Raw genomic sequence first — 57,671 nt, forward strand, 5'->3', positions numbered from 1 at the left:
GGATCCGCTGTCGGGCCGAGCGCTTGGTACCGCGAATTCAGAGAACTTGTGCTCACCGTCGCCGTTTACAACCTCGAACAAGCCATCAAGGAGTGATCGCTACGCCATCTGTGGATTCAACAAGGCAGTATGGACCGAAGCCCAGCGTCGTTCGCCGAGGCGCTCGCCTCCGGTGACGCCGACCGCGTGAACGACGCAATCGACGAGATCGAAGCGGTCGACTCGACCGTGCGCGTCGAACAGTACGCGGCGCTGTTTGACGCGTGTGAGCCGATCTACGAGAGCGACGACGGCTATGTCCGCCAGTCGGTCGTACGCTTCCTGCGCGACGCCTATCCGATGCTCGAACTGACGATCGCCGCCAGTGAGGCCGATCGCGTCGACGGCTACACGATCGACGCCCTCCGCGAGAATAGGACCCGTCTCGTCGAATTCCTACTCGATGCACTCGAAGACGACGACGGACGGGTCCGAACAGCGGCCGTCGACGGCTTCGACACGCTCGGTGTCGCGATCGATCTGGCAGAGATCGATGCCGAACAGCAGGCGCTGATCGAGGCACTCGAGGAACTTGTCAGCGATCTCCCTGAGGACAAAGCCACGCACGTCGACGAAGCGAAACAGGCGGTGGCACGAATGGGGTTAGTCGGGGGTCTCGTGTCTGATCTCGATCTCGATCTGCCGTGAGCGTGGTCGCTCTCCCCACCCCCTGCATCTCTGCACCCACTCTCGTGAAATGTGGGGGGTCCCCCCTCATTCCAGTTCGCACCTGCATTCAGAACGATCCTGTATTTGCCGACAACAGAGCAGAGATTTCGAATTCAACATCACTTAGGCATCTCCCACACACCCAATTCCGAGTTAGTCTTGGACCCAGAAAGCAAGACAAAGTGAGTGAACTCGAAGGCACACACCTCGTTCCGAGTTAGTTAGTCACGCCACTGGATGAGCAAAACACTATCACTGTTTTTCGGACCCACACACCCCACTGTTTCCTGTGAACAGCCACCTGCGTACCCCCACCACTGCTCCACACGGAACTCCAGTTCCAAGGTCAGAAAACGATCTCTCGTCGACAACCAGAAAGTGTCAGCACTTCACCGGAAACAGTGGGGTGTCTCCAGCATACCACCGAACACTGATTTATAAGCGAAGACGGGACCAGACACCTCATGACAGGGTTTGAGCGCAATCGTATTATCTTCGCCAACAAGGACGCACTGAATGAATCCTACCAGCCCGAAGAGATAGAGGAACGGGATGAAGAGATCGCCGCCTACATGGACGCTCTCCAGCCGATCGTCGACGGTTGGGAACCGAACAATATCTTCCTGTATGGGAACACCGGCGTCGGGAAGACAGCCGTCACGGAGTACCTCCTTCAGATGCTCGAAGCAGATGTCGAAGCCTACGACGACGTGGATCTCTCAGTCCTCTCGCTCAATTGCAACACGCTCACCTCGTCGTATCAGGTCGCCATTGCGATGGTAAATACGCTCAGAGATCCTGGCGATGAAATCAGCGCGACCGGCTATCCACAACAAACGGTCTTCACGAAGCTCTACAGTGAACTCGAAGGACTCGGTGGGACGGTTCTCGTTGTACTCGATGAAATCGATTCGATTGGTGATCGTGACGAACTTCTCTACGAACTCCCACGAGCAAAGGCGAATGGGTATCTCGAACAGACGAGCGTTGGGGTCATTGGAATCAGTAACGACCTCCAGTTTCGTGACCAGCTCGACCCGCGTGTGCAGGATACACTGTGCGAGCGAGAACTCCAATTCCCGCCCTACGAAGCTCAAGAGTTAGCAAACATTCTCGCTTCACGGGCACGGGTAGCACTCACCGACGGTGCCTGTGACGACGGCGTCCTGAACCTGTGTGCTGCGCTCGCTGCACGAGATAGTGGCAGTGCACGCCAAGCGCTGGATTTGCTTCGGTTGGCCGGTGAAACTGCAGAGAGCAGTGACGATGAGGCGATTAGCGAAGCCCACGTCGAGGACGCCCGACGAAAACTCGATGCCGAGCGTGTCGAAGAGGGAATGCGCGAACTCACGGTACACGGGAAACTGGTCCTCTTCGCCGTCGTCTCGAAGGCAGCACAGCAACAGACGCCTTGCCAAGGGCGTGACGTGTACGACGAATATCGACGCTTGTGTGTCAAAGCGAAGACGGACCCGCTGGTACGACGTTCGGTGAACAACCACCTCTCGGACCTTCGAATGTTCGGCATCCTCGAAGCGACGGAAAATCGGAGTGGGTCACGCGGGAACTACTACAGCTACGAACTCAACGTCCCCTTTCAGAGTGCAGTAGAGGCAATGGGTGATGCGTTGGCGCTGGGTGACGAGGTGGTCCGGATTCGAGCACAAGCAAAGCAGAACAGGGTGCTATGAGAGAGACGGCACCCTTTCGAGATGGCTGTTCACAGGAAACAGTGGGGTGTGTCTGTTGGTCCTTGAAGAATACGATGCTCTGAGAGAAGCCGACCCCTTTGGAACGGCTGTTCACAGGAAATGGTGGGGTGTGTCTGTCGCCCATCGAAGAAGACGCCAGTCGGGTTTCACAGGAAATAGTGGGGTGTCTCCTTAGAATATATCACTGTCTCACGAGTCAAAGTCGTAGACCACGACCTCACAGGAACCACAGTACGGACAGTTCGAACTACTCTTGTGGAGTGTTGTCCCACACCGACGACATTCGAAGATCTGGGATTTCAGCCGCCGAAGAAAGAACCAGGACCACATCTCACTGCCCCACCGTGAGCAGTTCGTCTCGCCGTGCACGAAGCGTCACGATCGACACGTCTGCAATATCCGCGATCTCTGCCTGCGTGATCGGCAATTCGTGTTCCTGTGCCGCGAGATATAACGTCGCCGCCGTGAGCCCTGCTGGATGGCGACCGTTGTCCAGTCCCTCATCCATTGCTCGTTCGGCGAGCAGTCGTGCTCGTCGACGAACCGCCTGTGGAAGTTCGAGCGCGCCGACGAGTTTTGGGATGAGATCCTGTGGTGTCTGGATCGCTGTTTCGAGGCCGAGTTCGACGTTCAGGATCGAGTAGGCGTTTTTCAGCGCCTTCTCACTGCAGCGTGCAACCTCGGTGATTTCATCAGTGGAATACGGAAGCGATCGGCACCGACAGACTGCATAGACACTGCCTGCCGCGAAGCCTTCGAGTGATCGTCCTTGGAAGAGGTCACGATCCTGGGCCTGTCTGAAGATCGAACAGGCGAACTCGGTCGTCTCGCGTGTGAGTTCCAGCGCTGAGACGAGACGGGCAATCTCAGTGCAGCCAAAGGCGAGATTGCGTTCTGCTTTCGACTGGAAGCGTGCTCTGCTGTGCTCACGTCGGAGCCGGGCAAGTTGCCGACGCTTCTTCGCTGGGAGGACCTGGTGTTTCCCGTCTCGCCACTTGCCGATCTGACTGGAGAGACCACGATCGTGACGAGCGTTGGTCAGTGGCGCACCCGTCCGTTCGCGGTTCGGCCCACCCTCGAACGTTCGAGGTTCGAAGTCGTGTGCAATGCCATGCCCGTCGATAACGAGTCCGCACGCTTGACAGGTTCGTTCGCCACCATCGGTTTGGATTTCACCGTCGCATTCTGGGCAGGTGCCGCTGCACTGGTTGGAGATCGGTTCGTCGAAGCTACGCTCGTTGAGAATCGAGGTCATAATCGATTCGAGGCATCTGGTGTGACGCCCCGCACCCCTCCGGGGGCGATAAAACACGCGGGAACGGTGGCTGTGTGGACGGGATAGACAAGATGTTCTCGCAACCAGCAATCCGAGCAGGAGACGACGTTGAGAGTCACTCGAACGTCTGTCTGTCTGCTCGATAGCACTCCCAGCACGGAAATGAATTGGGAAGGTCATCGCAGTCACAGTCCTCGGGATCATCTTTCGTATCCTCCTGCTCGATTCTCACCTCGTCAAGAGAAGGTGTATCGCTCCCGCTCTCGCGAGTCCTCAAGCCCCCGTCGGCGACTAGTTTCGCTTCGCTGGCGAAGTCGATGATTGGCCGGCGCATTGCCACAGCAACACGGTGCTTGCATGCGTTCTCGTAGTGTTCGTCTGCGGGGCAGGTACACGACACTGGAAGCCCATCGCCGATTTCGACGAGATACTCGTGATTCTCGGGATCAGCGTGGCTCTCGTTTCGAACGAGCACGTTCGTCTCGAAGAGTTCGAACGTCAGGGCTTCGTACTGGGCGCGTTTTCGAATGCGATTTGGGACGTCGAGTCGATCGAGTGGATGATCAGTCATGGCGAAGTGCGAGGGGAGTGCCCCCGCACCCCTCAGGGGGCGATAAAACGCGTCGCGTCTCTGGAGCACTCACTGGAGACAAAGAGCGCGAAAACAGTTGTTGACGGGGCTTCGAAGCCGCTTCAACGAATTGATTTCACACGTCGTCCGGACGCGGGGCGTTCTCGTACTTGACCATTTTCTCGGGCTTGTCGGAGATCGTCTCGTAGATCTGTTGGAGCGTCTCTTCGGCAGCGAGCAGATTATGCTCCTCAAGGAATTCCCGCCCCCCATCCGTGAGGCCATAGAACTTCCAGGGATAGCCCTGCCGGCGCTGGTCGTCGTCCAGTGCGACTTCTTTGACGATACCGGCGTGGATAAGCTTCTGGATGTGCTTGTAGACGGTGGCGTCACTCACGCTGGGGTTGAGCTCCTCAAGTTCGTACATCGACGGCAGCTGCTCGGGGTGTTGGAGGATGTTGTTGATGAGCGCGAAGCGCGTTTGTTGGGTAACGAAATGGACGAGTTCGCGGGTTTCTCTTCCCTCGGCGGTTCCTAAATCGGTACTCATACGTCACAATTACTGCTCTGGAGACAAGGAGTTTAGTCTGGAGTAAACCACTTGAAAGCGAATTAGTAGTTGTCCTCTGGCACACAGTGGATGATCTCGTCGACGTGGCTGAGGAACTCTCGTGACAGCGGACGGGATCGGCCGATCAGCGTTAACCAACACAAACGAAGATTTGCCTAATCTGTTGGTTAATAGGCTGGTTCCCACTCCAATCGACGATTCACGACAACCGCTATTCTCCGTAGATACTGATCGATGGCCACCGAGTCTTCTCCGGCATCGGAAGGGGAATTGATGTCATTGCGACTGAGAAGGTCGAGTCGATGCTCAGGTTCGGTTACTACAATACGATGACGAGCGCGCCCCGCACCCCTCGGGGGATAGAACGCTGTCGCGTTTTGTCTTGGACTAGTCGCTATTCACTGGTGGGTGGGGTACATTCGTCCCCTTTCGCAAGGTCTTGGCCCCCCAGATCCCAACGACAAGGAGTGCCGAGAGCACCCAGATGGAGTAATAGAATTCGTCTGCGACCTCGATGGTTTCAGACACGAAATTGACCCAGCCGTGCAAAATGATCACCCCAAGGATGCTCCGCGATGTGTTGTTGTAGGTCCAGGTGATGATGACCGAGAGCGCGACAATCCCGATCATGAACAACCAGAACCCGTCTGTTGCGAAGCCGACCTCCTCTCGTTGAAACGATCCCTGAATGAAGAATAGCGGGAGGTGCCAGAGCGCCCAGACGATGCCCAGAAGGACTCCGGAACTGAACGCAGACCAGTTCAGCTGCAGTCGATCAAGCGCGTATCCGCGCCACCCTAACTCTTCAAGGAGCGGCGGCAGGGTCGCGAAGAATATGGTAGGCAAGACGGACACAGGATTGCGGCGCATATCCTGTACTCCCGCTCCCAACGTCACACCTGGGCCCTCCAGTACCGAATCAGCGATTGCTGCCGCGAGGGTCACGATGATCGGAACCAGGAGGATGATCAAGAGCCACTGTCGGCCGATTCGGCCAGGCTTACGGACACGGTTCCAGAAATCGGCGCGGCCCGGTGCATCGTAAACGAGGTACACGAATCCGATACCAGCAATGCCTGGCCCAAGAAGCCCCAGCAACAGAAGGGCCGCTCCCTGAGCGCTCGCAAAACTAACCCCAAGTGCAATTGCTGCGAGCCACCAGGTCCACGTCAGAGCGTACGTCACTGCAAAAAACAACCATGGGCTTCCCAGAGAGAGTGTGGTGTGGCCGATCAGTGGGCGGTCCAGTTCAGTCATGCCAACTCATACTCTCGGCTTCCGAATGTAGATAGGGTAACAATTCCTCATCAGCTATCCAGACCAGTTCGTTGTCTGTTCAGAAGTGATGATCGCCGCTCCTTACCGACGCCACGTTCGAGGGACGTTCCCCTGTTCTTCGACGAGATCGGCATAATCACGAAGGATCGCGATGAGGGCGAGTTCGGGGACTCCCCCTTCGGCAGTGGCGATGAGGAATGCTTGGAGTTGCTGTTCGGCGTCAACGAGTTCTGCAAGTTCGTTCTCGGGCATAGTTGCAAGGGCAAGGAATGCGCCCTCGCCCATCGGGGCGCAATAAACTACGGCTGTGCTGGCCGGGTGACGTGCAGTTCTTGCTCGCGAGTCCATGTCCTGAGCTTCTGGATCATGTATCTCGTCGCGCTTTCTTGGTCGAAGACACCGCGATCAAGCATATCGCCAGTCAGGTCTTTCAGGGCCTTACACCGACCGCGCATGACGCCGTCTCCAACGGGGACGCCTTCGTACCACCGAACGGTATAGTACGCGCCGTTGCCGATCGTCGGTGCCGCTTCGATGGTTTCTGAATCCTGCGTGAGCCCAAGCCAGCACGTTCGATATGGTGTGATCTCGAAGGACTTCGAGACGACGTAGAACGCCTCGTGATGGAGGTAATCAAGAGTCGTGAAGGCGATGTCGTCGAGCGAGATCGCGACTTCGATGGGATCGAGATCGATCGAGCAATCGTTCGTTGGTGGTGACCCAGGAGAAGTGTCACGAGGAATTTTGAGAAGTTCTTCGAAGTATGCTCGAATTTCCTTCGAGGGTGTATGGCCGCCAAAGGGCGTTTCCGTAGACAATTTATCTGTGAGTGTGAGGTTCATGCCACCCCAGTGTGAGTAGTGGCAGTTGTACAGTCCGTCCGGTCGTGCGTAGGCAACGAGTGCTCGATGTCCCATAGTTGATCTGCGGGGGTTCCCCCGCACCCTTCTGGGGGCGATAAAATGCAGTGGCTCTGTAATCGTCCGTCATTGACTCACTTCGAGATTTGTGAGAGATGAGGCGAGGCATGATTGGCTAGACGAAGATGAACACGACCCTGCAAGCTCCAATACAATTGCAATATTGCAATTGTACTGTAGTGAATTTACATTAATACTATTGTGTTTGAGAGTCTATACAGAGCCATGCCAGACAAGGCACCTTCGGAGGAAGCACAGACTGAAGAGACACTGCATCCGATCGAATCTCATCCCTTGATCGAGATTTTTGGCGACAATGCTGAAACACGGGTTATCGCAGCGCTATTAAACCACCATCCAAGACCACTGAATCCAGCCTCGATTGCGAACGCAGCAGACTTCGACGTCTCGACGTGGCACCGACACAAAGAGAGCCTTCTTGAGGGGATCGTTGAGAAACAAGGCCACGCTGGAAACTCACCGCTCTACGGCCTTCCAGAAGATGAGCGGACAGAGAAGCTGGAAGAATTGCGCGCGTTCCAGGGTGCGCACAGTCGCAACGAGCAAGAACTGGCTCTAGACGGGTGAGCTATCATGGCATCGAGTCTCGATATCCTCAGCCAGATCGATCTCTAGAGCGGGCTACAAAATCGGTGTGGAGAGTGGCTATGAGTATTCGTGTGTTAGAACTTGTTCACCATCAGCAGTGGTCACGATGATCATATCGCCGCCGTTGTTCCAGATGGCCGAATCGCTTCCCCAGTAGAGTGCGCTATCGGAATTACTTCCCGAGCCAGTGTACAGCGTGATCGTCTCTCCGGGACCCAGAGAGACGCCATCGGGGACGTAGTAGGTGTGATCAGCTTCATCAGCTATTGTCCAGCCACCGAGACCGAGTGTAGCGCTACCGGTGTTCTCGAAGACGATGTACTCGTCATTCTCGTTCTCGTGGTCGTCCCCACTCGCATCAGCGTGGACCTGCGCAACGGCGAGTTCACCAGAACCGGTCTGTTGGCGCTCAGTTACCGTCGGTTCAGGTGTCGGTGTCGCCGCGTTGCGACAGCGCCAGACGCCACGCTCACTCGATTGGGCATCATCCTCAGCATCGTAGAAGCGATCGGATTGCTCGAACGTCGAATCGTACACTCGTGCGTGACCTTCAGAGACGAACAGGTGGTTGACACTCTCACTATCGTGGACGACGTAGGCGAGGAGCCGACCGAACGAGCCACGACGGTCTGACTGACTATCGAAGACGAGTCGGACGGACTCGCCGGCGAGACGATCCTGCATGTACGCAGTGGCAACCTGCCCCTCTTCGCGTAGACACTCACGCCCAGCCTCTGAATCTGGGACGCCCTCGAATTCCTCTGGACTCGTCGAGCCGTACGTCTCCGGCGTGTCGACGCCCAAGAGCCGGACAGTGTCCTCTGTTCCGTTCTGGAATAGAATGTCGATCGTATCGCCGTCGGTCACGCTCGTGACCGAGACGACGACACCGGGTTGGTCAGGTGTTGGTGAGGGTGTCGCTGTGGGAGTGGGGGTAGGTGAGGGTGTCGAAGTGGTCGGTGATGTAACAGTGTTCCCTGGAGTGCGTGTCGCCGTCTCGGCACGTGAGGTCTGTTCATCAGTCGGGGCCGCTGTTGAATCTGGGGTCGAAGTAGTCCCTGACGCAGTTGCTGAGAGAGATGGCGTACTGGATGTCTGAGTTATCGAATGAGTGGTTTCTGCAGAGTTTTACGATCCAGCACAACCAGCGAGAAGACACAGTACGATCACTGAGAGAACAGTGAAACGACGAAAGAGCATAGTTGAAAATGTTGTTCCAATCACATTGGTGTTATGTGTAGATAGTAGCGCTGTAGATTATTGGGAAGTAACATCAGCCGAAGTAGCATCGACTGCGAGCAACGAGATATCTAAGATATCGTCGGCCTCGGCTATGATCTGGGTAATCAGCCCACCGAGGTCAATATCGGGGACTTCGAAGTCATATGTTGCATCCACAAACGAATAGAACTCAGAGAGGATTCCTTCGATTCGAGCAGGGAGATCGATCTCTTTCAGTGAGGAATCCGGGTGCTTGCGAATGAGTTCGAGTGTCCAGACTGTTGTAGAGATGAGATACTCCGTTAGTTCCTCAACCGACCGAAGGGCTGTTGCAGCGATACCTCGAATGGTGCAGTGAACTTCGCTCAGGACGAACCGATATGCATTGGAGGAAAAACCGCGAATTCGATAGAGATACCGATTGTTGAGATAACGAGTCCCCTTCCAGGCGATATTGTAGTTGAACGGTGTCGTAAACAGGAAGACCTCAATGGCGAAGACGCAGATGGAGAAATAGAAATCCTCGAATCGTCTGTCTTTGATTTGATCGACGGAATTCGCCTGAGCAGCTGCGGCATCAAGTGCATCAGCACTCACGAGGAGATTGTATCCGGCGACAGCAATCTGAGCGATCGAAGAAAAGTCCGCAGCAGTCGTTGCAAGACGGGCGAACTTACTGTGTCCAAGGTTGACGCTAAGGTCGTCCTCGATAATCTCAGTGAGTTTCCGAAGGCGTTGGAGTGTATCCGTGTCTACAAACCTGGTGACACTCTCAATTTGTTGGTCCTGCTCTAAATCGATCGTAATGCCTTCAGTGTCGTGGTGAGCAACAAGCTGATCTGCGAGTTGGACGCTTCGCTCTCGTGAGTCAGCATGGGTCCGGAGTCCAGATTGGATCCGGGCGAGAACGGCTTCAAAACGCATCGGGTCTGGCTCTGGCACGAGTCAACCCGAGTCGACAATGGATTTAAACATTACTACAGATAGATTAGGCCAATGGATGATCTGGAAGAGATTGCGGAGAATTTGACGCGCCGACACGTGCTCGTCGGTGCCGCAGGACTTGGTCTGGGAGGTGCGATCCTCTCACCGACACGCGTTGATGGCAAGTTGTCCAAGACGGAAGAAGAGCTAACATCACTCGCAGAAACAGTCGATCAGGCAGACGCTGCAGACCCCATCAAGGTTGACTTACTCACTCAGCATATTAGCGCAGCGATGACCTCTGTGGGTTCCGTACTACAGAGCAACAAACTCGATCAGGCCCGAGAGGATGCCACGTACTGGCACGGCGTCAACACCGATGTCAGTATAATTCCGGGGGTCAGTGAACCATCTGAACCACCGATTGAATCGCGAGTGAGAGCACTCCAACAGGCGAAGAACTACTATACTCAATTACAGCAAGTGCTCACCGAAAGTCGGACCGTGAGAGAGACGGTCAATACCGGCGAAGGGCGGGTGTTGTTACAAATAGAGGGGTCGCCATCACCAGCACCACCTGACCCCGTCGATTCACTCGCGACGAGTATTGCTCAGTTCGAGTATCCCGCTCCTGATCAGCAGACACCGAAAGTAGCTCGACTACTACCAGATGTTGAAAGCGTGGATACTGCTCTTCAGCGTCAGAGGGAAATCTATGACACCCACATAAAAATGCAGCAAAAGTACGTCGAGACTGGTACAGAGATTAGCGCAGGTGCGAGACAACGTGAACAGGAACAGTTTGAGAGTGCAGCAGAGACGTTCGGAAGGGCCAGAGAGAACGCACAGACAACGATCTCGGAGAGGTTAACGGCTTACTCGATGAGCGAAGTTTCGCTCACGCTGGGACAGTATCAACGTATCTTCAGCAAATACCAGACTGGTGCAGCAACAATGGCTCGGTCCTGCACGGTCTCTGAAGAATCTAAAGATAGAAATGCGCTGTTCAATGATGGTCTCGAACAGCTAATCCAGGCCAGAGAGATCGCCGCAAACGGAGTGTGAAAGAGATGCATCCAGAGCGCCTTCGAAGTATCGTCCCGATGTTTGGTGGGGCAACGAGCTACGTGGAGACGCTCGATTGGATTCTTGAATTCGTCTCCGAACACCAGCCAACGGAGGACGAACTGATCGGCTGGCATCGTGGGACGTTCGATCGTGTATCCAGTCGAGACTCGATCACACGCCGGATCGACTATCTGGAGAACGTTGGCTTTCTGGAACTACGCGATGGGCAGTGGGTGCTTGGCTCAGAGGGTCGGACGTACTTCGAGAACCGCTCAATCGAGAGACTACTGGAGATCATGTGCCGCCGAAACGTCGGGCTTCGGAGCCTCCTCTATACGCTTTCGCCAGGCCCGATGACGATCGATGAGATCAATCGCCAGCAACTCCAGACCCATCCCGAACTCGGCTGGGACCCCGCGAATACCGATATGGCAAAACAGCGTGCGAACTGGCTCCGGAGCCTTGGCCTCGTCGAGAAAGAGGGGCAAGCGTACAGGCTCACTGATGATGGCCACGAGTTTACTGAATCGGCTGTCGAGCAGTGGGCAGATGCGTCGACGCCGAGTGTGGCTGACGAGACAGGGACGATGACGGCCGGGACCTACGAGACGACCGTGACTGCTCGTGCAGTTGATCCAGAGTTTCGGGCGACAGTTCTGAATCGGTACGAGTCGACGTGTCCAGTCTCAGGTGTGGACCACAGCGGCCTGCTCGACGTTGCCCACATCCTCTCCTGGAGTGAGTATCCAGACCATCGCGCCGATCTCTCGAACGTGGTGCCGTTAAGCAAGCTCCACCACGCCGCCTTCGATCGTAAGCTGTTCACGATCGACGACGAGTACCGACTTCGGGTGTCGCCGTCGTTCGAGACAGAAAGTACAGTGTTACAGGAGACGATCGTCGACCGGGCCGGTGATCGATTCCCCGAGATTGCAGAGAGTGTCGATGCAGGTTATCTGAGTACGTACAATGAAGGGCTTGGGTGGGTTGCAGATTGATTAGGCAGCCCCGGTGGCAAATATCGATAAAATACTGAATAATCGTTTCTGGTCGCTATACCAGTGGAAATGGTATTTAACCATGGTCCTTTGGATTAAATGTTAGTATTACAAAATGCGAAGTGGCAATAATTATTATAGATTGTAGGAAAGTCACATACAACATCACTTATTGGAGAGCTCATCGATGGATCGGGCAAAATATCTCCTAAACCAGTGTATTAAATACCTCTTATTATTATTTGAATATATAAATTATTTTTATGAGAGATGTAGAGAAAGCTTACTGAAAAGTCTCAAAACGATATTAACTAATGTTATTTCTTCAGTTCTTGGTGCAATAATCGTTAACCAATATCTCGTCAGTGGCGGGCCACCAAATCAAAGACGACAACAGCCAACTGAAACACCGCAGAGTTCACCTGCGCATAGATCATCTGAGATAGCCAATAATACCACTGTGTTTGGAGAGGGAAAAACAACAACCACCCAAATTCGAAACACCTCCAAAGTGAAGACTACTCAGGATACAACTATCAACCAGACTAATACTGAAACATTCACAAAGGGGCCACCACCTGCCGAGGAACAACCGACTCAAACAGCCACTGAACAACTGACTCAAACAGCCACTGAAACGAGATTTCCTACATTTACAGGGACTCCAAGAATGGAGTATGATATAATAGAGAGCATCTCCCAAGGTTTGCTAAATTTGAACCCAGGTCTGCGGATATTCTTATTATCGATCATATTTTTCATTTCGACATTGATTCTAGCCAACATCGTCAATATGCTACGGAAATAGACCTGCAGAGATACTTCAGAGTTCTAAATCAGTATAATTCAAACGAATTTTATTTACTATGCAAGATTAACTCTTATAATAGTTTTCGCATAACAATGCTACACAGTATTTTGTAGCCACAGTTGCTGGCTTGTAGTATGTCTCACTTCGAGCCTCCAGAATTTCAGGATCTGACCTCCCAAGATGTTCGAGAGTACTGGGAGCATGAGGCCCACCAGTTCACGCCGTGGCTGGCTGATGAAATCCGAGATGAAGATTCCTCACACCTTGAGGATGTGCTGGGATTGGATCTACAGGTCAAAGAGACCGAGAAAAGTGTCGGGAAGTATAGCGTCGACATCGTCGCCGAGGTCACTGACGACGGTCGCCAGATTGTCATCGAAAACCAACTCGAGGTTTCTGACCACGACCATCTCGGGAAGTGTATTGCATACGCTGCTGGAGTCGACGCCGATATCATCGTCTGGGTAACACCACAATTCAACGACGAGCATAAGGACGCCTTCCAGTGGCTCAATAAGAATAGCAGAGAGGGAGTAGATCTCTTTGCCGTCCGATTAGAGGTCTGGCGAATCGGCGACTCGCCACCAGCCGTTCGGTTCAACCCGATCGAGGATCCAAGTGAGTGGAAAGAGAAGGCAAAGCGGAAGCAAGGCGAACTCTCCGAAACTAAGAAGCTCCAAGAAGAATACTGGACGCAATTCAGAGATCTCATTGCTGATCGGCAAACCCCGCTCCGAACACGCAAACCAAAGCCCCAGCACTGGTATAACAACCCGATCGGACGCTCGGGATTCAAACTCCAGTTTACTACAAATACAGTGGAGAACAACCTCTACTGCCAGCTTGTGATCAAGGATGACCCAGAGATATACCAAGAGCTAGAGTGTGAGCGCGAGCAGATTGAACAGGAGATGGGTGAGGAGCTTATGTGGAGTCCACCAGAGGAAGCGCAAGGCAATAGCAATCGGGCGAAGATCACGCTACGGCGATCCGGTGAACTCACGCAGAAAGACTCGTGGGAAGAGTATCATACGTGGATGATCGAACAAGGAGAGCGCTTCCACGACGTATTCTATGATCGAATTCAGGAATTCTGATCGAATGGTGCAGTAGCATGCATTGATTAGCCATTATGTGATTATTATCATACTATCGTTATGCTATAAGTTGGTTGAGTAGCCATCTATTGGCTATGGGAAGTGATGCGGAGGAGTTCATGGAAAAACTGAACTCTTTCAAAGAATTCAGCGACGGCAACGGTGGCCATTATTTCATAATGCAGTTTGAGGACGACAGCGGCCTTGTATTTGAGAAACAATCAAGCGCCGCCAGCCTCGCAATTGCAGAACTTTCACCGGTATCCCGTGGGTTGCTTGGTTCAATGAGAAGTATCGCAAAAGGGACCAACTTCGAGGTCAGGGAGGACAGGAACACTCAGCAAAATCTTCGACAGTTAATGAGGGAATAATAACAATATATTCAGTCATTCAGCAAGCCACTTTTCTCATTCTCGAAAGATATGCACAGAGCCAATTGAATCAAAGTCGTGGCAGTGCTGGTTCTCCACCGGGTACGGCGTCACTCGTCAGTTACCGATTCAAACTGATGTTCGGCCAGCTTGACCGGGGCATCATCAGGTATGCCAGAGTGATTGAGGAGTGATTCAGGATAGGCATCGTAGGCAAGACCGATAAGGAGCGGTTCGGCCTCAGCGAGATAGGCGTCGTATCCGTAGGGACCACCATAGCGGTCGGGATTCCACGCTCGAATCCAGAGATACGTTTGCCCTGAGAGTTGGCGAGTGCCTTGCTCAAAGAGTTCTGCTGCCCACGCAGTCTTCTTGTTCCCAGTGCCAAAGACGGTGTTCGAGAGTTCACCAGTGTGCCAGTAGTCGCCATCACCCCATCGAGCGAAGCTCCGTGTTGCGTCTCGCTCTTTTGCGATCTCCGTGAAGTTCGCGCTCAATACCTTTGCTACATCTGTCTGAATTATATCCAGAAATATTATGAGTTTGTATGATCATTAGAAAGAGAAATGGGTGCGCCAACTGTTTCGGAAATCGAAGATTCTGAGCTATACCATATTCTTGAACAACGAAATGCAGACATCCTTTGTCGGGTATATAATAACTTCAGTGATGAAGAACAGAATCGAGATCCAACAGAATACAACTCAGATGGCTGGAGGAGAGTTGTTGCGGGACATATCCCAGAAGAAACCCGCGAGTGGTTAGCTACCAGAGACAGGCTTAATCGAGAGAGCATAGATCGTGTGCATGCGGCAGCATATCTGAATGAAAAGTATAACCCGAAAGAGAGTCACCGTGACCCAGACTCTCTGTTTGAGCTGGCTATTTTAATTCACGAACTGGGACTTAAGGAATCGTTGACCGAGATTATTGTCGCCGCTCGGGTTCGGCAAAACGAACTCAAACGAACGTGGTCACTTGATAAAGCGTTGGATTTGGCAGATTTGGGGTCACGCATCGAGGAGTTTCACGAGAACTGGAATGGTCGTGAGGAACAAGCGAAAGCAGTACTTGTGGAACCAGAGCTCACGGGAGAATCAGCGGCGTCACTCAAGATTTTCCTTGAGAAAGGAGCCGGAGTAACGGAGGCGAATACATTTTCATTTAGGCAAGAAGACAATGGCGGCAAAATCCCGAACACACCATCACTTACTGAGATTCGGTACCGGGAGGTGAAAGATATACGAGTACTATTACAGATCAGCGAGAGGGAGACAAAAATAATCTTTACAGACGATTACTCACTGGGCTGGAATCGGGTATTGGACGTGCTGTTCGAATATATGTTTAATGTTGAAAACATCACGAACTCAATAGAACGAGAAAACATTGTTGAAGCAGAAGAGCTGCATGAGGAAGCTGCTGAGTCGATTACGACTGGCGATGAACCGATTGAGCAAGTGACTAAGTTAATCAGTGATCGCTCTGAGGAAGCAAAAACTGACGTTGATGATACTGACTATAGCGAGGCCCGAAAAGATTCGATTAAGGCCAAACTTGATGGCATTGAACTCTCGGGCTCTGAGATTGAAGATGACCCCAATTTAGACACTGAAGAATTTCGTCTGATTGGTCGCACAAACCTTGACGAGGTTTTCGATCGAATCGACATTGAAGCCAGCTTTCTTCGCTTCTTACAGCGGGCTGACGAAGAAAGTCTCGCCCTAGTGCTGAACATCGATGGTCGCCATATTACAGCTCGGACAACGGGACCACAACCAATAGATGGTTCTCGACTAGGAAGTGAATCGCAAATTGCGCTAAAACACTTCTTCGGGTATCCGACCACAATATGAATGAAGATCTTGCTGAAGCATTAGATATCGCGGTCGCTGACAGTGATGCTGGCCGGTTTGAACTGGGTGATGTTCCCCCAGAACTTCGCGGGACGGAGTACGTAAGCGGTACCGAACGCCTTCCCAACCGGTGTCAATATTCTGGATGTCGAAAGTCTTGTACGCAAAAACATCGCGAGGACGGCATCGTCAAAATGGAATGTCGGCGTAGCCCAAATCCTCACGAATTCACGGTTGATTCCTCCGAATACACATTTTACGATCTGGATTTCACCACATTCTTAGAGAATATCCTTTCACACATAGGAGAGGATGTGGCAACTATCGACAAGGATCTGCCGCGTCGAGTGACAGCGTCAACAGAGTCAGACCTTCAGGTGGTGTTGCCAGTTGAGCCCAGTGAATTTGAAAGAGAGATGATGGAAGTCTACGCGAATGCCCTACGGTCAGAGCAACCAACCCTGTTGTTAACGCCGAAAGATCGTTTGGAGGATTTGATCGATCTCGCATCATTATTGTCTACAGGTAGTCTTGTGTATGCTGCACCAATTGATGGGCTTCATGAGATGACTGATCATCTTCAAGCGATGGCAAGTACTGCGCGTTCTATTCAAAAAATGGAACGAGAATTTATAGAATCTCGCTACGAAGAAGATGATACTGAACTCGTCCATCAGGTGAACATCAATCCTCGATATATCCTTACCGAACTAAATCATATGCGTTTGCTCAGGAAGGCGGGGAAACTTTCCGGTGGGGACCGCTTAGAGACTGTCTCGGAACTGGGGTTCTCACATCTATTTTCAACCTATCCAGGAGAAGGTGGTGAAGACAGTAGCGGACAGAGCTTACCAGACAATTTGTATTGGATCCCCCAACTCACTGCGGGTGACCGACCCGCGTCGATCTTGGGTGTCGTTGATGCCAAATCGGGGAACTATGCAAATTTTGGGAAAGAAGAAGCCCGTGGGAAACACAACGAGTATTTAGAGAGAGCAGAGCGAGAAAAGATTGAGGTTGATAGAGTCGCACATACATTTCTTATTCTTGATTTTAAGGGACAGGCAGAGATTGAGTTTTTCGATAAAATGGATGTGTTCTATGATCAAAACACACATTTAGTAATTCTCACCGCCGATGCTCTTGCCATGATTATGTCGGCATACTTGGCGGCTACAGTCTCAAACGAGCTTGAAATGATTCGTGGCGATTTCAGAAGTATCATATACGCACTTTTTGAGCCCCAGGAATTCAGAAAACGGGACCTGCATGAAGAGATTCGCAACGTCGGCCGAGGTGAGGAAGATTATTTGAATCAGTACCTCACGCGTCCAAGGTTGCTAATAGTTACTAAAGGTGTCGTGAATCGGTTGCTAACGGACGCGCTCGATTCGTCGAATGAAATAGAAAGTGTGTACGAACGATACTTTAGTGATATGCCTGATTTCTAAAGTCGAATTTTGCAGGTAAATTTGTCATTAAGTTCTATGATGACAAAACGTTATTCCCGTAGAACCGAGTTGTTGTCCCCGACTACAACTGAGAAAGGGCACTCTTCGAGATAATATAATACCAGTAGACGAGAGGGCGATAATCAGTCAAAAAAACAGACCGATTATTAAAGCGCACTATCTTGCTTAAGATTGTCCGGCTCTACAAATTCTGGAGACATATGTGATTTATCGGGTGGTTCTTCCAGAAGGCGGTTCATGGATTTCGGCATTCCAAGCGAGTTCAACACCCAGATTGTTCTGGACTGCTGTTCATCGGCATATTCCCACACTAAATTAAATGACACTTGGATTTCTCCAATGTGGTCAAATAAAGAAATACCATGTTCTTCATCGATCTGAGCTTTTTTTAACGATTCAATAATGGTGCTGTAAGAGCTTGGACCGGAAATATCATACAAAGTATCGTTACCGTTGTAATTACACCAGAAGAAAGGTAATCCTTTGGCCCTGTATGAATCCCCGTCAGCTGGGAGTGTATTTAATATCGGCGAACAGTGCCCGTCAGGGGACTGCTGACGCTCAAAGTCAGGAATCTGAGAGATGGAAATGTCTTTATCCGTGATTGGTGTAATTCCAATCCTCAACTGTATATTTTCTACCCCGACTTCACCAGAATTTTTTAAACGTATGAAGATCCTATCATCAATAGCACCCCATTCCTCAATTTCAACACGAGGTGAGTTTATATTTTTTATATATTCGTTTTGTTTCCTAGATATTTTCTGCTGGCTTCCCATTATATTTGATTGCTTACGCATGAGTTCTGTTTGATATTCTATAAATTCAGTCTGTTTTTCAATATAGTCTCGTTGATCCTCATGTAAATTTGCCTGATCTATAGCCGTCTCTTTTTGCTCATCAGCTATGTTGCGTTGTTCCGCATACAGCGCTACCAACCAGAGAGATAAGAATAGAGAAATAGAGCCAGTGAAAATTGAGGCTACTGCTCCAAATTTATATGGTGGAGAGAATACGACCATATTAATGTACTGAAGATACTCCAATGCAACTACAAGTGTCAAAGATAGAATGCCAATGACAGTAATGACTCCTGCAGCATTTGTTGGCTTGACGTTCATATTTTGTAATTATGCCATGGATACATAGTTATTTTCAAGGATCATAGCCAACGGTCTACGTTTGTTTTCAGCTGGAAGAAGCTAATCCATTCAAGCCGACCGACAGATGTACCAAATCATGACTTTGACTCTATTTAATTGAAAGCAGTCCACGCCTGTGTATCCCTCTACGACAGAGTGAGGACGAAAAGAAGGATCCACAGTAACATCGAGATATCACATCTAGAAATAACTACCCAGAGCCTAGCTGACCTCTACTCGTATCCCCTGAAGATAGAGCTGCTAATAACCGCGGGTGCACCAGACGATGCCACCGACAGCACCGTCGCCACAACTTTAGAACGGACACGGGTTGAGGATACTTTACAAACATTTGGTAAGAGTGTTATGCTGAAACTTGAGAATGAAGACAGATTGGTAATCAATCGTCCCATCTCTCAGTAAGATCGGTTGACGCTCCGCTGGTCAAAAGTGACTCGGGTCTACAGAACTATGCAATCAGTCGAAACCCGAGGTGTGAATCCGTTAGCAATGCAAGGTAACGACCGTTTCTCCACCCCCGCGCTGTCTACGGCTTTAACAGAGAAAGGGCGGCAAGGAATGACGATTGAGATACTACTGTACGGATAATTTAAGTAAGCAGGTTACAAATCGTTTTTCGAATGCCAGACGGCGATGATATTCACTCGGTCGACAGGATTGCGGGGGAATTCCGACGGAGTACATATTCTATTTTTGAGGACAGCCGCGAGAAGGACATCGTACTGTGGCAGCCCGGGACAGTCGTAGATGACATTCGGTCGCTACCCAGACCAAGAGAAGCAAGACGAAGGGCGAACTCGTTCCTGAGTCTGGCAGGTGACAACGACCTCGCGATTGCTCCCGAGTGGAGTTACAATGTGGAGTGGGTGTTCGAACACGACGAACTGTTCGCCGACGCGAGCCCGTTGTTTGTCCTCGGCTGTCGCCCAGTAGAGATTGAGACGATGCAAGAGACTGTCGCGAACCTCGAAGAAGACTTCCACGTGATAGGGGAGGACGTACCCGACGACCCCGGCAAGGAGTTCGTTACCCCAACGATCGTCCCACTACGAGCGGACGCGTTGGGCGATATCGACGAGCCGACGGTCGTGATCCAGTACAAGACTCACCCGATGAGCGAAGGGGCGAATCCTAACGAGGCCGACAACCTTGCGATGGGGAACCGAATACATCACTTCGGGCCGTCAAGCGGAGCTGGAATCGTTGTCTGGACTTGTTCGGACCTGCTGAATGATGACCTCAGAAATCAAGTTGCTAACTACATCCAAAGAGGGAATATCCTCGTCCATACACAGTGTAACCCGAAGCCGTTTCACCCAGAGTGGACCCGTTTTCGCTCACGTATCTTCAATAATAGGAACGATGTAACTTACATCTGTGCAAACTGGGGGGCTATCCCAGGCGAAGACGGAGACGGCGTACAGTGGGGGTATTCGGGTGTATACCAGAAGGCTCGAGAGTGGTCGTCATTCGAGAACTACAATAGAACATACAACAACGGGGGTCTACACGGAGTGAGCTCGTCTAACCGCGCCGAATACGTCTGGACATTGGTCGATGACGGGGTAAGTCGACTGCGTATGCGCCGCAAAGGGAATGGACCTGCTCCGGCACAGGGACTACGGCCGGAGCCACAGATACTGTGTACGCGAACCTGGAACGGGTCGGCGTACGACGAACACCCTGATGGGATAGACGAGTGTGGATGTGAGGTATGTGACGACTGCGACTGTCGGACGTGTTCAGATTGTAAACTGAGGGAACGACAGAGTCAACTGCCAGACTCACCACGCGACGCGGAACTCGTCGCCGCTGTCACACTCTGGCGACTCCAGATGGAAGAGGTGGGTAGTCTCGATGAGAGGTGGGACGTACCGCTGGCGGCACTCAAGAATCTCCAAGCGAACGGGAATGAAGAACTGGGACATTCATTCGCGGCCCATGGACACCGGAAGGACAGCAGCGTAGCGAAGAACACGAGATTGCTCCTCCAGACGTTTGAAGCGGCGAACGAGGAGTACAGTCGTTCCATCGACCTCGCCGACCAATGTGGACCGCTGGATATCCCGGTCAACGCAACTGACAGCAGTGAGGGAGGCATTGACATTTCGCTGTCGCTACTCTATAACCCAACGCAGGGAGAACACAGGAAACGTCTCACCGATATTGCCATGTTGTGGGACTACCAAGAGGACCGGAATTTTAAGCCACTCGTCTTGATGGATTGGCCAGGGAATACGGAACTGAAACAAATCGATGGATTAGAAGACGTGACAAATGGCAGATTCAAACCTGAAGACGTCACTGCGAGTAGTTCGCCGGTCGAATTCGTCGGGGTGAATCGATGACCGACATCCCTACAGAGCTGGAAGAGACTGGAAAGATTACAGAGCTCCATCCTGTGGATGGCAATGGTGACGAGGCCTACTCAGTGGAGAGTGTTGACTCGTTGTACCGAATCGAACGAAACCGAGCACAGGGATTCGATGACGAAGTGCTGTTCGTCCGATTTCTAACGGGTGGCGACCACGATTGGGATAGGTTGCTGGAGACGGACACACGACAGCTCGAACTTGAGTTCTACGACGATGATACGCCGAACCAGTGGAACATCCAGCTTTTCTGGGTCTACGAGGACGATAGTGAGCCTGAAAACGATTTTCGCCGCGATTTTGAGAGAGAGACCAAATTCGCCATCCGGCGGTGTGTTCCACGTGAGTCGCTGGAGGAGTTCCTACGCCCGCTGGAGTACAGCCGCAGGGCACTGTCCGGCGTAAACGCCGATTTCGGGCGCGATGCGCTCCTCCAGCGAGTAACCGGCAATGGCCTGGGGTTCCTGTTGGATCAAAGCACCAGCCGCGACGATAAGTTCGAGCGACTGCTGGGAATTGACATAGATGATGTTGATGGCGCTAACGTCCCTTCATCGCCTACGACCGGCGACCGCCCACCGGCCGTTGACACTATCGAACTGGGAGACTTCCGAAAGAACGCATCCATAGAGCGACTCAAAGCGTCGCAGTTTACCCTCCTGTATGGTCGAAACGGGGCTGGTAAGACCAGTGTTCTCGATGGGATCACGATGGGTCTCGTCGGCCAGACGCGCCGTGACGATGACCGTGTTGGCACCTACGACGAGCTGAGTGTCACGTTGAAGGGCAACGACGAACCGCTACCGAGGGACTCAGATTTGGTGAACGACCGGGTGGCCGACTGGTTCGGTTTCCGACCCCAGGGACCGGCGAGACGGCATGTTGAGTTCTACCGTGTCAACTACCACGAGGCCGGCGAGACGACGCGACTGCTCGAATCACCGAGCGACTTGAAGATCGAACGAGTTTTCCGGAATTTCCTCTACGGTGAAGACCTCGCGTACGCTAGGAAGGAGAAGGACAAACTTCTGGAAATGCTCGATGGAGAGATCGAGAATACAAAAGAGGAGATCGAGGACATAGAATCGGAACGAGAAGAACTCCAAAATCGACGTAATATGGTGAATGAAGCGCTCTCGACACTCGGGAGCGCCCAACGCGACCTTTCCCCGGCAGCGTCTTCGCTCGTCGAAAACGACGACTCGGGGGGTGGAAGAGAACGGACAGACGGAGTGAGACGGAATGACGAGGAATCGCCAAATGAACAGATTTCACGATGGCGAGACTGGATGGGGCGGTTCGAGCGGCTTGAGGAGGCACTTGATGCCTCAATGTCAGACCTGACTTGGGAGACGGCCCGCGACCTCCGGCTGGAGCTTGACAATGAGGTCGAATTCCTCCAGCAGAGAGAGAAGGACCTCAAGAATGTTCGGGAACTAAAAGACGAGCGGCGCCGACTCGTTGAGGTTGTGAATCACGTCGAGTGCCAGTCGAATCCAGAACTACCGTTCCCGACGTTCTTCACTAGACTCATCTTTGTTGCTAATGGAATTAGCCCAGAGGAAGCACATCAGCTCGTACGGGGAATCGAGGAGACAGATCCCAAAGTCGACGAGATTCAGTCGATTCAGTCCACCAAGCCGTGGTACGCGACCGTCGAGACGGCACTACGCGAACGGCTAGAGGACCTGAAGGAGACCCGCAACCGGCTAGCGGAACTTGGCGATCTAGAGGAACGCCGGCAAGAACTCCGTGAAAAGATCCGTGCGGACACTGAGGAGTACCTTGAAATCACCGACGAGGAAGATGTTCAACACTGTCCGGCCTGTTACATCGAACAGTCTGCTGAGGAAATCCGGACACGCGAGGAGCCCGAGTACACACACGACGCTGGCGGTGTTCCAAAGAGCCTCACCGAGTCCCTGGAGAACGTCGAGCAGGCGCTGAAGATTGTCAAAAGGGTTGACCTAGCAGCTATTGATAACGAGATTCGTCGGTACAGCGACCGCCTGTGTGGCCTCGACGACGTTCCGCGGCTGTTCGGTTTCGTTGCGGACGGTAAGGAGGGAGTTCTACCCCCCGAGACAACTCTCGATACGGTGGAGGTGATCGCTAAGTTAGCACAGAACCAGACTGTCGACAAACGGTCTGCCGATGAGGTGCTATCAACGATGGTAGAGAAGACCGAGAGCGACATCGAAGAGCAGACTTCGGGAATATGCGGCTTCGAACAAAACACGAAGATACGGCGACAGATCGACGACTGCGAAACTCGATTGGAGGCTATTCATCGGGGCCTCGATGTACTCGAAGACCAGTGGCCGGAGGAAATGCTCGACGCCAGTCTCACGGTCGAATCCGACCGTCGGACGTTTGAGTTCGCAGTCGAAGAGGCCGCGGACGCAACCGTATCTAAGCCAGCTTCGAAGTTATCGGAGGAGATCGAGGCAAAGACTGAGGAGGTCGACCGTCTGGAAGATGATGTTGAACGCTTTGAAGAGGCGCACGGTTACCTCAAGGAGACGTTCGAAGGTGTTGAACAGAGTCTCGACGAGGTACTCGGGGAGTACACAGAGATAGTCACAACACTGTTTAAAGTGTTCCAGCGACCCTACGATTTCAAGCGCGTCAAACTCACTGATGACAACGAGAACTTGCAGGTCGTCCGTCGGGAAGATGGGGAGATGGTAGGGATCGATGAGATGAGTTCCGGCCAGCGAACGGCACTCGTTTTGGCGATCTTCGTCACAAACAATCTTGCACACGACTCTGCGCCGCCGCTGATGCTGTTAGACGAGCCGTTCGCGCATCTGGATGAGTTAAACACACTGTCATTCTTTAATCTCGTGATCGAACTCGCGGTCAGGGGCGACCGCCAGATCATATTCGCTACTGCGAACGACAACCTCGCCTCGCTGCTGGAACGCAAGGTTGGCGAAACTGACGCGTTCGAGCGCGTCAATTTGGAGAAGCGTCCGAGTTAGAGAGTTTGTCTAGATGATAGCCGGCTGATCGTAGAAATTTACGAATATGCTGAACCTCTCGCTCCCTATCAGGGGAATTCGTCCCGAGTAGTTCTTCAATCACCTGCTCTCCGTCCTCGCAGAGAGTGATTGATTCGTTGAAGGGGGTATCCTCGAGTGGCTCTCTTCGCTCATCGACAAGGATCGACTGCCACCCACCCTGGTACTGGTATCGATAGAGAGTGATCGTGCGTACAGTGTCATCTTTGATGAAAAACCTCATTTGTTCGCGCTTGCGAGCGACTGCCAGCTTCCCGCTTTTGAGGTCTTTAGCAAAGTCATCGAAACTGTGGAATTCGGCAGGAACCTGGCCATTGACGATGTGTGTGATAATTCCCGGCCAAGTGAACCCGTATACGCGCTCAAAGAAGCTGATACCATTGTCGTCAGGAGAGCCAAACACGAGGAGAAGGTCACCGAGCTGGAGTTCTGTACCGTCTACGCTGATATGCGACGAATAGGGATGGGCGTCGCCGTCGTCAAGGACTTCAATATCCGGCTTCGTCATACTGGTCGGGTCAAATCGGAGCTACAAAGAGATGGCTAATAATCTCGCGAATTGGCTGTGAGATTTGGCTAGAGGGGGGGTATCATAGCCGAGCTACTGATCAGTTATACTAAATTCATCTTATAAATACCAAATGACTAAGTCAACAGTCTGTATACATCTTGATTACCTACTGTGCTCGAAACTCAGGGGACCGGACATTTCGTGATACAATTATGCCAATGATACGAGTACAGGACTGGATGAAAGAACAGTTAGTGGAAATGAAGGACGAAGAAGACCACACATCCCTCGATTCCGTCATCAAGACACTCCTCAAGGAACGCGCAAACGATATCACCTCTCCAAACGAATGAGCGATACGCCCACAACCACCGGCACGATGAATCGCCCACCGAGTATTTTCGATTCCTGCGAACCTCGCCAGGACGTTCTCACCGGTGAACTCGCTGAAGACCAATTCGCGGCTAGCCTCGCGGATGTCGCCCACAGCGACGACGCTCCTGATGTCTACGCTGATCCTCGACTCTTCTTCGAGAAAACCTACCCCACTAGCGGTCTGCAGGAGCTTCTCACACGTCTCGCAACCCGTTTCGTCGGCGCACATAACGGCGACTACACCGGCACGAACGGCATTCTCCGACTCGACACCAGCTTCGGTGGCGGGAAAACCCACAACCAGATCGCCGCGTATCACCTCGCAGAGTCGCCGAGCGCTGTCCCCGATCTGTCTGACTTCATCCTCGAGCAAGACATTGCGGACGAGTATACTGACGCCGCTGCACTTGGCCTCGACGTCAACTCGGCAGTCTTCGTGGGCACCCATGTCGACGCCGAGGACGCTCGCTCGAACTACGACGACCCTGACGCCCCCGCAACGAAGACGATGTGGGGGGAAATGGCCTACCAGCTGTTCGGACGGGAAGGCTACGAGTTCCTTCGCGAAAACGACGAGAACCGTACGCCTCCAGGAACAACCAAACTCGAGCGGCTCTTTGAGCGGAACGACAATCCATCGCTCATCCTCATCGACGAGATTGCCGCATATCTCGAGCAAGCTGCCGCTGTCGAAATCGGGGATTCGACGCTCGCAAAGCAGACGAATACCTTCCTGATGTCGCTGCTGTCCGCGACACAGAATAACGACAAGGTCACAGTTGTCCTCAGTATCGCGGACACCGCCTTCGCCGACCAAGCCGAAGATGTCCGTGGACTCGTCTCCGAGACCATCTCTGAGTTCAACAGTATCAGCGACCGTGTCGAGGGATCCATCACACCGACGGAGGACAATGAAATTGCGGCCGTCCTGCGCCACCGCTTGTTCGAGAGTGTCGCGGGAGATGGGCGTGATGCGACTGTTGATGCCTATATGTCCCTCTACACGGGTGATCGTGACTCGTTCCCCGACAGTGCGACTAATCCGGAGCATCAGGACCGTCTCGAAGACAGCTACCCGATTCATCCGACGGTCATCAATACACTCACTGAAGAACTGGACTCCCTCCCATCCTTCCAGCGCACTCGCGGTGCACTCAAGCTTCTCTCCCGCGCAGTCTACCGACTCTGGCAGCACCAGAGCGACTACCAAGAACGCCATTTCGTCCGTCTGTTCGATATACATCCCTCCGATGGGGACGTTCGTTCGACGCTTCTCCGGTTGTTCTCGTCGGTGGACATGGACTTCGAGGCCGCGATCAAAGCCGACATCTTCTCGGAAGATGGAACGGCGAACGCAGAGGAAGAAGACCGGAACTGGGTCAAGAACGGACATCCCCCACTCGGAACACATCTGACGACGGCGATCCTCTGGAATAGCATCGTAAAGGGAGCCGACGGTCGCGGCACTACACGCCGGCCTCTTCGGCACGCGATTGCCAACACCGAAGTCGAGCTAGCGCACTACGACGACGCGCTGAATAACCTCCTTGGAGAGGGACGTCGGTCAGCGTGTTTCTACCTGCACGGCGACAACGGTGAGAAAATCCAGTTCAAGTCAGAGGCGAACCTTACGAAACTCATCGATTCCGTCGTCGAGCAGCTACAAGACGGGCTCGCCCGTCGGCATCTCGAAGAAGCCCTCGACGAAGCGCTCGGTCAGGGTAGTCTGAACGTGATTGTCGGACCGGAGGAGCCGCACGAAATCCCGGATACGGCCGACGAAGCGCATCTGTGCGTGATGGACTTCGATACGGTCACCATCACGGATTACGAGACTGTCCCAGAGGCGATCCAAACGCTGTTCAAGAATACAGCATCGTCGAGTGGGGGGCAGAAGACACCACGAGTGTTCAAGAACAACGTCGTTTTCCTCGCAGCGAGTGCGAACGACGTGACCGACGCAAAGCGAACCGCAGAGCGCGTCGCCGCCATCAAACACATCCAGTCTAATCTCGGCGATCAATACGATCTCAACACCGAACAGCAGGACAAGCTCGGTGAGCGTCTCGATAGCGCGAAGGGAACGCTCGATCAGGACATCAAAAAGGCGTATACGCATCTCTACTTTCCGACTGGAGATGGCCTGCCCCATCGAAACGTCACGACCGACAGCACCATCCATCAGAGTGTCGTCGAGAAGCTCGATGAAGCAGGCGCGATCATCCCCGAGGGAGAGGACGCCTACGGTGTTGATTGGTTCGAGGCGACGATTTGGAACGTCGGCTCGACCTCGATGACGACGAGAGCAATCGAAGAACAGTTCGGGAAACGCCAGGATGCGGAGATTCTCCTGTCACCCATCCCACTGCGAAAGACGATCGCCCAGCTCGTCCGTGAAGACAGGTACGCCTACTGGGACGAGGAGCAGAAGACCGGGTACTACACGCCCGAGACGACGCTCACGGCAACCGATCACGAAATCGACGATGCGAAGAATCTGCACGCGGGCCTCAGCTATCAGGACGTGAAGCTCTCGCAGTCGCACACACTCTACACCTCGCTCGATGAGCTGGTCGACGACGTCGGGAGTGAGATCGACTGGGAGGAACCCGACGAAGCCGAAGAGCAAGAGGACGAGACTACTGACGACGATGATGAGGAGACTGGCGGCAGTAGCGGCGGCAGTTCAGGTGGCGATGACGAACCTGAGCCGTTCAGTAAACTCATCGAAGTTCGCACCTCTGAGCCCGCACACGTCTCTCGGGCCCTGCAGGAAATGCGGGCTGACATCGCGGATGAACTTACCAGCGCTCGCGAGGAGTACGACGGACACCCTGACCAACTGACGCCCATCGTCGAAGGCGTCTGGATCCATCTGGACGGGGCTGATGCGTGGAAAGGTGCGTGGTTCACCGCGAACAAGCTCAGCAACTCAGATGATTTCGCGGAAGACACCACAATGGACTTCGATTATGAAGCCAACGACGGAGCCGACTCGAAATCAGAGTTCGAAGTCGATTTCAATGGACGCCCGGAGGTCTTCGCAAGCCACCTCCGATTTAACATGGAGCCAGAGGATCTCGCGAATCCGGACGGCGGTCGAACCGCAGAGGCCAAGTTCGCCATCGAATTCAAAAAGGAAGACGATCGAATCTATGGGGAGATGTTCGATGCACTTGACGAACTCCTCGCTGTGGACAACGCATTCACTGTCACGATGCACACGCAAATCCGTGTGATCGAATCCAGCGAGGTGACCCAAGTATGAGCCAAGGCATCGCCGAGGGGAATTCGTTCGCCTTCACTACCGGCGCGTACGGAAATCGGACGACGTTCGTATTGACGCGTGATCGGGTCGACGACCAGCACGAAATCACGCTCTACGAGCTGGCGCCCCGTGATATCGCGACGGCTCGACGAGAACGGTTCGAGAGAGTGCAAAAAGGGGTAAGCGTCTCAGTACGTGAACTGGAGGAGGCCATTATCGGCGACCGTTCTCCGTCCGAACTCCCCGGGGCAGATGACGCGGCGTACGATTGGGATGACTGGTGTGCGATTCGTATCGCAACGTTACGCGGCGGGGCGTTCAACGAAGTCAGTTTCCTCATCGAATCGACCTTCCGTGAGCTGAGTCTTGATCCCGAAACCGTCTGTACAGGAGACCCAGCAAGCGTGAGTCTCCCCGAAGCGGCCGGTGTTCGGCTCTCGATCGCGTTCCGTGCGATGAAGCCGATGCGACGTCGAGACCGTCTCCGAGAAGTCGCAAAGGGAATCGACCAGATGAGCCTGGGTGAATGCTACTACTGGCACGCCAAGGCTCGCTCGCCGTCCTCGCCCAGCGGTACGAAAGCACTTCGCGTTCTGCTCGCCGACCACATCTAACGGGATTTCGATATTATGAGCGACTCTCACACGACATCCGAGACCGAATCAGAATCTGACGATGAGTACACCTCGTTGGCAATCGAGGGCGAACTTCCCCTGAAGGCGGTGGGGATTGAGAATCTCAAGGAAGCGAACCCGAAGCACATGCCGCCGCACCGGTACATCCACCCGTGGTTCGCTCGCCGCCCCACCCCTGCAGCTCGCCTTGCCATCCTCGGGTCAGTAATGGAGGAGGGAACGAGCGCGGATGAACTGCTGTCGCTGATGCAGATCGGGCCAGATGGTCTTGAAGAGAACATCAGCGAGTACGTTCAAAAGCGCAAGAGGAGCGAAGGAGATCGTGATGGCACGCTCGGTGAATGGTATGGCTACCCAAGGCCGTTCACACAGACCCCGACCGAAGACGAACTCGCAGACCTACATACCTCTTTGCGAGAGACCTGGGATGGTGAATTACCGACTGTTCTAGATGCGACTGCTGGTGGCGGAGTGATTCCCTTCGAGTCAATCCGCTACGACTTGCCCACCATCGCGAACGAGCTGAATCCCGTCCCGTCGGTGATTCTGAAGGTGATGTTGGAATACGCGCCGGAGGTCGGATCGCTCGAAGAAGAACTCTACCAATGGCGCGACCGGATCCAAAAGAAGGCGAGCGAGGAGCTCGACGATCTGTACCCTACGAAGCGGGATGGTCGTGAAGTGCTGGCCTCAGCCTGTACGTACCACATTCAGTGTGAGTCCTGTGCTGGGACGGTCCCGTTGGTGCCGAAGTGGTGGCTCCACAAACGTAGCGCCAGCGAAGGCGTCGCGATCAAACCCCACTACGAGAACGGAGACGTGTCGTATGAATGCGTTGAGCTCACAGAAAATTCGACTATAGATTTCGATCCATCGGATGGTCCAGTATCTCGTTCGGATGTGGAATGCCCCCACTGCGGGGTGATTACAGAATACGAAGAGACGAGAGAGCTATTGAAGAAAGGGAAGTTTGAGTATCAGATATACGGGGTTAAATACGACGATCCCCGGGGTGGATCTGGTTACCGTGCTGGCGAAGAAATCGACCAGCAAGCGCTCAAAAAGGCTGAAGAGCGTATTGAATCCGATTTCGACCTCCTGACCTTCCTCCCAGAGAAAGTTGAAGTAAGTAGCCGAATCACCGATCCAGCAACTTATGGAATGGAGGAGTGGCGAGATGTCTTTAGCCCTCGTCAGCTAGTTTCTCACTACGAATACTGTCAAGCATTTCACGAAGTAGCGGACGAAATCCGAGAACAGCACGACGAAAAGACCGCAGAAGCACTTCTCACCATTCTCACTATCGCCGCCAGTAAGATGGTTGACCGGAATTCGCGATTGTCCTCGTGGGATACGGGGAAAGGCTATCCAAATCCGATCTTCGTTGGGAGTAACTTCTCTTTCTGCCGTATCTTCTGTGACAACAACCTCGCGGCAGATACGATGGGGTACAAGGATCTATCTCGGAAGGTTATCGACTCCTACGAAGAACTAGCAGAGATGACGGCCGGTCGGAATGCTGCTGAAGTCTACTGTGGTGATGCGGCAAACCTCACAGATCAGGTTGGGACTGATGAGGTACAAGCTGCCGTTGTTGATCCGCCCTACTATGACAGCATCATGTATGCACAGCTATCTGATGTCTTCTATACGCTCCAAAAGGCCTATTTGGACGAGATACACCCGAGTCTATACGCATCTGAGCTGACAAACAAAGATGATGAGGCGGTAGCTAATGTCTCACGCTTCGAAGGATTAGAGGGGGAAAAATCGAAGAAAGAGCTCGCCAAGGACGACTATGAGAGTAAGATGTCGTCAATCTTCTCTGAACTTTATGATGTCATTGAGCCAGGCGGGGTCCTGACGATAATGTTCACACATAAAGAAACGGATGCATGGGATACACTTTCCACTTCGTTGATTGAGTCTGGGTTTACAATAACTGCGACCCATCCAATTACCAGCGAGATGCCAGTCCGAGCTGGTAAACGGGAGACTCAAAGCGCAGATAGTACAATCCTTCTCACTGGACGAAAACCTGAGACAGAAAAAGAGCGAACGGGAGAGGCAACCCTGTGGGAAGATGTTAAATCAAAGACGCGTAATGCGGCAAAAGATGCTGCGCGTGAGTTGCTGGACTCTGGGTTGAGTCTTACTAAAACAGACACTATTATCGCAGCCTTCGGTCCGACACTGCGCGTATTTGCTGATAACTATCCAGTGGTAGATAAGAAAGGAAATGAGGTCCCACCACGTGATGCCCTGACGGCTGCACGTGACGCCGTCGCCGAAGTCTTGGCTGAAAGGTATCTGGAAACGAAGGGATTCGACGAGCTCGATGGTCTTACCCGGTGGTACGTCCTCTCATGGCTAATATACGACTCTGATACGATGCCCTACGACGAAGCTCGGCAGCTTGGAATTGGCGTCGGCGTCAACATAGATGATGTCAAGCGTGATACAAAGATCTGGGGTAAAAGTAGCGGTGATGTCCAGCTCAAAACCCATAGCAACCGGGTACAGGACATCGTACGTGTTGAAAACGGAGAGGATGTCTCTAGTCGGAAATATCCGGTCGACCCGACTAGTGAACGGTTCAGCTATGGGATCGACACCGTCCACTCTGCCATCCACGTTTACGAAACCAAAGGTCCAGAAGCTGCCTGGGAGTGGCTATCCGATCGCGGCCTGAAGAATGACGAGCGATTCCGTACTACCGTCACCGCTCTCCTCGAGGTACTCCCCCCAGAACACGACACTGCGGAGTCTCTTCGAGATATCCTCTCGGGACGCACAGGCGAATACCTCGATATCGACATCAGCAACATCAATCTCAACGTTCGAGGCGAGGACGACGGAGAGAGTCAAGCAGCACTCAACGAGTTCGAATAAATGACCCTCAGGGACGTCTCGTGGGAGCCGGTGTACGAGAGCGAGTTCCGGACCAACCGGACGCTCATGGAGACGTTCTACCGGCCATTCCTCAACGAGGTCATCCGCTACGACCGGCTCGCCGGCTATCTGAGTCTGCGTAGTCTGGCGCACGCTCTCGAAGGGGTTGACTCCCTCCTCGAGACTGATGGAACAGTACGTGTCATCGCTGGAGCCGATCTCCAGAAGCGCGAGAAGGGAGCGATGTTCCCTGACGCAGATGAACCCCTCGAACCGTGGGTTGAGTCCCAACTCACCATCATCGCGACCCTCCTCGACCGCGGCGACCTCCAAATCAAGGTCGGCGACCCCAAAGGCGGTGACGGACTCTTCCACCCGAAGCTCGGCATCGGTGTCGATCGCGAGGGCAATAAGATCAGCTTCGAGGGAAGTATCAACGAGACGCTCAGTGCGTGGCAGTACAACTACGAACGCTTCAAAGTTCATCGCTCCTGGAGCCGCGGCGAGGCGAAGTACGTCGAGGAAGACGTATCGACGTTCAACGCACTCTGGAACGGCTTCCACCCCTCCGTCGATGTCTTCGAGCTCGACGAAGCTGCACGCCAGGACCTCATCGACTGGAAGGATACCGATGGAACGCTCGAGGAACACGTCGAGCGGGTCCAGAATCACGACCCCCAGACGACGGTACCCGAAGACGATACCGCTGGTGTCGTCTCGGTCGCCGGACGAACACCGGGAGGTATCCATCTCGCAGAGGATATCAGTACTGTCACCCCCTGGCCCCATCAGCGAACGATCTCCGATACCGCAGTCAGTATCTACCCGAACAACCTCCTGTTCTGTGACGAGGTGGGGCTCGGCAAAACTATAGAGGCTGGCCTGACCCTCTCACGGCTGATGCAGGTCGGAGAGGCTGAGCAAGCGCTGTTTCTGGTTCCTGCAGGGTTGGTTCAGCAGTGGCAGAACGAACTCCTCGACCGCTTCAATATCCACGCCTACTATCACGAACGATCCTACGACGGCGATTACATGATCGGCCCTCTCGGAGACGCAGAGGATCACCGCATACCCACATCCGGAGCGGTCGACGCCGACACGTGGGAGAACACGCCGATTGGTTCGTTCGTTACGGAGAGAGATGAGCCAACCGTCGTGATCGAGTCGTGGCATACCGCCCGCCGCGAGGGTAATCAGGAACACGTCGCTCCACGCACCGACGAGAGTGTGTGGGATCTCACGGTCGTCGACGAGGCACACAGTGCTCGCGAGGAGACGAAACTCTACGACCTGCTCGGACAGGCCGAAGAGGCCTCCCGGTGTCTCTACGCTCTCACGGCGACGCCCATGCAGCTGAATGTTGGCGAGCTCTACGATCTCCTTCGACTATGTGATCTCCCAGAGGGTTGGGACGACAAGGACCGATTCGTTGAGTTCTTCGAAACACGGCAAGCACTCGAAGATAGTCTCAGTTCCGTCGGCTCTCGGTATCAGAATATAGCCGATGGACAGCAACAGGTTCTCCAACAGTTCCAGAAAGAGCTCGATCTGGAGGAGGACGAAGGCCGACCGAGAATTGAACGGTTCGGGAAACTCATTCACGAACATCTCACGTCGAATCCCGGCTACGACGAGCAGGCGAAGGCGCTAGTCGAGGCGACGGACACGGAGTCAATTCAACAGCGGAAAGCCCTCGAGAAACTCGTCGGCGTGCGCGAAACCTCACCTCGCTTTGACGATCCTCGCTCGCTCATTTTCGACTGTGGGCCAACGGAGTGGAGCGCACTTGTGGAAGCTTCTCAGTGGGCGACACCGGTTCAGTCCCGCATCTTCCGGAATACTCGAGCGGTCTTGGAGCAGTGTCAGGATCTGGGGCTCCTCGACGATACGGTTCCGACTCGGGATGTCGAGACAAAACGTATCGAGCTGGGTGACGCAGCCCCGCTGTACGATCAGGTAGAGCAGTATATTGATGAGACGTATAAGCAGTCGCAGAAAGTCCTGACGGGGAAGGAGAAGCTCGCGTTGGGCTTCGTGATGACCACGTATCGTCAACGCCTGACGAGCAGTCTCCACGCCATCAAGCAGAGCCTCCAGCGCCGGATGGAGAAGCTCGACGAGAAGGTTGAGGACATGACCGAGGAAGTCTCCGAGCTTAGTAGGGACGCCGGAGTGACGGAGGCGACCATCGACGAGGCGATCGGCCAAGCGTCCCTCGACGCCTATCAGCCGAGTAGTCGTGGTGCCGCCGACGTGATTCAGGCGGAGCGGACGGCCCTCCAAGAGTTCGTGGACGATCTCAGGCAAGCCCACACCGACCCGAAGGTAGCGCAGCTGCGCCGCGACATTCGCTCACTCCGTCAGAGCGCCCGTGATAACATTATCATCTTCACGCAGTATCACGATACCCTCGAGCATATCCGTGAGACCCTGACAGACACGCATCCGAACGTCGGTACGTACAGTGGTGGTGGCGGGATGCAATACGACGAAACATCCGGAGAGTGGGTGAACGTCGGTAAAGAGGCGATCAAGCGCGATTTCACTGACGGGGACACCAATATCCTGATCTGTACAGACAGCGCGAGTGAGGGGTTGAACCTCCAGACTGCAGATGCGCTGATCAATTTCGATCTGCCGTGGAATCCGATGCGGGTTGAACAACGCATCGGTCGAATCGACCGGATTGGCCAGAAGAACGAGGTCGTGAAAATCATCAACTACGCCTACAAGGACAGCATCGACGGCGACATCTACGAAGAACTGGAGGGGCGGTTGCAGCTGTTCGAGAACGTGGTTGGGCCTATGCGTCCGGTACTGAACAGTATCGAGCAGGACATCAAAGACGCCGTTATGGGCAGTTCCGGGTCGGAGGCTGCCAGAGAACCCAGTGAGCAAGTTGTCGAAGAAGCGGACTCACGGGCAAAACGTGCTCAGGCGAAAGCCGAGAAGACTGGGCTAGCAGGTGAGCCAGAAGAGGTATCGACGAAAGAGGCGATAATCGAGAGTTCCGGACTTGACGGGTGGGAACCCTATTGCTATCCTGCATTCGATGAGATCGGGACCGGTGATCGGTCGTATGAACCGTTGGTGAGCTTGGAGACGATCGAGACACAGCTTACGCAAAGTGACCGCCTCGAAGAGACAGAATGGTCGTTTACTGCCCTCCGGAACCATGCCCGCGCCGACGACTTCGAAGATATCGTCGACGATGCATACGTTTTGGAGCTGCCAGAGGAGAATGCAGTAGCAATGCCGGAGTCGCTCGGAGAGACAGCTCAGGCAGAGCTTGGAGGGGGTAGCGGTGTTGTTGTGACTTTCAAGCCAGAGATTGCTGAGCGGTTCCCGTCGATTCGGCTGCTTCTACTTGGCGATCCACTATTTGAAGTGCTCGTCCGCGAAGCTGCTCCAGCAGAAGTCGATAATGTGGAGTTCGTCTGTGGTCAGCGTGGAGAGAGTGGGTCCTCTGTTACTCGAAGTAGTCAGGTTGCCGAAGCCAAACAAGCGGCTGTTGTAGAACCAGCAGTAACGAGTGAGAGTGTGAAGAATCTCCTTGGTGGGACGAACTCAATCTCAGATGTTGACGATGCTGAGCAAACAGTCCTAAATTGGCTGTCCCAGCTTCCACCAGCTGAGTAGGGGGAATACTAGCTATCTATACAAGATGGAGATCACCCCCCAGAAGTTCCCGAGATCAAACATTTGCAACAACAAAACCAAAGAGATATCACCAGAATTAGAGTTGCGATCATAGCGCCGGGTTGATTGTTTAGGTCATAGTGTTGTTTATCGGCATACAATCAAGTTAGGCTCTCGTCATGGTAGTTCTCTAAAATTAGAATCCCAACAGGGATGATGAGAGAATACAGCATTGGTGGAGGACAGAAGAGGTATTATGAGTGAATACTCACCTATAGTTTCACCTGCTGAATGATCCGGATCACACGCGAAGAGGTCACGGGAAACCTACATCCCGAGCCGTTCTATGACTTCCAGGTTGAGGCCATTGGGCGCATCGCTTCCCACTTTGACCTACCCATTTCGACTGCTATTGAGTGGAAGACCAAGCTTGGCGATCTCGAAACGCTGACGCGGACATTAGGAGCAAACGCACCCGATAGAGAACGATACCTCAGCCTCCTTCGTCGGCGAGAGTGGGTCCCTTATGAGCGCGAAGCCCTCCTTCGCTCTCGGACAGTTCCCGCCCACAAGTGGCTCGGCGACAAGGCCGAGAAATTCACCGTTGAGAGCGATGGCGATGGTCAACCAGAGATCCGCAACGAAGAGGGAACATGGCACTACTCAACTAGTGCAAGCCTGGATGGGTCTATGTCCTCGTGGTACGCTGAGCATCACGAAAACGACCCTGAGAAGCAGGACCGTGTTGCGTTCCTCAAGCGTCTAGAACGGATCGATTCCATCGTCCGAAAGTACACCCGTCGCTATGACTCAGCGTGGATCTCGCTAGCCAGAGAAGAGCAATCGGTTCGACGGGAATTGACGGCTCTCTACCGCGATGTTGCAGGCCATCCTTACGAAGAAGACCGGAAGAAAGACGTGGTCAAGCGACTCAAAGAGGACTTTCCGTATCTCCGACTGGACAACCGTTTCACGGCACGTGTCGCCGATTGCTCTGCCAGTTACGCTCGGCGAATTACCTACTCGTCCGAGCGGGGAGCGGAGAGCCGCCGGGCACCTCCAGCACTCAAGCGGGAGGTCCGTGAGCGTGACGACGGCGAGTGCGTCGTTTGTGGGGCCGAGGGAACGGTCGTCCACCATGTCATCCCATACGGGCAGGGTGGGCCACATAAGAAAGAAAACCTCGCTGTACTCTGTGATAGGCACCACGAGTATGCCCATGGCCGAGGGAAGGAGCAGGGTGACGGCTCCTATAATACGGTCGAATACGATTCACGCGAAGAGTTCTGGAATGTCTGGATTGACGCTAACTTCGATGGCTACGAACTCTATCGAGAGAGACGTGAGAGCGAATAAGAGTCCGCCAATCCAGGGGAACAATCGACGTTTACGGACTTCTAACCTTCTTCGGCCTCTTCTCGGCATCCGGTTTCTAGATTTGGTTGACCAGATCAGTGTCAACTCTCGCCTCTCTGTCGTCATCCAGTAGCGACGATGCACACCTCCAGAGGGATGCTCTAAGGGACTCTTCTGCAGTCAGAGCTGCGCACAGATCCTCTGAATCTCGCCAATATACCAAGCCACCGGCCGTCAAGATACATCTTAGACAAAGCTCACTAACTCCTACGCGTCAATCCCTCCTGATACACTAATGTACTCAAAGGTTGATTGGCCTTTGAGATTATACTATCAGACTCTTGGTGTGGGGTGGCCAAATGCTCAGAGGGCCCTTTGAGGAGCGCGCGTTCGATAGGATTATTTTGCCGACCTTGGCTGTAGAGTTTGGCAGTTCTATTGGTAGATAACTGAGTGACCTACGGCTCAACCAGTTCGAATTCGATTCGCTCGACGTCAGCACCTTTCGAGACTCGATTGATGATGTCGATCCCACCGATCTCGCCCAGTCGGTCGACGTGAGTGCCACCACAGGGACACATTTGACCACCGTCGTGTCCTCGATTTTCAAGCACTCCTCCACACACACCTCGTCATAGTCAAACGAGGCAATAGCGTTGAATCAATTGAGATCCGCCTGTAGACCCTGTCAGAGATCTCAGTATCCAAGATACTCATTCAGGGTCGCAAATTCGTCGCGTGAGAGGATTACTGTCGCATCGACATCGTCGAGTCGATGGAAATCGTCGTCGATCGTCAGAATCGTCGCTGCACCTTCTTCCCGTGCGACTTGGGCGTAGTATCCATCCCACCCATCGATATTCACGTTCCCTGCCAGTTCGAACCCATCTCGAACAGTTGCTTCGGGCATGTTCTCGTACCAGTGGACTCGCGTGGCATCCATGAATCGATCCATCAACGCCGTCGCATCCTCGTTGGAGAATCCATAGACAGCTGTGAGGACGTGGTGCGCGCCGATGAGGGAAGCATACGGGACAATCGCATCGATCTCCCCTGCAATGGCCTGACGGACATACGACAGTGCTGTCTCACTGACTGGCGTTCCAGCGTGTGCCAGCGCGGTCACACCAACGTCGAAGAGATATGGCCCGTCACTCATCGCCCATCTCGTTGGCCTGTCGCCGAATCGTCGTCACGTGGTCTTTCGCCTGTGGGCCAAGATCCTCGAAAGAAGTCTGTTGACCTTTCGTTGCGTCCGTAATGAGGGCTTCCAGATCGGTGATGATTGCGTCGGGATCGTCCTCTGGCTCGACGACAGCGTGACCATCTTGCTCGCGAATCTCGACTTCGCTTCCAGGTGTAATACCCAGTCGCTCTCGGACATCCTGTGGAAGGACAATCCGGCCTTTCGAATCCACTTTAGTCATATTCCCACATTTGGTGGGATCGTGTATAAGCATTGCTCCGAGCGTACGATGGCACGGAACAAGGTCTGGTTGATTGTCCATCAACTGGTGGTATACCTCTGGGCGCGCGATGAATCGCCACTGTCTGGCGAGAACGCGCGAGGGGCGTCCGAATGCAGTGAGGACGACGGCTGGGGAGGGGCCGGCGTACAATAAAAAGGAATGCGAGTGACTATCCTACCACTACTGCTCGCGATCGTCGAATCTGACCTCCGACCAGCCCGTCAGTGCGACTGAACACCGCCCTTCGTACCAGCTCTTGGCCACATTCCGTAGCAACACCTGTTCACCCTCCTCGACGATCGGCGCGTCCGACCGAACCCAACTCGTGAATTTCGTCCGACCACTCTCGTCGGCGATCAACCCCACCTGCTGAATCGCTGGATGCTTGGGTTCCCATAGTACCTCAACGACCCCGCTAATGCTCACCTCGCCTCTCGGCACATCCTCGATCCGATCGATCGGCACAACCGCCCCGTCGCTCATCCACTCTGCCTCCATCATCTCGACCGACGCATCCACGATATCCCCAGTACGTCCAACCCTCTCAGCTAATCGCCGACTGATCGCCGCCGTCGTCGGCCCGCCTTTCAACCGCTCTTTGATTCGCACTGCCTGCTTGTTCACGCCCGCCAATTCCTTCCGACCCATCTGCGCTCTTGGATCCACCGCATCTGGATCGCGCCACTGATCCACGCTCGCTGCTCGCTTCTCGAACCTCCGCCCTCGTTCTTGACTTCCCTGCTCTGCCACGTCTTTCGTCCGTGCTTCCCGATCACTCTCTTGGCGTCGATCCCACCGCACTCTCGTTCGCCCGAGTTCCATCTCTCTCGCTTCCAACTTCTCCTCTGCCTCAAGCGTCAGACCACGACCAACCGCCTCGTGGTGATTCGTATCGACCTTCCCCTGGATCTCCTGTTCAACCGACCCTCGGAGCTCGGGTTCATCTACTGCCTCCGTGTCCTGTTCAACCGTCTGTTCATCATGCGAAACTTCATATCGAATCGAATGCTCAATGCTCATTGCAGGTTTACCTGAAGGCGCCTACTCAGCGTCTTCACCGATTCCACGACTCTCCAGCCGTGGCTCTCCTCAAACGACGACAACACAACGCGCGCTGCTCGCGCCTTCACCCGCGCCCCCGGGGCGCGGGCAGCGCGCACCTTCGAGAACAACCAACCAGCCAGCGCGCGCTGGGCGGGCCGACCGAGCGCCCACGGGAGTTAGTCTGCCGGGCCTGAACCTGTGAAGGGCCGTCCGACTAACCTCGTGGCTCCGAAGAGCGTGAGCGACGCCTGCGACGAACGCAGTGAGGCGTAGGTCGCACGGCGTGCGAGTCGGCCCGTAGGAAGCGAGCGGTGCGTGCCATTCTTAGACCACCACAGCCACACTCAGAGACTCACACAACCGCGCCCTGGTGGATGAACGGGCGAGGGCCGCTCGCGTTCGCTGTCGCATACGACTCTCTTGTTGAGCACTAGTCTTATACCACCAGATACCCTTGCTGTCGACATGAACCTCGACGAGACACTCGACTACCTCTCCGAAGAACTGGAGATCGAACGGAGTGAATACGTTCGAGAAGTCGGTCGCTCGGTTGCAGACCTCCGCGACTGATTAGAATAGTTCCGTCAGATCACGGTCGACCACGTCACTTTCGAGGAACTCAACGAATTCTCGCCTCGTCGGACCAGTTCGTTCAGTGAGATCCGTTCTGCCAGCCTGATCGAGGACTTCCTCCGCAAACTGGATGCAGTGTCTCTCGTGGCGTTCCGCGTAGTGGCTGAGTACCTCTCACCAGTGCATATCGAGATCATACTCAGACAGTCGTATACGGATCCCACCTTTTCGCTCAACGAGATCGATTCCTAAATCCGCAAGATGACGGAATCGAACGTTGTTCCGGCGGACGGTGATGAGTCGCTTCGACTCGACAATGTAAGGATCGACCCACTCCGTCCAATTCTCGTCGTCGACGTGCGTACTCGGCATTTCAAACGATGGTTCGACGCTATCGAGACAGAACTGCAACATCGCGATACTCGTCCGATGATTCGCGTTTGGCAGCGCGTGTCGCAAGACCAGATTCGACATTAGCTCACCGGCGACGACCGGCAGTGAGTCGCCCCAGGAGACGTTTTCGAGTGCTCGATGGATCTGTTTCGGCTCGAAGTCCTTGTACAGACGAAACTCGTCGGCGTCGCGAACCTCGGCGGCTGCTTCGAGCAATTCGATCAGTCGGAACGTCACTACAGTGGTCGAACGCGGCATCTCTTCGAGTCGTTCGCTGAGCCACGTCGAATCGAATTCGAGGTCACTTGCAGATTCCGTTATCTCAGATCCTTCGTAGAGTCCGTAGACCGGTTCGTCGAACGGATAGCAGATCATCTTCGTCTCACTGCCGCTTTCCGATCGATGACTGTGCAAGTCAGCAAGAGAATCGGAGCAAAACGCGAGAGAGAAGTTCTCGTGGCAGGGGTGATGATAGTATACGAGACGGTCCATTGTTTCCACGTTCTTTGCGGAAACTGTTGAACCTACGTATCCCGTCGAGATTCGTCTGGTCGGTTCGAACACGTCGTCTCTGAGGCGGTCTGCGTCAAAATCGTCTAGCTGACTCCCCACCACTCACTGGATACTCCCCGCCAGGACCGCCCTCTTCTGAGAGTACACGATGTCCCATCGTGCTGGCGTTGAGCAGACAGTGCTGTATCAGGACAGGGAATCTACCACAGCAGAACGGTATACCGAGCCGTGAGAGTGACCCCAATCATCAAATTCGAGGACGACGAGATTCACGACAATGGTGAATTCGCGGACGCCGCTCACCTCTCGTGAGGAAGACGCTCTCAACTACCTCGAACAGTACCTCGACGACACAGCAGATGACGAGCACCGAACGCGAGAGGACGCTGTCGGCTCTCTCACGGAGCACGAGTTCGAGCCGGCAGACGCGCGAGCACATATCGAACAACTCCTCTTGAAGGGGTATCTCTATGAGGTCGAGGACGCGTTGCGTATCCCACCACAAATCTGAAGCTATATTCCCGCAGCTCTTGGTTCTCCGTTTTTTCAGGAGAGTGAGTCGATGTGCTGCCGATGATGAGCTATTCTGCCGTCATCAAGTACCCCTGGATATCAGCACCAGTCGGAACGATCAGAATGACGAACGGCACGACAACGAACGTCCATCCAACTGGATCTAATTGCGGGAGCGGATACATCGAGAGGTACGCAACAATGCCGATTGCAACGATGGGTGTGTAAATGAGTGTTGGGGCGATTGACCCAATCCGCAGTGCAAGCACGGGTGCTGACGGAGCGTAGACAGCATCGACGTATGGTCCTCGACGATTCACTCCGAACGAGACGGACTCGGCGTACAGATTATGGACGACGTAGTGAGCTGATTCATGGAGGAACCAGGCAATCCCGCATGCGGTTAGGTAGGCACTCAGCAAAAGTACTGTATTATTGATCATAACGCGTCGGTTTGAACTGGCCGAGATAGGGTGGCCAAGTAGATAAGAAGAGAGAATCGATCTGGATGGAGTGTTCGTTTTAACTAACGTCAGCTCGAAACCTTCGTTTTGTTTCACTTCCAGCGATCGTTTCCTGAGTAGAGACGTACTGCTCTGCAGATTCGAGACTGTTGTGCTTCCGCAGTTTCGCACAAGTGCGACTCCACTTAACCAACACCAGCGTCTCATCCCGCAGTGCGTTGGTTAATATCATCCGAGGGTAAATCTGTGAGACAGGCGTTTCACAACACATGAGCACTGATACTGACGACGGCCGTGAGGGGGATGGTTCGACGAAGATCGACGTCCGAGTACCACAGCAACTGATCGAACAGATCGACGCAGAGTACGAAAAACGCGGGTGCACGTCACAGTCGGAGGCCATCCGCGACGCGCTTCGAGCATGGGTTGATCCACCCGTTCGACTCTCCGAAGAGATTCTTGAAGATCTTGAAACCAGCCGCAAGCAGCGAGAGCGTGGTGAGACGCACTCACTCGGCGAGGTTGCCGACAAGTACGGCGTGGACATTGAGAATTGACATCCTCCCCAACTTCACTATGAGGTAAAATCCCGCTCGCTTGTTGAGTCGAGTAGATCGTCGACGAAGTGGAAGCCGTTGACGTACGTGAATGAGACAACTGACGTGGTTTCGCAGGATACTAAACGTACGTCTACTCACCCTGGATTGATGCCCTCCCACCGGTTAAGCCGACGTGGTTTCTTAGCGATTACTGGCACATCAGTTGTCGGCACACTTGCTGGCTGTTCGTATGCAACGAGTAGCGAGGACAACTATCCGGCTGGAAGTGTTCAGTTCGTGAACGAGCATCGTCTTCCCCATACTATTGGACTCCGTGTGACTGATGTCACCCCGATGGATGGCAACGAAAACCTACCTCCAGGCTCCTCATCGCAAGCGAGCATCAGTAGTACTGTTGCTCTCGATCCTGGAGCGAATCGAACCTATGCTGATGTATTCGCGGAATCGATCCAATACGACCTGATTCTTACACCGAAGGCGCCTACTCAGCGTCTTCACCGACTCCACAACTCTCCAGCCGTGACTCTCCTCAAAAAACGACAACACATCGCGCGCTGCTCGCGCCTTCGCCCCGCGCCCCTGGGGGCGGGCAGCGTGCACGTTCGAGAACAACCAACCAGCGCGCGCTGGGCGGGCCGGCCGAGCGGCCACGGGAGTTAGTCTGACGGGCCTGAACCTGTGAAGGGCCGTCCGACTAACCCCGTGGCACCAAAGCGCGTGAGCGACGCCTGCGACGAACATGGTGAGGCACAGGTCGCACGCGGCGAAGCCAAGTGCGAGTCGGCCCGCGAAGAAGCGTGCGGTGCGTGCCATTCTGAGACCACCCACCTAACCACATCCTGGTGGATGAACGGGCGAGAACCGCTCGCGCTCTGGCAGTCGCTTGTGGACCCCTCTCGAACATTGTGAGAGATGTCCACGAGCGGCCCGAAGGCGTTCGAGTCCGATACTCCCACCCCACTACTTCCGCTGTTCGGAGGATTCGCCTAACCTCCAATACAAAGCCACCCATCCACTATTATAGTTATTACAGCCATTACAGCTATTACTCCTGATTACAAAGTAGTGGATATGCCGATCGACATCGACCGGTTCGAGCAGAACTCGACCGACGAACTTCGTTCGGACGGGCGAACGAATGCCGAGGAGATACTGGGCCTCCTTGCGGCTCACCCGGAGCAAGCATACACGCCCAAGGAGATTCACGAGGCCACGGGTGTCGCACGGGGAAGCGTTGGTGTCGTCCTCTCGCGGCTCGAAGAACGTGATCTCGTGCGTCATCGGGGAGAGTACTGGGCGATCGGTGAGGCCGACGACATTGATATCACGCTCTCGTCCTTGGCAACTGCCCGTGCAGCGACTGAGCGGCTCGGCGAAGAGGAGCCTGATGAGTGGGGCCACGGTATGGCTGAGTCTTCGGAGCCCGAGGAATGAGCTACAAGCAGGGGAGGTTTGGTGGGGTCCTGCGCCACACAAGTCCGGTCCCTCGTACCGTCCGTGGATCATCGTCAGCGACAGCTCACATCCGTTCGCACAGACGGAGTGCATTGCACTCGCAATGACGACGCAGCAGCATACCGGTGCAATCGCCGTCCCCGACGAGGCCTGGCTGGAGGGCGGGTCAGACACGGAAGCCTACATCTCACCGTGGTATACGACGACGATCAAGCACCGTGACTTCGACCGCCAACAAGGCATGCTGAAGCCCACGCTCGTCGCCGAAGCGATCATAGAACTGCATCGATATACCCCGGCTCCCGACAGCTAATCTTCTACGACAACAGCGTTATCTTCCTCCCTTGCTCGCCGAAACACTCTATGAACAGTAGCTAGTCAGTCTGACACAAACACCGATGACTGACTGCGACTCACAGACTGCCACGAGTCCGCTTCTCATTCCAGCCGTCGTATCGAGCCGGTACTCGTCGATACCATCAAATCCGTTTCTGAATCTCTGTAGCCCTCACTGGCGAAGACATTCTCAGCCCCTTCTCCAGCGAGGGTATCTGTCGTGTAGATGTAAGCGTGGTCAGCGGTCTCGTCGACAACGCTTGAGCGGCGACCCCTGCCAGCGCTGGATCCGCACGTTCGATCTCGTCTGCAGTACGGTCATCAGCGTTCGCGATGTATCGCTGCACGCCATCCATCGTCCGGGAGACGAGTGCGTTCCTGTATTCCAATGAGGCTGCGACTCGGGCCCACCCTTCGTCGATTGCCGTGTCGATCGGCGGTGTCTCGACGTCGGGTCCTGTACACTCTAGCTGGCTCACCACTTCGGTCTTGAACGCCTTGTACTCCGCCAGTGCCACCTCCTCATCGTCAGTGTAATCGAGCAGGAGGGCGAGTGCGAGTTGCGCCGGCCCACTCCCACCATATCCCCATTCGAAGCCCGAAGGACTGTGATTCGCCATCTCGAGACTCCGCTCTGGCGTGAGCTGTTGTTGGTCCGATTGCTTCTCGACGATGGCGCGGCCTCGACGACGGTAACCGACGTAGATGACGTCGGGATCTGCCGAGGTCCGTGACTGTACGTGTGAGCGTGGGTTGCTGATTCCACTCATAGGTTTGTTCGCGGGAGGCTCGTTCGATCACCCCTGCACCCCTCTAGGGGGTTAAAAAACAGGGCGGGGCTGCGTTCGGCAACGTATTTGACAGTTGCAACGTACTGTCCAGGTATATCGGAATGGCTGTACTGGACGATCTCTCAGGGTTTGAGTTCGAGGACGTGATAGAGGACGTCTTCCGGAATTTTGGGTACGAGAACGTCCGTCAGGCCGAGCGAACCGCCGACGAGGGGCGGGACGTCATCATGGAGGAGGTCGTCGACGGCACCCGGCGCGCGATCATCGTGGAGTGCAAGCACACGGGGACGGTCGGGCGGCCGGTCGTCCAGAAGCTCCACTCGGCAATCGCGACGTTCGACTTCGACGGTCCGAAACGCGGGATGGTCGTGACGACCGGTCGGTTTACGAATCCCGCACAGGAGTACGCCCAGCGTCTCCAGCAGAACGATGATCCCCATCCCATCGAGCTGCTCGACGGCGAGGACCTCCGGGAGATCGCCGACGAGATCGGTCTCGATCTCTACAACGGCCGCATCGAGATCCTCTGTGACGAGACACTACGGCCGTACGACCCGGCGGCGGATGTCGACGCACCTGTCCAGGAGGCGTTCCGCGACATCGAGCACATCGAGGCCGCGAATCTGCCGGTGCCGCGCTCGCAGGTAACGTTTCGGCCGGTGGTCGCAATCACCGCCGACACGAACGCTGTCTTCGAGACCTCCGTCGGTGTCATCCACCGGATCAACGACCGTACACAGTTCGTTGTCCACGCTGAACGCGGCCATCCGAAGGTGGCCGATGACGATGTCTCGACGCTGGTCACCGAGAACTTCCACGCGACGGTTCCCCTCGATACCGGGCAGTTTACCGAGGTATTCGACGACGTCGAGGAACGACGGTTCGGCCAGACCCAAACGGAGTACAAGGAGTGGGCTGTTGACCGCCTCCAGGACTACCACACGACGACGGTGACCTACACCGGCGACAACAACGTCACCTACAACAAGACGTGTGAGCCGAATCTCTCGGACATCTCAGTGCAATCGATTGAGCCGGTGTATCTACCTGAGGTTCGGCAGACGACAGAGATTCTGGAATACTCGTATCCATACGAATACTATGCTGCTGGCCCCTCACGGGTCACTCTGGAGGACGGGATTCATCGGTGCGTCCACTGCGAAACGAGCGGCGTCGACGAGACGTACACCTACTGTCCGAACTGCGGGGCGATCGCCTGCAACACCCACATCAAGACCGAACGGCTCGAAGGGGAGCCGGTCTGTACCGGCTGTGCAGTGACTGAACGGTTCGCGCTGAAGACGAAGTACTTCTACGACGAGGAGAACCTCGAGGCGTTCCGAGAGGAGTACGCCGAGATGCCACTCCACGAGAAGGCAATGGAGAACAAGCTGCTGGCTGGCGGGAGTGTGGTTGCGACCCTGTTAATCGTCCTCGGCGTTCTCGTGATCGGCGGCATCATCTAACCCGTCGCAATATTTCGTCAGGCTACGGTGTTGGTGTTACGACACTCCGTACTGCTCTTTGAGCGCCATATATTCGTCCTTCTTCGGGAGGATGACGGGCAGATCATCTGTCCTGTCGAAGTCATCTTGAAGTGGCCGATACAACGCTTTTACAGTAGGTTCCAGGTCGTACCACTGTGCGGTCTCGATGAGTGTCTCCTGATCGATATCCTCCGCCTCGATCAGCAGCATCGAATAGCTGACCCGCCGGGATCCGCTATCGAGAAGGAGCGTATGGCACACGGCTTCAGCAGGCGTTAGCTCCTCGTCTGGAGCATACCAGAACGGAGGCTCGCCGGCGAGGAAAAACTGTAGACCATACGCTGCAAACCGGCCCAGTCCGGTCATCTCCCAGTCTGGAGCTGCTTGGAGTGCGTCCGTATCCTCAGCGGTCTGTACGCGGACGAGGGATCGCTTCGGATCGCACCACGCGATCGTGGCGCTAGGGGCGATTTCTCGGACTCGTGATCGATGTTCGTGCTCTACGGCGGCCCGGGAGAACGTCAACAGCGGCGAGACCCCGTCCTGAAGGGCGTATTTCGGATCGGATCTGGAGAGTAATGCTCGGTTCTTGAGCGGTGATAACGCGCTATGGACACCCTGTCGGGTAATTCCGAGCCGGTCTGCGATATCAGCGATCTGTCGTGGCCTATCGAGGTACCAACACACGCGGAGGGTGGCTGGCGAGAGCAGTTCCGTCCAGTCTACGTGGCTGAACTCCGACTGGAGCGTTCGATACGCTTCGGTGACGGGATGTTCCGCAATGCGGACTCGACGCTGATTACTGGGGCTACGGGTTTCTGCGAGCAATCTCGCTGCGAGCAATTCGTCGAGTACGTCGTACAGATGTTCTCGTGAATACCCGGTATCAGCCGCGAGTTCCACCGGTGTCGCTTCACGACCGGTACTCAGTGCGTCAAGCACGGCGAGTCCGGCCTTCGTAATCATCTGAATCTTTCTAAATCTCAATCACATAAATACGATTTGGGATTTTACTTGACGACTGCTTCGTCCCGAACTAATTCTGTGAGCCGGTCCTCAAGCGGCCCGCGGAATTGCCAGCTGGCCCGCTCGAAGGCCTCGTCGGTCGGATCGTCCCAGTGGGGTGAACGCGGAGTGCTCGCTCACTTTGACTGTCCACTCGGCCCCTTTCGTCGTCGGGATTTCCACGACGTAGAGGTACTCTTTGTCACCGTGGACGCCGTCAGCTGGGCCCTCGACACCGTGGCCAAGCAGGAAGAGTGGTTGGTCGATGTGTTCCGATACGCCAACGTTGACGAGCGGCCCCACGTCGCCAGTTTGTGATTCTGGGCATCGTTTAGAAATGGACGTCCGCCGGAACGATCCAGAGGTCGTCACTCTCGTCGACGATGCGATCCAGCTGGCCTCGGTGGCGAATCCCGCAACCGTGTTGGTCGTACAGGAAAATCGAGGGACCGTCGTAGGCACCGACTTGATGGAAGGCATGCCGGGCGAGGTTCTCATCACGCATTATCTCATCATCGCTAAGCTCGTCGAGCGCCTCCTGGACTCGATTGAGATTCCGCTGGAACTCGCTCTTCGTCGCGTCCCAACCGCGCTCCAGGAGTTCCTGGCCTTCGTCAGAGTCTACGCGCGCTGCAACTGGGAGGTCGCCCCAACGGGCTTTCCCTGCCACAGTCGTGCCTTCTTGATCGAACGTGACGAAGTAGTCGAATACGGCGCCACCGTGCGGGTCGGCTCCAACCAGCCGATCGAATACTGCTTTGCCGGTGGCCACTGCGTCGTCTCGCGTCGATGCCTCTACCAGAGTGTAAATGACCATATGCATCGGTTTTCACCTTCATCTGCCGACGCACGCGACTGCACACTGCCTCGCTACGTGATGCGCCGGCACCCATCGCCGGCGCTCAAAAAATAGTACTGACGATGCTGGCTAGACGTTCTCGAACTCCGACTGGCGGTTCTTCTCGTCGACGCTGATCGTCAGGTCCCCGGTTTCGTAATCGGCTTCGTACTCAACTGAGAACGTATCCGAGTTGTAGGCGGCGTGGTACGCGCAGTCACTCTACTCTGGCAGTAGTGCTTTACCAAATAGAAAGATGGCTCGAAATAGCAGCTTCTAATTCATCCATCTTGATTGGTCTAATCTCGCCCATCTTCCATTCCTCTTCGTTCATGATTCGGTCTTGTATAGAAACGCTCGCAATGAGATTAGCTTTTGCCACGCTTTGCCTCTCAACACCATCCTCATCCGGGAATAGTTGAACCTCGAAATCATTCCCACTATAATCGTTCGTTGTAATGGGAACCACAGTAACAGTATCGAGTTGGTGATTCGCGCTGTTGTTCTGAACAACGATGGCTGGATGTGGGCTATCGAACTCGCAATCGGGTATTTCATCTTCTTCTGGGAAATCTACCCGTACAATGTCCCCTCTATCTACGGTCATCCAGTGTCTCGCTCTTTTTATAACTCTCACTTAGTGCTTCAGCACTAGCGCGGGACCACAGCTCTGCACGTTCTCGGTCGGAGGGTTCACTACTGCCACTATCTGAAGATGAAACGGAATCGCCTTCAGCTTCCTCTTGAACGAGATCTAAACGAACTGCGCGTTCTTTGAATGTGTCCAAATCGTCCTGGTAGTCACTACGCATCTCCTGACGGTCATTCTCAATTGACGTCAGGAGTTTCTCCTTGTTATCCCCTGGTGATAGAGGGACCGTGTTCTCTGAAATTTTAAGCGCTACGTATTTCCACGCACCGCCATAATAATAATCGACAATTCGTTTCATAAACCGCTGTTGTGAGGCCGATAGTGAGTCCTGGGCAGACGCATTGGCAATTAGTCGCTTTAGGAATCTTGCATAGAGGCGGAATGGAGTCTGGACTTCCCGCAGACTCTCGACCTTCATCAATTCACGGGTAAGTTCTCCAATTCGTTGACTCACCTCACGGTAGTACACATCAGCATCATCATGCCACGTGTCACTGGACTTGATCTCATCTAGTACCTGCTGGAGTTGAGCATTCTTGACATACAGATCATCATATGGTTCTGGTGCCTCACGCTCATAGAATGAGATGAGAAATTCCTTAGTTCGGGCTTGCAGGATGTCGTCAAACTCGTCCAGTGTCTCATGGAAAAAGTAGGCATACTCCATCGGGCTGTAGTAATCCCTGTCGGGCAGTCGCGACTCATGGGGTGCGTCAAGATCGTCTTGCGACGTAGCCGTAACAGCAGTTTCTGAATAACGAAGGTCTACAGGAGCAGGACCATATTTATACCACCCAAAAGTGAGGGGGACCTCTAATCGCTCGACAGCAAGATACGCAAGTTTGTTTAGTTTGATCGAATCAATCGATGAGGCTGACGCTCCTCTCCACTCAAGAGCAATCCCAATACCCTCTTTGATATCGTCGATTAAGTCGCTCTCATCTGCGCGCGTCAGCATGGGTTAATAGACTCTACGACCATCACGGGTTTAATCTTTCTGTCTGCCTTCAAGTGCCGGCTATTTTGCACAGCACGATGGATTCGCTTGGTAGAATGAGTTCAGCCATAAACCTCGGTATCTGCTGTTGAGCTTGCCCAGAGTGCGATACAGCCGGTATCCTGGTGTGTCTCGTGAATCCATGATGTACTCCTTCGCCGACGTCGGGCGCAGAAAAACGAAGCAGGTACGCTGATGTCTCCCGCTGAAGCCCTGCACCAGTCTTAACCAACAGGCTTCGTGTAGACATCCTGTGTTGGTCCTTAAGGTGTAGTTCAACCGATTATCCTACTCGGGATCCGGTCCGTGTCGAGGCGACTGACACACCAGGCACTCCCACATCGGCTGGCTAGACCAATCCCCATCTGGGAGAGACTCGAACTCCTGAAACTGATGCTCAGTCATTCGACCACACTTGAGACATTCAAGACGTACTCTCGAGGAAGCACTGGGTTGACGATTCTCGGACTGGTCGTCGTCGACGGCGCGCTGGAGTGCAATCCCTGGCACCAACCAGTCGTCGTCTTCGGCGTTCTCCAGTAGCTCTGTAACCCGATCTTCGTCACGAACGTCGTGCCCTCCCTCGTCGTAGAGGAACGTCGTGTGCGCCCCCTCACACCGCGACTGCGTTGACACTGTCTGCCCCGTCCGTTCACGAGCGGCTGTGAGTAGCTGTTCGCCGCTTTCGGAGGTGACTCGAACTGCTTCGGGGAGCGAGGGCCACTTGTCGGTTAGCTGTGTGGCGGGCCTTGCATCGAGGTCGTGCGTGGCAGTCCGAAAGGGGTAGTGGTCGACGAGGATACGTTGGATAACGGTTCGGACGGAGTCGGTCCCGTACCTGTCGACGACAGTAGCCATCATTTCGTCGAGATGCGCGTCCCGGTGCTCCGTCCGGGGATGCTGTGCGCGTTCGAGCACGAGTTCGACTACATCGTCAACTGATGCGTGCTCGGGATTCTTGGTTCGTTCACGAACGTCGTAGAGCGCGTCGTTCTCGGGCATTCCTGTTCACTTCGAAGTATCCTCCACGGTGTCAGGGCTCCTTGAGCAACGAGCGAGCTCGCTGCACGTACCTGTTCGCACCCCAGCTACGAGCATCGCTAATCGCATCGAGGAGCAGTCGTGCATTAGCAGCTGATAGGTGTTCAGTTCTAACGAGAACCGAGAGCAGCGTCGGTGTTGTGACGAGTCGGGTATCAGCGAGTGAGGCGTGGATCAAGCCAAGTTGGTTGAACTCGTCACAGAGAAAAAGCGCAGCATCGAGATCGTTCGCGAGTGTGACCGCCGCGTTCTCACCGTCATCGAGGGGGAACTCGGCATCGAGGTCGACCGACTGTGTCGTGAACGACTCCGCTTGGTCGAGTACTGCGGACGCGGCGTGTCCATGGACGTCATCGTAGGAGGCGATCTCTTGGAGTTCATCGATGACCGCCGTAGGGACGACGACCTCGTACCGGGATAGACAGAGTGCGAGTGGATCGGTGTCGTCGTCAGTAACGATCCCGAGACTCACGAGGGCGGAGGCGTCTGCGATAAGCCGCGACATCTATGCGTCGGCGACCTCGTCGATGAAGTCCTCGTCCAACTGCTGTTTCAACACGCGGAGGTTTGCTGCCTCCTCGGCGCCGACGAGTGCTTTGAGTTGATCGAAGGTGATCTCGTCGTCGTAATAGGCGGCGGCGATCTCTTGGGTAAGTGCGTCGTCGTGAGCGGCGTCTTGGAGGTACTCCCGAAGCGCGGTCACGAGGACGTCTGTCCGGTCTTCCCCGAGGACTGCGGCAAGTGCGTCGGCGCGGTCGATGAGCCGATTGGGGGCCCGAAACTGCACGCGCTTCTTATCGGTGCTCATGATGTGTACATTGTGAGCCAACGCACTTAGCCGTTTTTGTGTGTACGATGTGAGCCTCACTCGGCCAAGCGTCACCCGTCTACGAGATGCTCCTCGAGGTCGCGCGTCCAGTAGGTAGCTGGCCCATCGGGACTACACCGGGCGCAGAGTTGGAGCGGGCCTTCTAGGTGGCCGAGTTCCACTCGGAACCGCGTCAGCGCCGCGTTCGTGTCGACGACGAGGCCACAGCTGTCGCAGGCGTGGTGATCGCGCTCATCGGGATCCGGCCGCGTCTGGGTAGCGCAGCCGACACAGATCGGGTGGGTGACCCGCTCGTCCTGGCCCCAGGTGTGCGCCTCGCCAGTCTCGGTGCCAGGCGGGGCGTCGAAGAAGGCACAGCCAACGAGCGTTTGCTGCATCACTCGTCCTCCTCGCCGGCGTCGCTTGCGGCCGTCCAGCCACGATGGTAGACGGCTAGCTGCGTTGGTGAGTCGAATGCGGTGCCGCTCGGCTCGTGAACCAGAACGCGGTCCTCAGGAACTGGAGTGACGAGGTCCGCGTCGACGAGATCGTCGACCAGGCTACGGGCCATCGTGTCGTCGATGTCCGCAGTGTCGACCCTGGCGGCGTCGCGGTCCTAGGCGAGCAACTCTTTCTCGAACTGTTCGTAGTCGGCACTCGTGTCGTCGTTCGGATCGGGATCAACCATAGTGAGTCACGCCGCGCACGCTGTCGCGCGCTGCACGCCTTCTGGCGCCGATAAATACTCCATGCAAGACTGTAGCCCTTACTCACTCCAGAGGGCCGTAATCCGGTCTTCGATCTCGTCGAGGACGAGCGCAACGACGTCACGATGGTCGTCTGGCCACGATGCGTCCTCGCCGGGCGTCGGGGCGGTGGGCGGGGGGTGGAAATGGTCCCGTGTATTGTGCGGATTCGGGTGGCGGTCCCACCGGCACTCCCAGGTATGGTCCGAGTGTTGCTCTCGATAGTGGAGTTTGAAGTCGTCATTCGTGTACCAACGGACCGTCAACTGCGCCTCGTCGACGGCTGCCGGGTAGTACGACGGTGCAAAGATGATGTGGAGTTCCAGATGGCCGCTGGCGTCCGTGACGGTCGCTCGGGAGACCTGCCTTGTCGCTTGGAGCCGCGACTGGAGGAACTCGAGGATGGGACGATCGATGGGGGCAGTGCTCCCGCCATCGCCTGTCGGTGGCACCATCGAGCGGACTACCCGGACGCCTGTTCGCGCTCGCTACCCGTGCGTTGCTGGCGCGCGCGTTCGTAGCGGTCACGCTCCTCACGGGCGGTCGCCCAGTCGGCGAGGTCGCTGTACACGTCGTCGATGGTTCGCTCGTCGCTGCCCTCCGCAGCGGCGACGGCGTCGACTGCGGCCGGTGACGCGGCGTCGTACGTCGCCTCGTACTCGGTGATGCGCATCGTCAGCTCACGAACGCGATCCTGCAAATCCTCGACGGAATGATCGGCTGCGAGCTGGTTGATTCGTCGCCATTCAAAATACGCGTCATTCCGTTCGTAAGTGGCCGGATGGCCATCGTGTCGAGTGACGATCCCCAAATCGTCGAACCAGCCAAGGTACTTCCGGGCGGTCTTGGGGTCACAGTCGGCGCTGTCGGCGATCGCGCTCGCCGTCATCGGCTCCCGGGTCTGCAGAATGGTGCCGTAGATGCGTTGTTCGACGTCGTCACTACTGAACGCATCCTCGAAGGGGGGCGGACCATCGGCGGCGCCTGTCTCGGACATATTCGGGATTGTAGGGCGAAGGATATAGTTCTTACTTCGAGGAATAGTTTCCTGACTAGGGACAGAGTGCACTGCAGATTGGAGACCGTTGTGCTTCCGCAGTTTCGTACAAGTGCGACTTCACTTAACCAACATTAGCGTCTACTCCCGCAGTGTGTTGGTTAATGCGCCCGGATTGCTCTCTCTTGGAGCGGCACGTAGAGGACTCTCAGGAGTCAGCGGTTGCGGTCGATCCACTCACAGAATGCATCGAAATTCTCTGCACCGGCCTGGTCGGCAATATTCCGGAGTGTCCCGGTATCAATCCGGTCGTGACGTGAGACGCTCACTGTCCGCGGCTCTGTATCGTGTTCCTCTGGTGGAAACCACTTCATGCTGACGTGGTCTCCGGTCGTCCGTTGCTACTCGAAGCCGCCGACGTTGCCGAGAACCTTGATCACGTCGTCGCCAGAAAAATCGCGTGAAACCACCCCTACTCACTATTTCAGGATATCCGGGAGTTCACCAGATGTGTTCTCCTCCGGATCGATGCCGACCTCACGCAGCTCTTCGTCAGTGGGCTCACGCCCGATATCACCGTGGTAGAGAGCCACCGCCTCGTCGAGGTTGGCGAGTGCCTCTTCACGAGTCTCTCCCTGTGAGGCGACGCCTGTCTCTTCATCCCGGGCAACCCACAGATCGCCGCTCTCACCGAGCGAGAGCGAGATCTCGACCGGTGTGGTCGGATCCTCACCATCCGCTCCGTCGGTGTCGGTGCTTATGTGCAGTGCAAGGCCGGGTTGACAGATAGGTTCTCGGGGTCAGGCGTCTTTGAACAGGTCGTCTAGAACACGGTCAGGTTTTTCGCTGACCGAGCTGGGACGCCTATCTAGTCGTCGTACTCGTACGGGGAGAACGACGGGAAGTACATGAATCGTCGGCTGCACTCGTGGGCGTTCCCTCGCTTACCTGATGGACTCACCGGTCAGGGTCTGACGAATAGGATGGGGCACCAGCGACCTCGTCAAGGTCTGGGAGATCCATTTCCTCATGCGCATCCGGGAAGAGATACTCAAAGTACGGGTCGTGTTCTCGACCGACGGCCAGTGCCGGTTTGAGCGCGTAGATGATCATCATCGCTTCCGTCTCGCGAACGTCGATATCGGTGGCGACCATCCGCTGGGTTGTCTTCCCTGCGAAGTGAAGCCCTGTACCTCGTAGTGCGGCGATGAGCTTCCCGAGACCATAGCGGTCCATGAAGTACTCGACGTCTTCGTCGACCTCCTGGAGTGCAAGGGCGTGGAGGACGGTCGGCGTGATAACGATCGGGACGTACTGCTCGACGATGATGATCGGGTCCGCAGTCAACTGCTGGGGTCGCGTCGAATTATCACGATCGACAAGGCCGAGGTCGACCAGCCGATCGACGTACTCGTAGGTCGTCGATTTCGAGAGATCAAGCGCCTCCATGATCTCTGGCGGCGCAACCGGCCCCCAGTAACACACGTAAACATAGACACGGGCCAGTGCCGGGTGGTTGAGCAGTTGGATGACTGTTTCGAGTCGTGAGGCGTTCTGTGCCAGTGTCTTTGGCTTGAGCGTCTCCTCGTCAATCACATCCATTGGAGGTCGATCTAGCGCGTCGATTCCCCCATCCGAACGAACGCGGTTGCGATCAGCGGTCATACACATAAGTCCGAAATCCATGTACTTCACACAACCGCCGCCACTCACTGCCAGCAGTGAGAATCTCGCCGAGTTGCTCGCTGTCACTCCTCGTCGTTCGCGATGAAGCGTTTGGCGCGCCCCCACAGTGCTCGCTTGTCGGAGTCATCCACGTCAGCGTCAGGGCCATTGTCTTCCTGCTCACAGAGCCGTTCATCCTTGGACTCTCGCTCAGAGAGCGTTTCTTGTAGATCCCGAATGGTCGCTTCCAGCGCGTCGATACGGTCATTCTTCTGTGCAAGCGTGGCTTCAAGCTCGCTAACACGGTCTCTGAGGAGTCGATTCTTCTCGGTGAGATAGGCCTGCTCTCGGTGGCCCATCGATGACGTTCCGTCGTGGCGAGCGTCACCTTCGGCTTCTCGAGTGTTCGCCGAGTCAGGATCGTAGAACTCAGTCGTCCGGGCAATGGCCCGTTCGACAGTCTTTTCGCCGTACGTTGAGCCGTCGGCGTAGTGGACTTCGTCCCACTTCTTACGCATCAGGCCGGATTGCTGGAAGAGCTGGTCCATCTGTTTTGCGTCGCCACCGGTCCAAAAGGCCAGCAGGAAACAGAGTGCCATGTCTGCCTCAGATTGACTTTCGTACCCACGTGTCTTCCCGTTCCAGAGGCGCTCGAATTTCTCCCCGTTCGTTGCGTGCTTGGCCTTCGCGAGGAGTTCACGATCCGTGAGAGATATATCTGGAGCGGACGCCCGGTTCGTTTCGCCGCCACTGTCCGTGCTTGATTCGTCGGCGGAATGTGCCTGCTCGACGTCTTCGTCCTGTACGTCGTCCTGCACGTACTCACGATGGACGGCAGTGAGCGCGTCCTGTCGTGTCGCAATCGTGGATGGCGTCTCGGCGACGTGGCCGCCTGTTACGGTGAAGAAGCGCGCCGAGTCGTACATCTCGATTTTCCCGTTTCGGTTTCGTCCCTCCGGGAGTTCGCCCCTGACGAGCACGTGATAGCCAGTTCCCGATGGTGAGCGTTCCGTGTAGGAGTCAAGTCGGTCGATGATATCCTGTGCTGTCTCGTCGACGGTGCCAGTCTCTCGGACACGACAGTCGTCTAGATCGACGCCGACGAACGGATCGTCACCAGTGAAGACGAAGCCAACCCCATCTGCGTTCCCTGCTTGTGCGTAGTCGAGGGCCTCGTCGAAGGTGGTCCACGTCTGCTCGTCCGTCGACGAGGCAAATTCGCCGCTGCCCGGTGTGATCGGCACTTTCGTTGGCTTCCCTTCGCGCTCTTTCTCCTCCCAGCAGATCCACTGATCGTGTTCGATGATGGATGTCGGAAGTACCGATTCGTCGAGTGTGTATTTTGGTGTCATGAGTCTCGAAGGTCTGTTCGAGCGACCTCGACCCTGTGGGTCGCTGAAAAAATGCCGTCGCTCAGAGACCCATATACTGCCGTGGTTCCAACGGGGTACCCCCTCACTATACTAGTTGGTTGTTGGCGTAACAGGGACGCTGCTTTGGCGGAACAGTGGATCGAGGACGACCACCACGGCCGTACGGCAACATCTCGCTGCTGGATTCGCGTTACGCCACACGCTGCGATTCGCGTAACACGGTGTAGTCGTCCGTTTTCGCGATTTTCGACCCCGTCACCACCGGTGCTACGGTTCCAGTGACTGCAGAGACATAGATGCGTGCTGTGGATGCTGTTGATCCCAGAATAGGAGGGCAGCCGAGATGCTCTCACTACGTATCCACACTCCCGGATTGGTTGAATGCGAGTCCCTCATAGTAGCGAACGGGGCTTCCATCTGTCCGTTCAGTCGTTCGCTCGAACGTGATTTGAGTGCTCAGCCGGCGAGCAAACCACGACTTGGTGTCGGGATCGATCTCGTAGTTTTCTATCCACTGTTCATACTGTTTGTATACTTCTCCTGCGGCAAGCCTGCTCTCAGGGTCTTCGACCAGATGGAGAGCGACGAACCGCTCGACGACAGCATCAGCATCATCGTCGATCGCGTCAATCGGCGGTATTTCTGGATTGGGCTCCGTGGAGCCTCCATCACTCTGCCCCGAAACTCTCTCCAAGAGTGTCTCGACGGGGTAGGTTCCGCCGTCGGCGTAGACAACTGTGTCACCGTCGTCGGAGAGGATGATGATCGCGTATGACTCCGGACCGTAGTCGGGCGTCGAGAGTTCATGTTCCGGGATGAACGGTTTCTTGACTCGCACCCAGTCTGCTTCGAATTCCGCTTTGGTGTTGTAGACGTGTTGCTCACCCTGCTCGTAGACGACATACTCGTCGGCTGCATGATCGTAGCTGTAGGTAGCCGGGACGCGGTCTTTTGAGACTTCTTCGAACGACGAGAGACGAAGATATTCAGTTCCCTCACCGTCTCTTAGTACCAGTCCGTTCTCTTCGCGCACCCATATCGTTCGGTTCGTATCGCTCTCCCCGGCCCTGGGCCGCACAGCCGTGACACCACCGCGTTCGGTCGCCCCGCCGTTGAACGTGAGATGGTGGTCGTGGCTGTAGAATCGAGTTTGACCGTTGGAGAGTTCCTGAACTGGGGGCCTCAGAATTTGCTCGACTCGCTCTGCCCAGTAGGTCTCTGTCTCACCAGGACGGACAACGAACAAGGGGATCT

At 54.8% G+C, this 57,671-nt stretch carries 52 protein-coding genes and 6 pseudogenes (1 of these 58 running past the window's edge); 23 read left to right on the forward strand and 35 right to left on the reverse strand.

Translation table 11 applies throughout. The features are described 5' to 3' along the window. The first annotated feature begins 129 nt into the window (after positions 1 to 129). Positions 130 to 687 (forward strand): hypothetical protein, encoded by a 558-nt coding sequence (locus AC5FRW_RS12695; RefSeq protein WP_493568833.1) that lies wholly within the window; start codon positions 130 to 132, stop codon positions 685 to 687. Positions 688 to 1,172: 485 nt separating this feature from the next. Next, entirely contained in the window at positions 1,173 to 2,399 is a 1,227-nt protein-coding gene (locus AC5FRW_RS12700) for an orc1/cdc6 family replication initiation protein (protein ID WP_493568834.1), read from the forward strand. A gap of 352 nt (positions 2,400 to 2,751) precedes the next feature. On the opposite strand, the gene AC5FRW_RS12705 is transcribed toward AC5FRW_RS12700, so the two are convergent. From AC5FRW_RS12705 to AC5FRW_RS12730, 6 genes are all read right to left on the reverse strand, one after another. Continuing rightward, positions 2,752 to 3,675 (reverse strand): transcription initiation factor IIB, encoded by a 924-nt coding sequence (locus AC5FRW_RS12705; protein WP_493568835.1) that lies wholly within the window; start codon positions 3,673 to 3,675, stop codon positions 2,752 to 2,754. A gap of 136 nt (positions 3,676 to 3,811) precedes the next feature. Further along, on the reverse strand, positions 3,812 to 4,267 hold the full coding sequence (locus tag AC5FRW_RS12710) for an SWIM zinc finger family protein (RefSeq protein ID WP_493568836.1): 456 nt from the start codon (positions 4,265 to 4,267) through the stop codon (positions 3,812 to 3,814). Between the two features lie 136 nt (positions 4,268 to 4,403). Then, a complete protein-coding gene (locus AC5FRW_RS12715; RefSeq protein ID WP_493568837.1) occupies positions 4,404 to 4,817 on the reverse strand; it encodes a PadR family transcriptional regulator in 414 nt (137 codons plus the stop codon). Between the two features lie 408 nt (positions 4,818 to 5,225). Beyond that, on the reverse strand, positions 5,226 to 6,095 hold the full coding sequence (locus tag AC5FRW_RS12720) for a CPBP family glutamic-type intramembrane protease (RefSeq protein ID WP_493568838.1): 870 nt from the start codon (positions 6,093 to 6,095) through the stop codon (positions 5,226 to 5,228). A 102-nt stretch (positions 6,096 to 6,197) separates the two neighbouring features. After that, the gene (locus AC5FRW_RS12725) at positions 6,198 to 6,368 is read right to left on the reverse strand and encodes a hypothetical protein (protein WP_493568839.1); all 171 of its coding nucleotides are present in this window, start codon (positions 6,366 to 6,368) and stop codon (positions 6,198 to 6,200) included. 47 nt (positions 6,369 to 6,415) lie between these two features. Continuing rightward, a complete protein-coding gene (locus tag AC5FRW_RS12730) occupies positions 6,416 to 7,033 on the reverse strand; it encodes a DUF6735 family protein (protein WP_493568840.1) in 618 nt (205 codons plus the stop codon). A gap of 228 nt (positions 7,034 to 7,261) precedes the next feature. On the opposite strand from AC5FRW_RS12730, the gene AC5FRW_RS12735 reads away from it, so the two are divergent. Then, positions 7,262 to 7,624 carry a hypothetical protein gene (locus AC5FRW_RS12735; RefSeq protein WP_493568841.1) on the forward strand — a complete coding sequence of 121 codons (363 nt, stop codon included), beginning with the start codon at positions 7,262 to 7,264 and terminating at the stop codon, positions 7,622 to 7,624. 78 nt (positions 7,625 to 7,702) lie between these two features. On the opposite strand, the gene AC5FRW_RS12740 is transcribed toward AC5FRW_RS12735, so the two are convergent. Next, the gene (locus AC5FRW_RS12740) at positions 7,703 to 8,512 is read right to left on the reverse strand and encodes a lamin tail domain-containing protein (RefSeq protein WP_493568842.1); all 810 of its coding nucleotides are present in this window, start codon (positions 8,510 to 8,512) and stop codon (positions 7,703 to 7,705) included. Positions 8,513 to 8,902: 390 nt separating this feature from the next. After that, the gene (locus AC5FRW_RS12745) at positions 8,903 to 9,808 is read right to left on the reverse strand and encodes a hypothetical protein (RefSeq protein WP_493568843.1); all 906 of its coding nucleotides are present in this window, start codon (positions 9,806 to 9,808) and stop codon (positions 8,903 to 8,905) included. Positions 9,809 to 9,862: 54 nt separating this feature from the next. On the opposite strand from AC5FRW_RS12745, the gene AC5FRW_RS12750 reads away from it, so the two are divergent. From AC5FRW_RS12750 to AC5FRW_RS12770, 5 genes are all read left to right on the forward strand, one after another. Further along, on the forward strand, positions 9,863 to 10,855 hold the full coding sequence (locus AC5FRW_RS12750; protein WP_493568844.1) for a hypothetical protein: 993 nt from the start codon (positions 9,863 to 9,865) through the stop codon (positions 10,853 to 10,855). A 5-nt stretch (positions 10,856 to 10,860) separates the two neighbouring features. Then, the gene (locus AC5FRW_RS12755) at positions 10,861 to 11,856 is read left to right on the forward strand and encodes an HNH endonuclease (RefSeq protein ID WP_493568845.1); all 996 of its coding nucleotides are present in this window, start codon (positions 10,861 to 10,863) and stop codon (positions 11,854 to 11,856) included. A gap of 187 nt (positions 11,857 to 12,043) precedes the next feature. After that, positions 12,044 to 12,664, forward strand: coding sequence for a hypothetical protein (locus AC5FRW_RS12760; RefSeq protein ID WP_493568846.1), 621 nt, complete (start codon positions 12,044 to 12,046; stop codon positions 12,662 to 12,664). Between the two features lie 137 nt (positions 12,665 to 12,801). After that, the gene (locus tag AC5FRW_RS12765; protein WP_493568847.1) at positions 12,802 to 13,764 is read left to right on the forward strand and encodes a DUF4268 domain-containing protein; all 963 of its coding nucleotides are present in this window, start codon (positions 12,802 to 12,804) and stop codon (positions 13,762 to 13,764) included. Between the two features lie 95 nt (positions 13,765 to 13,859). Next, positions 13,860 to 14,135: a hypothetical protein gene (locus tag AC5FRW_RS12770; RefSeq protein WP_493568848.1), complete on the forward strand. Its 276-nt coding sequence runs from the start codon at positions 13,860 to 13,862 to the stop codon at positions 14,133 to 14,135. A 110-nt stretch (positions 14,136 to 14,245) separates the two neighbouring features. Here AC5FRW_RS12770 and AC5FRW_RS12775 read toward each other — a convergent pair whose 3' ends face one another. Beyond that, complete coding sequence (locus AC5FRW_RS12775) at positions 14,246 to 14,632, reverse strand: hypothetical protein (protein WP_493568849.1); 387 nt, start codon at positions 14,630 to 14,632, stop codon at positions 14,246 to 14,248. A gap of 69 nt (positions 14,633 to 14,701) precedes the next feature. Here AC5FRW_RS12775 and AC5FRW_RS12780 point away from each other — a divergent pair, with 69 nt between their 5' ends. Further along, on the forward strand, positions 14,702 to 15,991 hold the full coding sequence (locus tag AC5FRW_RS12780) for a hypothetical protein (RefSeq protein ID WP_493568850.1): 1,290 nt from the start codon (positions 14,702 to 14,704) through the stop codon (positions 15,989 to 15,991). Next, positions 15,988 to 17,442, forward strand: a complete 1,455-nt coding sequence (locus AC5FRW_RS12785; protein WP_493568851.1) for a hypothetical protein — start codon at positions 15,988 to 15,990, stop codon at positions 17,440 to 17,442. The genes AC5FRW_RS12780 and AC5FRW_RS12785 overlap by 4 nt, the downstream gene beginning before the upstream one ends. A 167-nt stretch (positions 17,443 to 17,609) precedes the next feature. Here the strand turns inward: AC5FRW_RS12785 and AC5FRW_RS12790 are convergent, their stop codons facing one another. After that, positions 17,610 to 18,584 (reverse strand): hypothetical protein, encoded by a 975-nt coding sequence (locus AC5FRW_RS12790; RefSeq protein ID WP_493568852.1) that lies wholly within the window; start codon positions 18,582 to 18,584, stop codon positions 17,610 to 17,612. Between the two features lie 662 nt (positions 18,585 to 19,246). Between AC5FRW_RS12790 and AC5FRW_RS12795 the strand changes: the two genes are divergently transcribed. Beyond that, complete coding sequence (locus AC5FRW_RS12795; RefSeq protein WP_493568853.1) at positions 19,247 to 20,974, forward strand: hypothetical protein; 1,728 nt, start codon at positions 19,247 to 19,249, stop codon at positions 20,972 to 20,974. Beyond that, positions 20,971 to 23,982, forward strand: coding sequence for a chromosome segregation protein SMC (locus AC5FRW_RS12800; RefSeq protein ID WP_493568854.1), 3,012 nt, complete (start codon positions 20,971 to 20,973; stop codon positions 23,980 to 23,982). Before AC5FRW_RS12795 ends, AC5FRW_RS12800 begins: the two co-directional genes overlap by 4 nt. Here AC5FRW_RS12800 and AC5FRW_RS12805 read toward each other — a convergent pair. Continuing rightward, entirely contained in the window at positions 23,957 to 24,529 is a 573-nt protein-coding gene (locus tag AC5FRW_RS12805) for a hypothetical protein (protein WP_493568855.1), read from the reverse strand. The genes AC5FRW_RS12800 and AC5FRW_RS12805 overlap by 26 nt on opposite strands. A 352-nt stretch (positions 24,530 to 24,881) precedes the next feature. Here AC5FRW_RS12805 and AC5FRW_RS12810 point away from each other — a divergent pair, with 352 nt between their 5' ends. From AC5FRW_RS12810 to AC5FRW_RS12830, 5 genes are all read left to right on the forward strand, one after another. After that, complete coding sequence (locus AC5FRW_RS12810; RefSeq protein WP_493568856.1) at positions 24,882 to 28,175, forward strand: ATP-binding protein; 3,294 nt, start codon at positions 24,882 to 24,884, stop codon at positions 28,173 to 28,175. After that, positions 28,172 to 28,789, forward strand: coding sequence for a DUF7680 family protein (locus AC5FRW_RS12815; RefSeq protein ID WP_493568857.1), 618 nt, complete (start codon positions 28,172 to 28,174; stop codon positions 28,787 to 28,789). Before AC5FRW_RS12810 ends, AC5FRW_RS12815 begins: the two co-directional genes overlap by 4 nt. Before the next feature lie 15 nt (positions 28,790 to 28,804). Next, positions 28,805 to 31,702, forward strand: coding sequence for a DUF1156 domain-containing protein (locus AC5FRW_RS12820; RefSeq protein WP_493568858.1), 2,898 nt, complete (start codon positions 28,805 to 28,807; stop codon positions 31,700 to 31,702). Beyond that, a complete protein-coding gene (locus AC5FRW_RS12825; protein ID WP_493568859.1) occupies positions 31,703 to 35,341 on the forward strand; it encodes a DEAD/DEAH box helicase in 3,639 nt (1,212 codons plus the stop codon). It abuts the gene before it with no gap. A 291-nt stretch (positions 35,342 to 35,632) separates the two neighbouring features. Then, complete coding sequence (locus tag AC5FRW_RS12830; RefSeq protein ID WP_493568860.1) at positions 35,633 to 36,697, forward strand: HNH endonuclease; 1,065 nt, start codon at positions 35,633 to 35,635, stop codon at positions 36,695 to 36,697. 458 nt (positions 36,698 to 37,155) lie between these two features. Here AC5FRW_RS12830 and AC5FRW_RS12835 read toward each other — a convergent pair. The 4 genes and pseudogenes from AC5FRW_RS12835 to AC5FRW_RS12850 all read right to left on the reverse strand — a co-directional run. Then, a pseudogene (locus AC5FRW_RS12835) lies at positions 37,156 to 37,278 on the reverse strand (alanyl-tRNA editing protein); the annotation flags it as partial. Positions 37,279 to 37,394: 116 nt separating this feature from the next. Beyond that, a complete protein-coding gene (locus AC5FRW_RS12840; RefSeq protein WP_493568861.1) occupies positions 37,395 to 37,856 on the reverse strand; it encodes a type II toxin-antitoxin system VapC family toxin in 462 nt (153 codons plus the stop codon). Next, positions 37,849 to 38,124: an AbrB/MazE/SpoVT family DNA-binding domain-containing protein gene (locus AC5FRW_RS12845; RefSeq protein WP_493568862.1), complete on the reverse strand. Its 276-nt coding sequence runs from the start codon at positions 38,122 to 38,124 to the stop codon at positions 37,849 to 37,851. The genes AC5FRW_RS12840 and AC5FRW_RS12845 overlap by 8 nt, the downstream gene beginning before the upstream one ends. 222 nt (positions 38,125 to 38,346) lie before the next feature. Next, positions 38,347 to 39,186 carry a DNA-binding protein gene (locus AC5FRW_RS12850; protein WP_493568863.1) on the reverse strand — a complete coding sequence of 280 codons (840 nt, stop codon included), beginning with the start codon at positions 39,184 to 39,186 and terminating at the stop codon, positions 38,347 to 38,349. 447 nt (positions 39,187 to 39,633) lie between these two features. Here AC5FRW_RS12850 and AC5FRW_RS12855 point away from each other — a divergent pair, with 447 nt between their 5' ends. Beyond that, complete coding sequence (locus tag AC5FRW_RS12855; RefSeq protein WP_493568864.1) at positions 39,634 to 39,780, forward strand: ribbon-helix-helix domain-containing protein; 147 nt, start codon at positions 39,634 to 39,636, stop codon at positions 39,778 to 39,780. On the opposite strand, the pseudogene AC5FRW_RS12860 reads toward AC5FRW_RS12855, so the two are convergent. Continuing rightward, positions 39,781 to 40,668 (reverse strand): annotated as a pseudogene (locus AC5FRW_RS12860) (DUF8172 family protein). Between the two features lie 298 nt (positions 40,669 to 40,966). Here AC5FRW_RS12860 and AC5FRW_RS12865 point away from each other — a divergent pair. The 4 genes from AC5FRW_RS12865 (at position 40,967) to AC5FRW_RS12880 (ending at position 43,994) form a co-directional block, all read left to right on the forward strand. Further along, positions 40,967 to 41,200, forward strand: a complete 234-nt coding sequence (locus AC5FRW_RS12865) for a hypothetical protein (protein ID WP_493568865.1) — start codon at positions 40,967 to 40,969, stop codon at positions 41,198 to 41,200. Positions 41,201 to 41,935: 735 nt separating this feature from the next. Continuing rightward, positions 41,936 to 42,223: a ribbon-helix-helix domain-containing protein gene (locus AC5FRW_RS12870; protein WP_493568866.1), complete on the forward strand. Its 288-nt coding sequence runs from the start codon at positions 41,936 to 41,938 to the stop codon at positions 42,221 to 42,223. 1,074 nt (positions 42,224 to 43,297) lie between these two features. Next, positions 43,298 to 43,660, forward strand: coding sequence for a MarR family transcriptional regulator (locus tag AC5FRW_RS12875; RefSeq protein ID WP_493568867.1), 363 nt, complete (start codon positions 43,298 to 43,300; stop codon positions 43,658 to 43,660). A 124-nt stretch (positions 43,661 to 43,784) separates the two neighbouring features. Further along, complete coding sequence (locus AC5FRW_RS12880) at positions 43,785 to 43,994, forward strand: ArsR family transcriptional regulator (protein ID WP_493568868.1); 210 nt, start codon at positions 43,785 to 43,787, stop codon at positions 43,992 to 43,994. A 166-nt stretch (positions 43,995 to 44,160) separates the two neighbouring features. On the opposite strand, the gene AC5FRW_RS12885 is transcribed toward AC5FRW_RS12880, so the two are convergent. After that, positions 44,161 to 44,787 (reverse strand): DUF6166 domain-containing protein, encoded by a 627-nt coding sequence (locus AC5FRW_RS12885; RefSeq protein WP_493568869.1) that lies wholly within the window; start codon positions 44,785 to 44,787, stop codon positions 44,161 to 44,163. 122 nt (positions 44,788 to 44,909) lie between these two features. Here AC5FRW_RS12885 and AC5FRW_RS12890 point away from each other — a divergent pair, with 122 nt between their 5' ends. Beyond that, positions 44,910 to 46,274 carry a restriction endonuclease gene (locus tag AC5FRW_RS12890; RefSeq protein ID WP_493568870.1) on the forward strand — a complete coding sequence of 455 codons (1,365 nt, stop codon included), beginning with the start codon at positions 44,910 to 44,912 and terminating at the stop codon, positions 46,272 to 46,274. A gap of 36 nt (positions 46,275 to 46,310) precedes the next feature. Here AC5FRW_RS12890 and AC5FRW_RS12895 read toward each other — a convergent pair whose 3' ends face one another. The 18 genes and pseudogenes from AC5FRW_RS12895 to AC5FRW_RS12980 form a co-directional block, all read right to left on the reverse strand. Continuing rightward, positions 46,311 to 47,261 (reverse strand): MarR family transcriptional regulator, encoded by a 951-nt coding sequence (locus AC5FRW_RS12895; protein WP_493568871.1) that lies wholly within the window; start codon positions 47,259 to 47,261, stop codon positions 46,311 to 46,313. Positions 47,262 to 47,305: 44 nt separating this feature from the next. Further along, positions 47,306 to 47,573, reverse strand: a pseudogene (locus AC5FRW_RS12900) (hypothetical protein); the annotation flags it as partial. Positions 47,574 to 47,631: 58 nt separating this feature from the next. Next, positions 47,632 to 48,123 (reverse strand): DUF7995 family protein, encoded by a 492-nt coding sequence (locus AC5FRW_RS12905; RefSeq protein ID WP_493568872.1) that lies wholly within the window; start codon positions 48,121 to 48,123, stop codon positions 47,632 to 47,634. Positions 48,124 to 48,228: 105 nt separating this feature from the next. Then, positions 48,229 to 48,351 (reverse strand): annotated as a pseudogene (locus tag AC5FRW_RS12910) (DUF8025 family protein); the annotation flags it as partial. 28 nt (positions 48,352 to 48,379) lie between these two features. Beyond that, a complete protein-coding gene (locus tag AC5FRW_RS12915) occupies positions 48,380 to 48,745 on the reverse strand; it encodes a type II toxin-antitoxin system PemK/MazF family toxin (RefSeq protein WP_493568873.1) in 366 nt (121 codons plus the stop codon). After that, positions 48,732 to 49,748, reverse strand: coding sequence for a DUF8098 family protein (locus AC5FRW_RS12920; protein ID WP_493568874.1), 1,017 nt, complete (start codon positions 49,746 to 49,748; stop codon positions 48,732 to 48,734). Before AC5FRW_RS12920 ends, AC5FRW_RS12915 begins: the two co-directional genes overlap by 14 nt. A gap of 327 nt (positions 49,749 to 50,075) precedes the next feature. After that, on the reverse strand, positions 50,076 to 50,789 hold the full coding sequence (locus tag AC5FRW_RS12925; RefSeq protein ID WP_493568875.1) for a DUF8158 family protein: 714 nt from the start codon (positions 50,787 to 50,789) through the stop codon (positions 50,076 to 50,078). Between the two features lie 31 nt (positions 50,790 to 50,820). Beyond that, positions 50,821 to 51,333, reverse strand: coding sequence for a PIN domain-containing protein (locus AC5FRW_RS12930; RefSeq protein ID WP_493568876.1), 513 nt, complete (start codon positions 51,331 to 51,333; stop codon positions 50,821 to 50,823). Next, positions 51,334 to 51,636 (reverse strand): hypothetical protein, encoded by a 303-nt coding sequence (locus tag AC5FRW_RS12935; RefSeq protein ID WP_136601315.1) that lies wholly within the window; start codon positions 51,634 to 51,636, stop codon positions 51,334 to 51,336. A gap of 71 nt (positions 51,637 to 51,707) precedes the next feature. Next, a complete protein-coding gene (locus AC5FRW_RS12940; protein WP_493568877.1) occupies positions 51,708 to 52,034 on the reverse strand; it encodes a DUF7558 family protein in 327 nt (108 codons plus the stop codon). Beyond that, positions 52,034 to 52,324 (reverse strand): annotated as a pseudogene (locus AC5FRW_RS12945) (DUF8069 family protein). The gene AC5FRW_RS12940 and the pseudogene AC5FRW_RS12945 overlap by 1 nt, the downstream one beginning before the upstream one ends. Before the next feature lie 78 nt (positions 52,325 to 52,402). Further along, positions 52,403 to 52,837: a toxin-antitoxin system TumE family protein gene (locus AC5FRW_RS12950; protein WP_493568878.1), complete on the reverse strand. Its 435-nt coding sequence runs from the start codon at positions 52,835 to 52,837 to the stop codon at positions 52,403 to 52,405. A gap of 8 nt (positions 52,838 to 52,845) precedes the next feature. After that, positions 52,846 to 53,379, reverse strand: a complete 534-nt coding sequence (locus AC5FRW_RS12955; RefSeq protein WP_493568879.1) for a DUF7342 family protein — start codon at positions 53,377 to 53,379, stop codon at positions 52,846 to 52,848. Between the two features lie 215 nt (positions 53,380 to 53,594). Further along, positions 53,595 to 53,765, reverse strand: a pseudogene (locus tag AC5FRW_RS12960) (type II toxin-antitoxin system HicA family toxin); the annotation flags it as partial. 93 nt (positions 53,766 to 53,858) lie between these two features. Next, positions 53,859 to 54,086, reverse strand: coding sequence for a type II toxin-antitoxin system HicB family antitoxin (locus AC5FRW_RS12965; protein WP_493569009.1), 228 nt, complete (start codon positions 54,084 to 54,086; stop codon positions 53,859 to 53,861). A 250-nt stretch (positions 54,087 to 54,336) separates the two neighbouring features. Further along, complete coding sequence (locus AC5FRW_RS12970; RefSeq protein WP_493569010.1) at positions 54,337 to 55,065, reverse strand: DUF7437 domain-containing protein; 729 nt, start codon at positions 55,063 to 55,065, stop codon at positions 54,337 to 54,339. A gap of 62 nt (positions 55,066 to 55,127) precedes the next feature. Next, on the reverse strand, positions 55,128 to 56,396 hold the full coding sequence (locus tag AC5FRW_RS12975) for a phage NrS-1 polymerase family protein (RefSeq protein WP_493568880.1): 1,269 nt from the start codon (positions 56,394 to 56,396) through the stop codon (positions 55,128 to 55,130). 373 nt (positions 56,397 to 56,769) lie between these two features. Further along, a protein-coding gene (locus tag AC5FRW_RS12980) for a helicase HerA domain-containing protein (protein WP_493568881.1) crosses the window boundary here: on the reverse strand, positions 56,770 to 57,671 show its 3' end. 3,400 nt of this gene lie beyond the right edge of the window; 902 of the gene's 4,302 nt are visible here — the last part of the coding sequence; its start codon lies beyond the right edge, outside the window; its stop codon occupies positions 56,770 to 56,772.

This window comes from Halomicrobium sp. HArcht3-1, assembly GCF_058933345.1.

Excerpts from the sequence above, each read along its gene's own strand:
- AC5FRW_RS12695 (WP_493568833.1), top strand. The coding sequence starts at position 130 with ATGGACCGAAGCCCAGCGTCGTTCGCCGAGGCGCTCGCCTCCGGTGAC.
- AC5FRW_RS12700 (WP_493568834.1), top strand. The coding sequence starts at position 1,173 with ATGACAGGGTTTGAGCGCAATCGTATTATCTTCGCCAACAAGGACGCA.
- AC5FRW_RS12705 (WP_493568835.1), bottom strand. The coding sequence starts at position 3,675 with ATGACCTCGATTCTCAACGAGCGTAGCTTCGACGAACCGATCTCCAAC.
- AC5FRW_RS12710 (WP_493568836.1), bottom strand. The coding sequence starts at position 4,267 with ATGACTGATCATCCACTCGATCGACTCGACGTCCCAAATCGCATTCGA.
- AC5FRW_RS12715 (WP_493568837.1), bottom strand. The coding sequence starts at position 4,817 with ATGAGTACCGATTTAGGAACCGCCGAGGGAAGAGAAACCCGCGAACTC.
- AC5FRW_RS12720 (WP_493568838.1), bottom strand. The coding sequence starts at position 6,095 with ATGACTGAACTGGACCGCCCACTGATCGGCCACACCACACTCTCTCTG.
- AC5FRW_RS12725 (WP_493568839.1), bottom strand. The coding sequence starts at position 6,368 with ATGCCCGAGAACGAACTTGCAGAACTCGTTGACGCCGAACAGCAACTC.
- AC5FRW_RS12730 (WP_493568840.1), bottom strand. The coding sequence starts at position 7,033 with ATGGGACATCGAGCACTCGTTGCCTACGCACGACCGGACGGACTGTAC.
- AC5FRW_RS12735 (WP_493568841.1), top strand. The coding sequence starts at position 7,262 with ATGCCAGACAAGGCACCTTCGGAGGAAGCACAGACTGAAGAGACACTG.
- AC5FRW_RS12750 (WP_493568844.1), top strand. The coding sequence starts at position 9,863 with ATGGATGATCTGGAAGAGATTGCGGAGAATTTGACGCGCCGACACGTG.
- AC5FRW_RS12755 (WP_493568845.1), top strand. The coding sequence starts at position 10,861 with ATGCATCCAGAGCGCCTTCGAAGTATCGTCCCGATGTTTGGTGGGGCA.
- AC5FRW_RS12760 (WP_493568846.1), top strand. The coding sequence starts at position 12,044 with ATGGATCGGGCAAAATATCTCCTAAACCAGTGTATTAAATACCTCTTA.
- AC5FRW_RS12765 (WP_493568847.1), top strand. The coding sequence starts at position 12,802 with ATGTCTCACTTCGAGCCTCCAGAATTTCAGGATCTGACCTCCCAAGAT.
- AC5FRW_RS12770 (WP_493568848.1), top strand. The coding sequence starts at position 13,860 with ATGGGAAGTGATGCGGAGGAGTTCATGGAAAAACTGAACTCTTTCAAA.
- AC5FRW_RS12780 (WP_493568850.1), top strand. The coding sequence starts at position 14,702 with ATGGGTGCGCCAACTGTTTCGGAAATCGAAGATTCTGAGCTATACCAT.
- AC5FRW_RS12785 (WP_493568851.1), top strand. The coding sequence starts at position 15,988 with ATGAATGAAGATCTTGCTGAAGCATTAGATATCGCGGTCGCTGACAGT.
- AC5FRW_RS12790 (WP_493568852.1), bottom strand. The coding sequence starts at position 18,584 with ATGAACGTCAAGCCAACAAATGCTGCAGGAGTCATTACTGTCATTGGC.
- AC5FRW_RS12795 (WP_493568853.1), top strand. The coding sequence starts at position 19,247 with ATGCCAGACGGCGATGATATTCACTCGGTCGACAGGATTGCGGGGGAA.
- AC5FRW_RS12800 (WP_493568854.1), top strand. The coding sequence starts at position 20,971 with ATGACCGACATCCCTACAGAGCTGGAAGAGACTGGAAAGATTACAGAG.
- AC5FRW_RS12805 (WP_493568855.1), bottom strand. The coding sequence starts at position 24,529 with ATGACGAAGCCGGATATTGAAGTCCTTGACGACGGCGACGCCCATCCC.
- AC5FRW_RS12810 (WP_493568856.1), top strand. The coding sequence starts at position 24,882 with ATGAGCGATACGCCCACAACCACCGGCACGATGAATCGCCCACCGAGT.
- AC5FRW_RS12815 (WP_493568857.1), top strand. The coding sequence starts at position 28,172 with ATGAGCCAAGGCATCGCCGAGGGGAATTCGTTCGCCTTCACTACCGGC.
- AC5FRW_RS12820 (WP_493568858.1), top strand. The coding sequence starts at position 28,805 with ATGAGCGACTCTCACACGACATCCGAGACCGAATCAGAATCTGACGAT.
- AC5FRW_RS12825 (WP_493568859.1), top strand. The coding sequence starts at position 31,703 with ATGACCCTCAGGGACGTCTCGTGGGAGCCGGTGTACGAGAGCGAGTTC.
- AC5FRW_RS12830 (WP_493568860.1), top strand. The coding sequence starts at position 35,633 with ATGATCCGGATCACACGCGAAGAGGTCACGGGAAACCTACATCCCGAG.
- AC5FRW_RS12840 (WP_493568861.1), bottom strand. The coding sequence starts at position 37,856 with ATGAGTGACGGGCCATATCTCTTCGACGTTGGTGTGACCGCGCTGGCA.
- AC5FRW_RS12845 (WP_493568862.1), bottom strand. The coding sequence starts at position 38,124 with ATGACTAAAGTGGATTCGAAAGGCCGGATTGTCCTTCCACAGGATGTC.
- AC5FRW_RS12850 (WP_493568863.1), bottom strand. The coding sequence starts at position 39,186 with ATGAGCATTGAGCATTCGATTCGATATGAAGTTTCGCATGATGAACAG.
- AC5FRW_RS12865 (WP_493568865.1), top strand. The coding sequence starts at position 40,967 with ATGGTGAATTCGCGGACGCCGCTCACCTCTCGTGAGGAAGACGCTCTC.
- AC5FRW_RS12870 (WP_493568866.1), top strand. The coding sequence starts at position 41,936 with ATGAGCACTGATACTGACGACGGCCGTGAGGGGGATGGTTCGACGAAG.
- AC5FRW_RS12875 (WP_493568867.1), top strand. The coding sequence starts at position 43,298 with ATGCCGATCGACATCGACCGGTTCGAGCAGAACTCGACCGACGAACTT.
- AC5FRW_RS12880 (WP_493568868.1), top strand. The coding sequence starts at position 43,785 with ATGACGACGCAGCAGCATACCGGTGCAATCGCCGTCCCCGACGAGGCC.
- AC5FRW_RS12885 (WP_493568869.1), bottom strand. The coding sequence starts at position 44,787 with ATGAGTGGAATCAGCAACCCACGCTCACACGTACAGTCACGGACCTCG.
- AC5FRW_RS12890 (WP_493568870.1), top strand. The coding sequence starts at position 44,910 with ATGGCTGTACTGGACGATCTCTCAGGGTTTGAGTTCGAGGACGTGATA.
- AC5FRW_RS12895 (WP_493568871.1), bottom strand. The coding sequence starts at position 47,261 with ATGATTACGAAGGCCGGACTCGCCGTGCTTGACGCACTGAGTACCGGT.
- AC5FRW_RS12905 (WP_493568872.1), bottom strand. The coding sequence starts at position 48,123 with ATGCATATGGTCATTTACACTCTGGTAGAGGCATCGACGCGAGACGAC.
- AC5FRW_RS12915 (WP_493568873.1), bottom strand. The coding sequence starts at position 48,745 with ATGACCGTAGATAGAGGGGACATTGTACGGGTAGATTTCCCAGAAGAA.
- AC5FRW_RS12920 (WP_493568874.1), bottom strand. The coding sequence starts at position 49,748 with ATGCTGACGCGCGCAGATGAGAGCGACTTAATCGACGATATCAAAGAG.
- AC5FRW_RS12925 (WP_493568875.1), bottom strand. The coding sequence starts at position 50,789 with ATGCCCGAGAACGACGCGCTCTACGACGTTCGTGAACGAACCAAGAAT.
- AC5FRW_RS12930 (WP_493568876.1), bottom strand. The coding sequence starts at position 51,333 with ATGTCGCGGCTTATCGCAGACGCCTCCGCCCTCGTGAGTCTCGGGATC.
- AC5FRW_RS12935 (WP_136601315.1), bottom strand. The coding sequence starts at position 51,636 with ATGAGCACCGATAAGAAGCGCGTGCAGTTTCGGGCCCCCAATCGGCTC.
- AC5FRW_RS12940 (WP_493568877.1), bottom strand. The coding sequence starts at position 52,034 with ATGCAGCAAACGCTCGTTGGCTGTGCCTTCTTCGACGCCCCGCCTGGC.
- AC5FRW_RS12950 (WP_493568878.1), bottom strand. The coding sequence starts at position 52,837 with ATGGTGCCACCGACAGGCGATGGCGGGAGCACTGCCCCCATCGATCGT.
- AC5FRW_RS12955 (WP_493568879.1), bottom strand. The coding sequence starts at position 53,379 with ATGTCCGAGACAGGCGCCGCCGATGGTCCGCCCCCCTTCGAGGATGCG.
- AC5FRW_RS12970 (WP_493569010.1), bottom strand. The coding sequence starts at position 55,065 with ATGGATTTCGGACTTATGTGTATGACCGCTGATCGCAACCGCGTTCGT.
- AC5FRW_RS12975 (WP_493568880.1), bottom strand. The coding sequence starts at position 56,396 with ATGACACCAAAATACACACTCGACGAATCGGTACTTCCGACATCCATC.